The sequence below is a fragment of the Candidatus Spyradosoma sp. SGI.093 genome (genome assembly GCF_050314555.1).
In the GTDB taxonomy this organism is placed as follows: domain Bacteria; phylum Verrucomicrobiota; class Verrucomicrobiia; order Opitutales; family UBA953; genus Spyradosoma.
In genome coordinates, this window is the sequence record NZ_JBNPNH010000007.1 from 1 (window position 1) to 56,653 (window position 56,653).

General features: G+C 64.5%; 45 protein-coding genes and 3 tRNA genes. 23 read left to right on the forward strand and 25 right to left on the reverse strand.

The features are described 5' to 3' along the window. The first annotated feature begins 76 nt into the window (after positions 1–76). The 6 genes from ACQREB_RS07070 to ACQREB_RS07095 all read left to right on the forward strand — a co-directional run bounded on the left by ACQREB_RS07070 (position 77) and on the right by ACQREB_RS07095 (position 4,698). Positions 77–730, forward strand: coding sequence for a basic secretory protein-like protein (locus ACQREB_RS07070; RefSeq protein ID WP_427767026.1), 654 nt, complete (start codon positions 77–79; stop codon positions 728–730). A 145-nt stretch (positions 731–875) separates the two neighbouring features. Beyond that, on the forward strand, positions 876–1,043 hold the full coding sequence (locus ACQREB_RS07075; protein WP_427767028.1) for a hypothetical protein: 168 nt from the start codon (positions 876–878) through the stop codon (positions 1,041–1,043). A 55-nt stretch (positions 1,044–1,098) separates the two neighbouring features. Further along, positions 1,099–1,854, forward strand: coding sequence for a nucleotidyltransferase family protein (locus ACQREB_RS07080; protein WP_427767030.1), 756 nt, complete (start codon positions 1,099–1,101; stop codon positions 1,852–1,854). A 67-nt stretch (positions 1,855–1,921) separates the two neighbouring features. Further along, complete coding sequence (locus tag ACQREB_RS07085; RefSeq protein WP_427767033.1) at positions 1,922–2,938, forward strand: hypothetical protein; 1,017 nt, start codon at positions 1,922–1,924, stop codon at positions 2,936–2,938. 18 nt (positions 2,939–2,956) lie between these two features. Further along, positions 2,957–3,547 carry a peptide deformylase gene (locus tag ACQREB_RS07090; protein ID WP_427767035.1) on the forward strand — a complete coding sequence of 197 codons (591 nt, stop codon included), beginning with the start codon at positions 2,957–2,959 and terminating at the stop codon, positions 3,545–3,547. Positions 3,548–3,672: 125 nt separating this feature from the next. Further along, positions 3,673–4,698 carry a threonine aldolase family protein gene (locus ACQREB_RS07095; protein ID WP_427767038.1) on the forward strand — a complete coding sequence of 342 codons (1,026 nt, stop codon included), beginning with the start codon at positions 3,673–3,675 and terminating at the stop codon, positions 4,696–4,698. A 46-nt stretch (positions 4,699–4,744) separates the two neighbouring features. Here ACQREB_RS07095 and ACQREB_RS07100 read toward each other — a convergent pair whose 3' ends face one another. After that, complete coding sequence (locus tag ACQREB_RS07100) at positions 4,745–6,430, reverse strand: putative manganese-dependent inorganic diphosphatase (RefSeq protein WP_427767041.1); 1,686 nt, start codon at positions 6,428–6,430, stop codon at positions 4,745–4,747. Positions 6,431–6,582: 152 nt separating this feature from the next. Between ACQREB_RS07100 and uvrB the strand changes: the two genes are divergently transcribed. Next, on the forward strand, positions 6,583–8,625 hold the full coding sequence (gene uvrB / locus ACQREB_RS07105) for an excinuclease ABC subunit UvrB (protein WP_427767043.1): 2,043 nt from the start codon (positions 6,583–6,585) through the stop codon (positions 8,623–8,625). A gap of 47 nt (positions 8,626–8,672) precedes the next feature. Here uvrB and cydB read toward each other — a convergent pair whose 3' ends face one another. Together cydB and ACQREB_RS07115 are read right to left on the reverse strand one after the other, a co-directional pair. Next, entirely contained in the window at positions 8,673–9,698 is a 1,026-nt protein-coding gene (gene cydB / locus ACQREB_RS07110; protein WP_427767045.1) for a cytochrome d ubiquinol oxidase subunit II, read from the reverse strand. 67 nt (positions 9,699–9,765) lie between these two features. Next, positions 9,766–11,121, reverse strand: coding sequence for a cytochrome ubiquinol oxidase subunit I (locus ACQREB_RS07115; RefSeq protein WP_427767048.1), 1,356 nt, complete (start codon positions 11,119–11,121; stop codon positions 9,766–9,768). 962 nt (positions 11,122–12,083) lie between these two features. Between ACQREB_RS07115 and ACQREB_RS07120 the strand changes: the two genes are divergently transcribed. From ACQREB_RS07120 to hemB, 8 genes are all read left to right on the forward strand, one after another. Then, a complete protein-coding gene (locus ACQREB_RS07120; RefSeq protein WP_427767051.1) occupies positions 12,084–15,428 on the forward strand; it encodes a beta strand repeat-containing protein in 3,345 nt (1,114 codons plus the stop codon). Between the two features lie 619 nt (positions 15,429–16,047). Further along, the gene (thiC, locus tag ACQREB_RS07125; protein ID WP_427767053.1) at positions 16,048–17,817 is read left to right on the forward strand and encodes a phosphomethylpyrimidine synthase ThiC; all 1,770 of its coding nucleotides are present in this window, start codon (positions 16,048–16,050) and stop codon (positions 17,815–17,817) included. A gap of 163 nt (positions 17,818–17,980) precedes the next feature. Continuing rightward, positions 17,981–20,692 (forward strand): valine--tRNA ligase, encoded by a 2,712-nt coding sequence (locus ACQREB_RS07130; protein WP_427767055.1) that lies wholly within the window; start codon positions 17,981–17,983, stop codon positions 20,690–20,692. Positions 20,693–20,769: 77 nt separating this feature from the next. Next, a complete protein-coding gene (locus ACQREB_RS07135; protein ID WP_427767057.1) occupies positions 20,770–21,399 on the forward strand; it encodes a transposase in 630 nt (209 codons plus the stop codon). A 193-nt stretch (positions 21,400–21,592) separates the two neighbouring features. Next, positions 21,593–22,957, forward strand: a complete 1,365-nt coding sequence (locus tag ACQREB_RS07140) for a sodium/glutamate symporter (protein WP_427767060.1) — start codon at positions 21,593–21,595, stop codon at positions 22,955–22,957. 15 nt (positions 22,958–22,972) lie between these two features. Beyond that, positions 22,973–23,998: an aminoglycoside phosphotransferase family protein gene (locus tag ACQREB_RS07145; RefSeq protein WP_427767063.1), complete on the forward strand. Its 1,026-nt coding sequence runs from the start codon at positions 22,973–22,975 to the stop codon at positions 23,996–23,998. 157 nt (positions 23,999–24,155) lie between these two features. Further along, positions 24,156–25,010: a PEP-CTERM sorting domain-containing protein gene (locus tag ACQREB_RS07150; RefSeq protein ID WP_427767065.1), complete on the forward strand. Its 855-nt coding sequence runs from the start codon at positions 24,156–24,158 to the stop codon at positions 25,008–25,010. 265 nt (positions 25,011–25,275) lie between these two features. Continuing rightward, complete coding sequence (gene hemB, locus ACQREB_RS07155) at positions 25,276–26,283, forward strand: porphobilinogen synthase (protein WP_427767068.1); 1,008 nt, start codon at positions 25,276–25,278, stop codon at positions 26,281–26,283. A 43-nt stretch (positions 26,284–26,326) separates the two neighbouring features. Here hemB and ACQREB_RS07160 read toward each other — a convergent pair whose 3' ends face one another. The 5 genes from ACQREB_RS07160 to ACQREB_RS07180 all read right to left on the reverse strand — a co-directional run bounded on the left by ACQREB_RS07160 (position 26,327) and on the right by ACQREB_RS07180 (position 32,255). After that, the gene (locus ACQREB_RS07160) at positions 26,327–29,842 is read right to left on the reverse strand and encodes a hypothetical protein (protein ID WP_427767069.1); all 3,516 of its coding nucleotides are present in this window, start codon (positions 29,840–29,842) and stop codon (positions 26,327–26,329) included. A 12-nt stretch (positions 29,843–29,854) separates the two neighbouring features. Beyond that, positions 29,855–30,274, reverse strand: coding sequence for a hypothetical protein (locus ACQREB_RS07165; protein WP_427767072.1), 420 nt, complete (start codon positions 30,272–30,274; stop codon positions 29,855–29,857). After that, entirely contained in the window at positions 30,267–30,677 is a 411-nt protein-coding gene (locus ACQREB_RS07170) for an ExbD/TolR family protein (RefSeq protein WP_427767075.1), read from the reverse strand. The genes ACQREB_RS07165 and ACQREB_RS07170 overlap by 8 nt, the downstream gene beginning before the upstream one ends. 13 nt (positions 30,678–30,690) lie before the next feature. Next, positions 30,691–31,248 (reverse strand): MotA/TolQ/ExbB proton channel family protein, encoded by a 558-nt coding sequence (locus tag ACQREB_RS07175; protein ID WP_427767078.1) that lies wholly within the window; start codon positions 31,246–31,248, stop codon positions 30,691–30,693. 74 nt (positions 31,249–31,322) lie between these two features. Then, positions 31,323–32,255 (reverse strand): prepilin peptidase, encoded by a 933-nt coding sequence (locus ACQREB_RS07180; protein ID WP_427767080.1) that lies wholly within the window; start codon positions 32,253–32,255, stop codon positions 31,323–31,325. Between the two features lie 207 nt (positions 32,256–32,462). Between ACQREB_RS07180 and ACQREB_RS07185 the strand changes: the two genes are divergently transcribed. Beyond that, a complete protein-coding gene (locus ACQREB_RS07185) occupies positions 32,463–33,035 on the forward strand; it encodes a hypothetical protein (RefSeq protein WP_427767082.1) in 573 nt (190 codons plus the stop codon). A 103-nt stretch (positions 33,036–33,138) separates the two neighbouring features. On the opposite strand, the gene ACQREB_RS07190 is transcribed toward ACQREB_RS07185, so the two are convergent. The 10 genes from ACQREB_RS07190 to ACQREB_RS07235 all read right to left on the reverse strand — a co-directional run bounded on the left by ACQREB_RS07190 (position 33,139) and on the right by ACQREB_RS07235 (position 43,783). After that, a complete protein-coding gene (locus ACQREB_RS07190; RefSeq protein ID WP_427767084.1) occupies positions 33,139–34,221 on the reverse strand; it encodes a 3-deoxy-7-phosphoheptulonate synthase in 1,083 nt (360 codons plus the stop codon). A gap of 57 nt (positions 34,222–34,278) precedes the next feature. Next, positions 34,279–35,952 (reverse strand): fatty acid CoA ligase family protein, encoded by a 1,674-nt coding sequence (locus ACQREB_RS07195; RefSeq protein WP_427767087.1) that lies wholly within the window; start codon positions 35,950–35,952, stop codon positions 34,279–34,281. An 84-nt stretch (positions 35,953–36,036) separates the two neighbouring features. Next, on the reverse strand, positions 36,037–36,312 hold the full coding sequence (locus ACQREB_RS07200; protein ID WP_427767089.1) for a hypothetical protein: 276 nt from the start codon (positions 36,310–36,312) through the stop codon (positions 36,037–36,039). A gap of 83 nt (positions 36,313–36,395) precedes the next feature. Further along, positions 36,396–37,118, reverse strand: coding sequence for a Bax inhibitor-1/YccA family protein (locus ACQREB_RS07205; protein ID WP_427767091.1), 723 nt, complete (start codon positions 37,116–37,118; stop codon positions 36,396–36,398). 124 nt (positions 37,119–37,242) lie between these two features. Further along, on the reverse strand, positions 37,243–39,093 hold the full coding sequence (yidC, locus tag ACQREB_RS07210; RefSeq protein ID WP_427767094.1) for a membrane protein insertase YidC: 1,851 nt from the start codon (positions 39,091–39,093) through the stop codon (positions 37,243–37,245). A 143-nt stretch (positions 39,094–39,236) separates the two neighbouring features. Further along, positions 39,237–40,733, reverse strand: coding sequence for a pyruvate carboxylase subunit B (locus ACQREB_RS07215; protein WP_427767096.1), 1,497 nt, complete (start codon positions 40,731–40,733; stop codon positions 39,237–39,239). Between the two features lie 171 nt (positions 40,734–40,904). Beyond that, entirely contained in the window at positions 40,905–41,984 is a 1,080-nt protein-coding gene (locus tag ACQREB_RS07220; protein ID WP_427767099.1) for a DUF481 domain-containing protein, read from the reverse strand. A 95-nt stretch (positions 41,985–42,079) separates the two neighbouring features. Then, entirely contained in the window at positions 42,080–43,177 is a 1,098-nt protein-coding gene (gene ilvC, locus ACQREB_RS07225) for a ketol-acid reductoisomerase (RefSeq protein ID WP_427767101.1), read from the reverse strand. 22 nt (positions 43,178–43,199) lie between these two features. After that, positions 43,200–43,691, reverse strand: a complete 492-nt coding sequence (gene ilvN, locus ACQREB_RS07230) for an acetolactate synthase small subunit (protein ID WP_427767104.1) — start codon at positions 43,689–43,691, stop codon at positions 43,200–43,202. A 15-nt stretch (positions 43,692–43,706) separates the two neighbouring features. After that, positions 43,707–43,783, reverse strand: a tRNA-Val gene (locus ACQREB_RS07235). A gap of 209 nt (positions 43,784–43,992) precedes the next feature. Between ACQREB_RS07235 and ACQREB_RS07240 the strand changes: the two genes are divergently transcribed. Continuing rightward, positions 43,993–45,807 carry a SulP family inorganic anion transporter gene (locus tag ACQREB_RS07240; RefSeq protein ID WP_427767107.1) on the forward strand — a complete coding sequence of 605 codons (1,815 nt, stop codon included), beginning with the start codon at positions 43,993–43,995 and terminating at the stop codon, positions 45,805–45,807. A gap of 85 nt (positions 45,808–45,892) precedes the next feature. Next, the gene (locus ACQREB_RS07245; RefSeq protein ID WP_427767109.1) at positions 45,893–46,294 is read left to right on the forward strand and encodes a hypothetical protein; all 402 of its coding nucleotides are present in this window, start codon (positions 45,893–45,895) and stop codon (positions 46,292–46,294) included. A 123-nt stretch (positions 46,295–46,417) separates the two neighbouring features. Here the strand turns inward: ACQREB_RS07245 and ACQREB_RS07250 are convergent. After that, positions 46,418–46,495 (reverse strand) — tRNA-Pro (locus ACQREB_RS07250). A 214-nt stretch (positions 46,496–46,709) separates the two neighbouring features. Here ACQREB_RS07250 and rpmF point away from each other — a divergent pair. Both rpmF and plsX read left to right on the forward strand, forming a co-directional pair. Then, positions 46,710–46,889, forward strand: coding sequence for a 50S ribosomal protein L32 (rpmF, locus tag ACQREB_RS07255; protein ID WP_427767112.1), 180 nt, complete (start codon positions 46,710–46,712; stop codon positions 46,887–46,889). Between the two features lie 63 nt (positions 46,890–46,952). Then, on the forward strand, positions 46,953–48,026 hold the full coding sequence (plsX, locus tag ACQREB_RS07260; protein WP_427767114.1) for a phosphate acyltransferase PlsX: 1,074 nt from the start codon (positions 46,953–46,955) through the stop codon (positions 48,024–48,026). 90 nt (positions 48,027–48,116) lie between these two features. Here plsX and ACQREB_RS07265 read toward each other — a convergent pair whose 3' ends face one another. Together ACQREB_RS07265 and cysS are read right to left on the reverse strand one after the other, a co-directional pair. After that, entirely contained in the window at positions 48,117–48,788 is a 672-nt protein-coding gene (locus ACQREB_RS07265; RefSeq protein ID WP_427767117.1) for a lysophospholipid acyltransferase family protein, read from the reverse strand. Between the two features lie 55 nt (positions 48,789–48,843). After that, positions 48,844–50,289 (reverse strand): cysteine--tRNA ligase, encoded by a 1,446-nt coding sequence (gene cysS / locus ACQREB_RS07270; RefSeq protein ID WP_427767119.1) that lies wholly within the window; start codon positions 50,287–50,289, stop codon positions 48,844–48,846. A gap of 95 nt (positions 50,290–50,384) precedes the next feature. Between cysS and hisD the strand changes: the two genes are divergently transcribed. Further along, positions 50,385–51,680 (forward strand): histidinol dehydrogenase, encoded by a 1,296-nt coding sequence (hisD, locus tag ACQREB_RS07275; RefSeq protein WP_427767122.1) that lies wholly within the window; start codon positions 50,385–50,387, stop codon positions 51,678–51,680. A 130-nt stretch (positions 51,681–51,810) separates the two neighbouring features. Here the strand turns inward: hisD and ACQREB_RS07280 are convergent, their stop codons facing one another. The 3 genes from ACQREB_RS07280 to ACQREB_RS07290 all read right to left on the reverse strand — a co-directional run bounded on the left by ACQREB_RS07280 (position 51,811) and on the right by ACQREB_RS07290 (position 53,731). Then, positions 51,811–52,026, reverse strand: a complete 216-nt coding sequence (locus ACQREB_RS07280) for a hypothetical protein (protein ID WP_427767123.1) — start codon at positions 52,024–52,026, stop codon at positions 51,811–51,813. A 98-nt stretch (positions 52,027–52,124) separates the two neighbouring features. Then, a tRNA-Arg gene (locus tag ACQREB_RS07285) sits at positions 52,125–52,199 on the reverse strand. A 59-nt stretch (positions 52,200–52,258) separates the two neighbouring features. After that, on the reverse strand, positions 52,259–53,731 hold the full coding sequence (locus ACQREB_RS07290; protein WP_427767125.1) for an HDIG domain-containing metalloprotein: 1,473 nt from the start codon (positions 53,729–53,731) through the stop codon (positions 52,259–52,261). A 166-nt stretch (positions 53,732–53,897) separates the two neighbouring features. On the opposite strand from ACQREB_RS07290, the gene ACQREB_RS07295 reads away from it, so the two are divergent. Continuing rightward, positions 53,898–54,761, forward strand: a complete 864-nt coding sequence (locus ACQREB_RS07295; RefSeq protein WP_427767127.1) for a hypothetical protein — start codon at positions 53,898–53,900, stop codon at positions 54,759–54,761. Between the two features lie 109 nt (positions 54,762–54,870). On the opposite strand, the gene hisG is transcribed toward ACQREB_RS07295, so the two are convergent. Beyond that, entirely contained in the window at positions 54,871–55,755 is an 885-nt protein-coding gene (gene hisG, locus ACQREB_RS07300) for an ATP phosphoribosyltransferase (protein WP_427767129.1), read from the reverse strand. A 185-nt stretch (positions 55,756–55,940) separates the two neighbouring features. Between hisG and ACQREB_RS07305 the strand changes: the two genes are divergently transcribed. Further along, a complete protein-coding gene (locus ACQREB_RS07305) occupies positions 55,941–56,648 on the forward strand; it encodes a hypothetical protein (protein WP_427767131.1) in 708 nt (235 codons plus the stop codon). Positions 56,649–56,653 lie beyond the last annotated feature (5 nt).

A 56,653-nucleotide genomic window follows, 5' to 3' on the forward strand; every position in this document is an offset into this window, starting at 1 on the left:
GACGAGACGAAAATCCTTTGCCCGTCCTCGTCAATTTTCTACACTTCGCACATTTCACATTTCAACCCTCCTCCCCATGAAGAAATTACTCACTGCGCTGCTTTCACTGATGGTCTGCGCGCTCGCGTTCCCGGCGACGGGACGCGCGGACGCCGATCCCGTGATTTTCGACGCCGGAATCGACGTCGGTCAGCGCGCGATTCTGCAGAGCCTCGCCAAAAATTATCTGCCGCAGATCGCGGAGACGCTCGGTGTCGAGCTTTCCGCCGAGCCGATTCATCTCGGGCTCACGGAAGACCCGTCCGCGCCGCCCGGGGTGACCATCGGACGGCGCATCACGCTCAGCGCGCCGTATCTGCGCGCCGCGCCGCACGACGCCGGCATGTTCGTGCACGAGCTCGTGCACGTGGTGCAGGCCTACCCCGGGAACGTCGCGCCGTGGTGGCTCCTGGAAGGCGTTGCCGATTACGTGCGCGACTACCGCCTGCTGCGCGAGCCCGCGCGCTGGGTCGCTCCCGCGGACGCTGACGTCCGCCGCGGATACACGCACACCGCCGCGCTGCTGGAGCACATCGTCCGGACGCGTCACGGGGGCGACGCCGCCGCGCTGCTGCGCCCGCTCAACGCGGCGCTCCGTCGCAGCGAAAACGGCGAGGCGTGGCTCGCCGCCCGCTACGGCTGCACCGTGGACGACTTCGTCCGCGAAATGCGCGCGCGGAAGAAAGAGTAAGAAACCGCGAAAGAACACGTACGGACGCGATTTTTTTTGAAGGAAAGCCGAACAATCGACGTCTCATCAAAACTCAGAAAACGTCATCGAACGAAATCGAACAGGCAAAACGTAACATGAAAGACTTCAAAGAAAGGAATGCGTTATGAGCAAAGAAAAGGCTGATAAAATTTCTCCTCGCGGAAGCGACGCCGTCGCGTTTTTGAGCGAGATCTGCACGCCCGCGGAAATCGAAGCCGCGGACATGAAGGCACGTCTCGTCGCCTTTCGGCTCAAGATCGCGGCCCGCGGGCGAGTTTTCGGCTCACGATGAGCCGGAAACCGCTTGAAACCGAAGGTTTTTGAGCCGAAAATTTTTTCCGAAAAACATGAAGGACATTCGCCGAAGAGATTCAAATCCGTCCGCAGACGCCGATTTTCCGAAGACGGCGTTTCTGCTCGGGGCGGGGCTGGGGACGCGCCTGCGGCCGCTGACCGAGCGCTGCCCGAAGCCGCTGCTGCCGCTCGGTGGGAAGCCGATGCTCTGCCGCGCGATGGACGCGCTGCTCGTGCTCGGCGTCGAGCGCTTCATCGTCAACACGCACCACGCGGCGGAGGCGTACGCCGAGGCGTTCCCGCGCGGCGACTACCGCGGCGCCCCCGTCTCGCTCGTGCACGAGCCTGTGCTGCTCGACACCGGCGGCGGCCTGAAGAACATCGAGCCGCTCCTCGTTCCCGCCGACGAAAATCTGCTCGTGTACAACGGCGACATTCTCGCCGAGCTCGACCTGCGCGCGCTCGCCGCGACGCACGCGCGTTCCCGCGCGCTCGCGACTCTGCTCCTGCGCACGGACGCGCGCGGCAACGTGAATTTCGACGACGCGACGGCGCGCGTCGAGGATTTGCGCGACCGTCTCGGCCGCGCGGGAACGCGCCGCTGCCGCTTCACGGGCATCTACATCGTTTCGCGGAAATTTTTCGACGAAATCCCCGCCGGGAAAATCGAAAGCGTCGTCGAGGCGTTTCTGCGCGTCGTCGCGCGCGGGAACGGCGAAATCCGCGGCGTGATCGACGACGCGGGCTCGTGGCGCGACCTCGGCACGCCCGAAGAATACGCCGCCGCGCAGCGCGACTTCGCCGCGTGAATCACGCGCGCGGCGATTCCACTTTCCGCTTTTCGTTTCGGCGGGGGCGGTTTAGGATTTCGCGGAAATGAACACGAACGAAAACAACGCCGCGCCCGCGGAAAACGAAACGCCCGCCGACGCGGGAACGCCCAAGAAGAAACGCCGCCTGCTGAAGCGCCTCGCGATCGTCGCGGGAGCGCTCGTCGCGCTCCTGCTGCTCTTCGTCGCGTTCGGGCTCGGCTCCGTCGCGAAATGGACGATCAATTCCGTCGGCGCGGAAATTCTCGGCGTGGACAAGATGTCCGTCGAAACGCTCGTCGTCCGCCCGTTCGGCGGCTACGTGCGCGTCGAAAACTTCGTCGTCGGGCGCCCCGTCGTCGAGGGCGAAGATTTTTCGCAGGACCTGATGAGCCTCGAATATTTCGAGTTCGACTTCGAGGCGCTCACCGCGCTTTCCCGCAAGAAAATCATCCGCACGCTGGCGCTGAAGAATCTCCGCCTCAACTACGAGCAGCTGATTTCCGGCGCGACGAACGTCGGCGCGCTCGCCGACCGCTTCGCGCCGCCCTCGACCGAAGAACCCGCGACGCCCGACGAACCCGAAGCCGCCGCCGCGCCCGCCGAGGAAATCTACGTCGCGGCGCGTTTCGTGAACATCGACGGCGTCCGCGTCTGCCTTTACATGGGCTCCGTTCCGTCGCCGCTCCCGCCGATTTCCGTCGAATTCCCCGAAGGTCTCGGGCTGGACGAAGATCTGACGCCGGTTCAGTTCGGCATGCGTTTCGCGGGGAACTTCATGAGCGTCTTCCGTCTCCTCCGCGCGTCCGGCATTTCCGGCGCGGCGAGCGCGACGGTCGGCGCGGTTTCCGACGCCGCGGGGGCGACCGTCGATGCGGTCTCCGGAGCCGCAGGCGCTACCGCCGGAGCTGTTTCCGACGCAGCAAGCGCGACGGCGGGGGCTGTTTCCGACGCCGCGGGAGCGACCGCCGACGCCGTCTCGGACGCGGCGAACGCGACGACGGACGCCGTGCTCGACGCCGGCAAGGCGGTGCTCGACATCTTTTCCGGATCCGAGAAAAACGCCGACGCGTCCGAAAAATAATCACGAATTTCCGAAGCCATGATCATTCCCGTCACGCATTACGGCAACCCCGTGCTCCGCAGAAAAGGCGATCCCGTCGAGACGTTCGACGACGCGCTGAAGCGCCTCGCCGACGACATGGTCGAGACGATGCACGCGACGAACGGCATCGGGCTCGCCGCGCCGCAGGTCGGCCTTTCGATGCAGTTCTTCGTCATCGACCTGAAGCCCGCCGCCGGCGAAGAGCAGGACTTCGCGCTCCGGCTCGACGGCAAGGATGTTCCCGCCGCGCTCGCCATGCCGATGGCGTTCGCGAACGCGCGCGTCGAGACGCTCGACGACGATCTGTGGGAATGCCGCGAGGGCTGCCTGTCCTTCCCGGGAATCCGCGGCACGGTCGTGCGCTGCGAAAACGTGCGCGTCTCGTTCCAAGACGTCGCGGGAACGCCGCACGTGCTCGAATGCACGGGAATGCTCGCGCGCTGCTGCCAGCACGAAAACGACCACTGCCAGGGCATCGTCTTCACGGACCGCATGGAGGCGCGCGACCGTCTGCGCAACGCCGCGAAGCTGAAGTCGCTGAAGCGAGACACGCTCGCCGAGCTCAAGGCGAAGCGGAAAGCGAAGTGACGGGGACGTCGAGGAGCTTAAAAGGTAATTGCTCCTCGACCTTTTAAAGCTTTTCGACTCCTCGGCCCGCCGGGCGCGATTCCGTCCGTTTCCCGTCCGAAAAAGAATTTTCAGAGTCAACACCAATGACACGTTTCAACTGCGATTACGGCGAAGGCGCGCACCCGGAGATTCTCCGACGCCTCGCCGAAACGAATTTCGAGCAGACGCCCGGATACGGCGAAGACGAATACTGCGCCCGCGCTGCCGCGAAGATCCGCGAGCTCTGCGGGAACGCCGCGCTCGGCGTGCATTTTCTCGTCGGAGGCACGCAGACGAACTTCACGCTGATCGCCGCCGCGCTGCGCCCGCATCAGTGCGCGCTCGCCGCCGAATCCGCGCACATCGCCGTGCACGAGACCGGCGCCGTCGAGGCGACCGGGCACAAGGTGCAGATCGTCCCGAGCGCGGACGGCAAGCTCTCCGCCGAGGCGGTCCGCGCCGCCGTCGAGGCGCACTGGAACGACGAGACGCACGAGCACATCGCGCAGCCGAAGCTCGTCTACGTCTCGTTCCCGACGGAGCTCGGCACGATCTATTCCCGCGCCGAACTCGCCGCGCTGCACGACGTCTGCCGCGAGAAGAATCTTTTCCTCTACGTGGACGGCGCGCGGCTCGGCTACGGGCTCGCGGCGCGCGGGAACGACGTCGATCTGCCGTTTCTCGCCGCGCACTGCGACGCCTTCTACATCGGCGGAACGAAGGTCGGCGCGCTTTTCGGCGAGGCGCTCGTGATCGCGAATCCCGCGCTGAACGCGGATTTCCGCTACGTGCTGAAACAGCGCGGCGGCATGCTCGCGAAGGGGCGCCTGCTCGGGCTGCAGTTCCTGACGCTGCTCGAAGGCGGGCTCTACTTCGACGTTTCCGCGCACGCCGTGCGCCTCGCGGAAAAGCTCGCGCGGGGCTTCCGCGACGCGGGCTTCCCGCTGTTCATCGATTCGCCGACGAATCAGATTTTCCCGATTCTGCCCGACGCGCTGCTGCGCCGTCTCGCGGAAGATTTTTCCTTCGCGACGATCCGCCGCGTGGACGCCGGGCACACCGCCGTGCGCTTCTGCACCTGCTGGGCGACCCGCGAAGAACAGGTGGACGCGCTTCTCGCCGCGCTGTAAAAAACGCGCAGCCGCTCCGCGCTTCGCCCGCCCGTTCCCGCCGCGTTCACTCGCGGCGGAGCGCGGCGCAGATGGAGAGCATCTGCGGGAGCAGCTGCTTTTTGCGCGAGAGCACGCCGGGAAGCGCGTAGAGGTTGTCTTCGAGCTTTTCGTAGGGCAGGGCGCGCAGCACGTCGTCGTCGCCGACGATGAGGAGCTCCGAAATTTCGTGGATCGCGTCCGTGACGAGCAGCCCGAAGAAGAGCAGGTTTTCGACTTCGACGCGGAAGCGCATCTGCGCGGAGAGCTCGCGTTTGCGCGCGCGCAGCAGCTCGAGCTCGGTTTCCTCGACCTGCGCGAGCGCGAATTTCACGTCGCCTTCCGTGTAGTCCTTGCGGTCGCCGGAAATGACGGCGTTGGCGGATTTCGTCGTCAGCGCCGAGTCGATGCGCGTCATCTCCGCCATCAGCGTCTCGGCGGAAACGCCGCAGAGCTTTTCGAGCTTCGCGCAGATTTCGCGGTCGAGCGGCGCCGTGGTGGGCGACTTCAGCATCAGCGTGTCGGAGACGAGTCCGCCGAGCAGCAGGCCGGCGAGCGCGGGCGTCGGCATTTCTCCCTGCGCGAAGAACTCGCGCGCGACGAGCGTGCAGGTGCTCCCGACGACGTCGCCCGTGAAGCGGATCGGCGTTTCCGAGGTGAACATGCCGATGCGGTGGTGATCGACGACCTCGACGACGGGCAGCTCGTCCGCGCCGGGAAGGTACTGCGTCGGTTCGTTGTGATCGACGAGAATCATCCGGTGCGGCGGCGGCTCGGAGAGCTGTTTCTTGCGGACGACGCCGAGGAGCGTTCCCGCGGCGTCGGTGACGGGGAAGAGGTCAGAGGCGTCGCGCAGCATTTTTTTGCGGAAGTCGCGCAGGCGGTCGTCCGGCGCGAGCGCGAGCGTCTCTTCCGCCGCGAGCGGCGCGCGCTCCACGGGCATGCTGAATTTGAGGCGCCGCGCGACGGTCGCCGAATCCAGGCGCGTGCGCATCACGGAAACGCCGCGTTCCCGCGCCGCGGAAAGGATCTCCGGCGCGACGGGAGACGTTCCCGTGACGATCAGCAACCGCACGGCGTGCTCGAGCGCGCAGCGGTGGATCTCCGGGCGGTCGCCGACGATGATGACTAGGTTTTTCCGCTCCGCGACGGGCACGTGGACGGCGAAACTTTCCGGGCGCATCGCCGCGACGTAAACGTCGAAGTCCTCGAGCGCGTCCGCCCGCGCGAGCGTTTCCGCCTCGGCTTCGAGCACGTCGCGGATCAGCGCGAGCGAGCTGAAGATGTGCCGCCCCGTCAGGTCTTCCGCGTTGTCGTTGCCGATGTTGAGCAGCTGCGAAAGCAGCGTCGCCGCGCTGAGCATGCCGAGGTATTTCCCGGTCGCGGAGACGACGGGTAGGCGCGCCGCGCGTTCCCGCCGCAGCGTCTCCACGGCGGCGAAGAGCGTCGTGCCTTCGACGATCGCCGTCGCGGGTTCGAGCAGGTCGCGCATGCGCAGAAAGACGTCGTGGTGCACGGCGGGCGGCTCGACGCCGAAGCGGCGGAAGAGAAAGTCCGCGCGTTCGGGCAGGACGCCCGGGCAGATCGGGACGTAGCGCGTTCCCGGGTCGCGGAGGCCGCGCAGCGCGGCGAGCGCGTAGGCGCTGGCGATGCTGTCCGTGTCCGGGTTGCGGTGCCCGGAGACGAAGACGCGTTTCGGTCTTTCGGTGTTCATGCGAGCTTTCTACGCCGCGCGCTCCCGCCGGGCAAAGCTTTTCGGCGCGGAAGCTCCGCCGCTCCGGGCTCGGAAGCGGATTCGCCTCGCGCCGCGCGACGAAACTCGAAGCTTGAAACCGGAGCCCGAAAATCGAAAATTCCTGATCACACATGGAGCATGACCGCAGCAGCAAGCCGTTCAGGCTCGTTTCGGAGTTTCCGCCGACGGGCGACCAGCCGCAGGCGATCGACCTGATCGCGCGCAGCGTGCAGGCGGGGAACCGCTGGCAGACGCTGCTCGGCGTCACCGGCTCGGGAAAGACGTTCTCGATGGCGAACGTCATCGCGCGCGTGCAGCGCCCGACGCTCATCATCTCGCACAACAAGACGCTCGCCGCGCAGCTCTACTCCGAGTTCAAGCATTTCTTCCCGGAAAACGCGGTCGAATACTTCATCAGCTACTACGACTACTACCAGCCCGAGGCCTACGTGCCCGCGACGGACACCTACATCGAGAAGGACTCCGCCGTGAACGACGACCTCGAGCGCCTGCGCATCGCCGCCGCGAGCGCGCTGCTGTCGCGCCGCGACGTCATCGTGATCGCCTCCGTCTCGTGCATCTACGGTTCGAGCTCGCCGGACGACTTCAACGAGATGATGATCCCGCTCGAAGTCGGCATGAAGACGCGACGCGACGAGCTGCTCGAAAAATTCGTCCGCTCGCTCTACCGCCGCGACGACGTCGCGTTCGAGCGCGGCACGTTCCGCGTGCGCGGGGACACGATAGACGTCTTTCCCGCCGACCGCGAGACGGCGATCCGCATTTCGCTCTTCGACGACGAGATTGAGTCCATCCGCCGCCTCGATCCGCTGACGGGGCGCGCGGGCGCGCGTCTGGAAAAATACGATCTGTATCCGTCGAATCAATACGTCACGCCGCAGGACCGCATCGAGACCGCGATCGGGAAAATTCAGGCGGAGCTGGAGGAGCAGGTCGCGAAGTTCGAGCGCGAGGGCAAGCTGCTCGAGGCGCAGCGCATCCGCATGCGCACGGAGAACGACGTCGAGATGCTGCGCGAGACGGGCTTCTGCTTCGGCATCGAGAATTATTCCATGCACCTCGGCGGGCGCACGCCGGAGCAGCGGCCGTGGTGCCTCATCGACTTTTTCCCGAAGGATTTTCTCGTCTTCATCGACGAATCGCACGTCACGCTCCCGCAAATCTACGGCATGTCCAACGGCGACCGTTCCCGCAAGGAGCGGCTCGTCGAATTCGGTTTCCGGCTGCCGAGCGCGGTGGAGAACCGCCCGCTGCGCCCGGAGGAATTTCAGGCGCTCGTGAAGCAGACGGTCTTCGTCTCCGCGACGCCCGCGGCGTTCGAGCTCGAGCATTCCGCCGTCGTCGCCGAGCAGATCATCCGCCCGACGGGGCTGCTCGATCCCGTGATGGAGGTGCGCCCGATCAAAGGGCAGGTCGAGGACGCGATTCACGAGGCGACGCTCGCCGTCGAGCGCGGAGAACGCGTGCTCGTCACCACGCTCACGAAGCGCATGAGCGAGGATCTCTGCGAGTTCATGCGGGAACGCGGCATGCGCGCCGAGTATCTGCATTCCGACATCGACGCGATCGAGCGCGTCGAGATTCTGCGGCGTCTGCGCCGGGGCGCGTTCGACGTGCTCATCGGCGTGAACCTGCTGCGCGAAGGGCTCGACATTCCGGAGGCGGCGCTCGTCGTCATTCTCGACGCGGACAAGGAGGGCTTTCTCCGCAGCGAAACTTCGATCGTCCAGACCGCGGGCCGCGCCGCGCGCCACGAGAACGGCCGCGTGATTCTCTACGCCGACGTGATGACGCAGTCGCTCGCGCGCGCGATCGCGATTTCGCGCCTGCGGCGGGAACGCCAAATGGAATACAACGCCGCGCACGGCATCACGCCGCGCGGCGTGCGCCGCGCCGTGCAGGAAAGCCTGCTCCCGCCGCCGGAGGACGACGCGGGAACGGCGCTCATGGCGGCGGAAGGCGCGAAGGACGAAGACGTCGCCGCCGTGATCGCCGAACTGGAGGAGGAAATGCTCGCCGCCGCCGACCGCCTCGAATTCGAAAAGGCGGCGCTCCTGCGCGACCAGATTTCCCTGCTCAAAAAAGGCGCGGCGACGAAGCCCGCTCCCGCGAAGCCCTACGCGAAACCTTCCCGCAAAAAACGCCGCCCCTGACGCGGGAACGGCGCTTTTTTGCGGCGGGAAATCTTTCTCCGCGCGGCTCAGTAGCTGTGTTCGTCGAGTTCGGTCTTTTTGGCGAAGGCGCGATAGACGAGCACGTGGTAGAGCGCGACGAGCGGGACGCCGAGGCAGACGATGACGAGCATCGTCGTCAGCGTCTTCGGCGAGGCGGAATCGCGGATCGTCAGCGAGTTCGCGGCGTCGCCGACCGCGGGAACGAGGTTCGGGAACATGCCGACGCCGACGGTGAGGATGAGCAGGGCGATCGTCGCCGTCGTGCCGCAGAACGCGAGCTTGTACGTGCGGCAGCGCAGGAAGAGGCCCGTCGCGATCATCGCGAGCATCGCCAGCACGGGAACGGCGCCGAGCGCGGGAACGCTTTCGAAGTTCGCCGCGCCGGGGCGCGCGTCCGCGAACAGCACGAACGCCGTGAGCGCGATGTGGAAGATCGCCGCGAACGCGAAAAGTCCGGGCAGGAGCAGGTCGATCTTGAAGCGCACGACTTCGCCCGTCTTCATGCGCAGAAACAGCGCGCCGTGCAGCGCGAAGAGCGCGACCGCGAGCACGCCCGAAAGCAACGGAATCGGCTCGAGCAGATTGAGCAGCCCGAACGCGCCCGCGTCGATTTCGCCCGCCGCGTTCACGGGCATTCCCGTGACGAGATTGCCGACCGCCACGCCGAGCAGCAGGGCGACGAGCGCGCTGCACGCGGAAAAGACCGCGTCCCACAGCCGCCGCCACGCGCGGCTTTCGCCCTTGCTCCGCACCTCGAGCGCGACGGCGCGGAAGATCAGCGCGCCGAGCAGCAGAATCAGAGCCGAGTAAAGCCCGCTGAACACGCCCGCGTACACGTGCGGGAACGCCGCGAAGAGCGCGCCGCCCGCCGTGAGCAGCCAGACCTCGTTCCCGTCCCAGACGGGACCGATGGAGTTGAGCGCGAGGCGCCGCTCGTCGTCGCCCTTGAACGCGGGCAGGATGACGCCGACGCCGAGGTCGAAGCCGTCGAGCACCGCGTAGGCGATGAAGAGCACGCCGAGAAGGCCGAACCAGATAGTGTTTAAGTCCATGGGAAAAATCGGTTGCAGGTTGCAGGTGACAAGTGACGGGAAAACGGCGGGTCGGAACGCGGGAGACTCACGATTCCGGGTCGCCGGCGGCGGCGATTTCCTTCGGGCCCTGCCGCACCTTCTTCAGCAGAAGCGCGACGAAGAGCGCGAACATCACGGCGTAGATCAGCGTGAAGAAGATCAGCGAAAACCAGAGCTGCCCGGCGGAGACGTTCGTCGAGAACGCGTCCTTCGTCTTGAGCAGCCCCTGCACGATCCACGGCTGGCGGCCGACCTCCGTCGCGATCCAGCCCATCTGCAGAGCGAAATGCGGAACGACGCACGCGGGAACGCAGAGCGCGAGCCACCAGCGCGTCGAAAGAAGCTTCCCGCGGAACCACAGCAGCAGCCCGACGCCCGCGACCGCGACCATCACGCACCCGCCGTAAACCATCCAGTGAAAGCCCTGGAACGTGAGCTGCAGCGGCGGACGCTCCTCCGCGGGAACGTCGTCGAGCCCGAGCACGCGGTTTTCCGGCGTCACTTCGAGCCCTTTGCCGAGCATGACGCTGACGACGCCGGGAACGCTGAGCCCGCGCACCGTGCCCGCCTCTTCGTCCACGTAGCCGATGACGTGGAAGCCCGCCGGCTCGGACGAATCGAAGATGCCCTCCATCGCGGCGAACTTCACGGGCTGCGTCTTTTCGAGAAGCATCGCGCTCGCGTGCCCCGACGCGAACAGCAGCACGAGCGCCGCCGCCGCCATCGACAGCGCCGTCTTCAGCCCGCGCTCCGCCGCGGGAACGCAGCGCTTCTTCAGCAGATGCCACGCGCTGACGGCGAGCGCGAGAAACGCGCCCGTGCACCACGCCGCGACGAGCACGTGCCACAGCCGGTCGATCGTCGAAGGATTGAAGACCATCGCCCAGAAATCCGTGATCTCGGCGCGCAGCCCGTTTTCCGTCTCGACGAGGTGGTAGCCCGCCGGCGTCTGCATCCACGAGTTCGCGACGAGAATCCACAGCGCGCTCAGATGCGCACCGAAGCACACCATGATCGTCGAAAAGTAATGGAAGCCTTCGGACACTTTCTTTTGCCCGAACAGCACGATGCCGAGGAAGCAGGATTCCATGAAGAAGGCGAAAATCGCTTCCGCCGCGAGCGGGCTGCCGAACACGTCCCCGACGAAGCGCGAGTAGCGCGCCCAGTTCGTGCCGAACTCGAACTCGAGCACGATGCCCGTCGCCACGCCGAAGGCGAAGACCAGCGCGAAGATCTTCGTCCAGTAGTCCGCGAGCGAGCGCCACGCGGGATCCTTCGTCTTGTAGGCGAATCCGCGGACGATGACGAGGAACACGCCCAGACCGATGGAAAGCGGCGGGAACAGAAAGTGAAAACCTGCGGTGAGCGCAAATTGAATTCGGGCAAGCAATTCGGGGTCCATAGCGCCGCCGATTCTGAAAAACGCCCTCCCGCCGAGCAAGAAAAAAGCGCGGGAACGCCGCCGCCCGCGCGCTTTCGAAATTACTCCCGCGGAAATTCTCCCGCCAAGACGCCAGGGCGCAAAGAAAAACCGCAAAGTCAAAAGATGTTAAAGAAAAGTTTTAGAGGAGAGGCGACATGGCTCCACGCTTCGCTTACCTGTCGCTTCCTCGAAATCTGCCAGCACAAACTTCCCTTTAAGCTTTAATCATTAAGCTTTAAGCTTTTTTTTTAACACAGAGGAACAGAAAAACAGGGAAACGGAAAGTCGCGGGAACGCTATAGGAGGGCGAGCGTCCCGCTTGCCCTCGGAATTACTCCCGCGGAAATTCTCCCGCCAAGACGCCAGGGCGCAAAGAAAAACCGCAAAGTCAAAAGAAGTTAAAGAAAAGTTTTCTAGGGGAGAGGCGACATTCTTGTCGCTTCCTCGGAAATCCGCTTGCACAAACTTTTTCCCCGCGGATCCCGCAGACTTCCGCGGATTTTTTGAAACAACGGATGGACGCGGATCCGCACGGATGGCTTTTCGCCCGGACGCGCGCGCGGCGAAAATGCGTCCGCCGCGGGAACGAAGACAGGAATGTCTTCGCCCCCAAAAAAAAACTTCTGCCCGCTTCCATGACTTCCGGTCAAAAATTTCTCTGTTCCTTTGTTCCTCCGTTTCTCTGAGTCAAAAAATGCTTGCGAAATTTCCCGCCCGTTCAGATACTTCGCCTATCTTCCGTCTCACACGCGGAATTTCACACAAAATCACACAAACTTGCACATGATGTCCCGTCGGACGCTTACGTTCGGCTCTCCCGCCGCATTCGGAGCGGCGTCGCGCGCGTTCCCGCGCACGCACGCCCGCGCCTCCTCGCGTCCGCGCATCGCGTAGCGCCTTTCACACAAACTACAACAACAAACCACACAAAATCACACGCAATGAACACATCAAAATTGCTTATCACTTCACTCCTCGCCGCCGCCGCGATGAGCGTTCCCGCGTGGGCGGAAACGACCGTCGGCGACACGACCTACTCCGGTTCCATCTATACATGGGCGAACACCGCCTCCTCGGAAGCGGATCTCGCTTTTGGTGCATGGCAGGCGACAACGTGGGATTCGGCGACGTCCTCATATTCTTACGGAAGCTCGATCACGAGTTGGAATAATATTAAAAACATCATAGCTTCTTCCAGCACCTCTGCGGACCTTAACACCATTCGCTTCGACGCGTCGGTCGGCAGCAATCCGAACATGTGCTTTACGTTCAATCCGCTTGCCGTCGCCGGCATCATCGTCGAGGAGGGCGCTTCCGATTACGTCATTTACGCACAAGGGCGAACCAATACAGCCTCTAAGGATCGAGCCGTCTATATCGGGAACGGAAATTCTACGGCTGCTTTTTCGACGTTCCACGAGAATTTCAAAATCAGCTTCGGAACCACTCCGACATATTCTTCCGGCACCACGGAGAACGCCACGAAGTTCTTCATTCGGGGAACTCAGACATGGACGATTGACGCAGGAAAAACGTTTACGCTCGATACGGGGACGAACGTTCACGCCACCAATTTTTCCGGAACGACCACGATCACCGGCGGCGGCGCGGCGAATTTCTCCGGAGCAGGAACGATATCCATGGCCGACGGCTCTGCAATCAATGTTTCCGGAGGCAGCACGCTGATTTTAGGGAAAAGCGTCGCACTCGCTTCCGATGCTACGTCGGCGAGCATTTCCGTGGACACGGGCTCCACGCTCGACTTGAGCGCAGGTTCGCTGACTGTTGCCGCGAACGTGACGGCGGCGTCCGGCGCCGTTCTCGAGCTCGGCGCGGTCACGGCGGATTCCGCCGCGCTCAGCGCGACCGGCAACGTGACGCTCTCCGAGAGAACGATTTTCAGAATCGATTCCTACGTTGCGGGCGCGCAGCTCATCTCTTCCTCGGGAACGCTGACGGCGGCGGGCGTCACGTCCGGCGACGTTTCCGGAATGGGCGTCGCTAATCTCTACATCGGCGGCTATCTCGTGAATCAGCGCGGGAGCGCGGCGTTCTCGGTTTCGGAGTCCGGCGTGCTTACGCTTGACTCTTACGAGGAGGGCGCGAATTACTCCCTTACTTGGAACGGCGGCGCTTCCGGCGTGTGGAAAGTCGGCGGCAGCGGCTGGACGACGACCGACACGACGGGCGAAGTCACCTTCCAGAACGGCGACTCCGTGACGTTCGGCACGGACACGGACAACAATGTGACGCTTGCGGAAAATCTCAAAGTCGGCACGATGACGGTTTCCGCCGCGACGAGCCTCACGGGAACAGGTACGGTCCGCGTCGACGCCGCGAATCTCACGACGAACGCGGTGCTGACGCTCGGCGAGAACGTCGTCCTTGATTTGGGAAACATCTCCGAGGCGACAACTAAAACCATCTCGGGCAAGGGAACGGTGAAGGTCGCCACTGGCTCAAATTTTGAAGGGGTTTCGCTCGGCGCAGGCTTCGCGGGAACGATTGAGCATACCGGAAATATCGATGCGAACACCTTCGCCGGTAATCAGAATGCGAAGTACGTGCTTTCCTCCGGCAGTATGTGGGGCGGAGCCAATCTCATTAATATCTCGAACGACATTCATTTCGCGGCGGACTATACGATCGGCGCCCCCGCCTTCACGGTAGTCAATTTCACGGGCGCGCTGACGCAGGCGGCGGGAACGACTCTGACAATCGCAAATTCGGGTACTACCGCCACATTCAGCGGCACGGCGAATCTTTCACAAGTCACTCTGTCTGCGGGCACGCTGACGATTTCCGGCAAGCTCGCCGTCGCAGGAAAGATTTCGGTCTGCAAGGGGGGGACTGTCACGCAGAGCGCGGGCACGGTTTCCGCCACGCGTTTAGTACTTAACGACAGTGTTGACCAGACCGCGAGTTTTTACACTCTGACGGGCGGTGTGTTCAACATCACCGGGACGGAAAAAACCGGAGGTGTGACTGGGCAAAGCACGACGGCCAACGCCGTTCTTATAGGTCATTGGAAAAACGGGACGAGCAAGCTGACTGTCTCCGGAGGCACGTTGAATGTGACGGAGGGTTTCACCGTCATTTCTTGGGACAGCGCGGGAACGCTTGAAGTTTCCGGCGGCACGGCGAATCTTTACGGTGTTTCCTTGAACACGTATCGAGCCAATGCAGCGAACGTCACGCTTTCTTCCGGACGTCTGAATCTCGGCGCGGGCGGGCTGACTTACGGAAGCGGAACCAACGGAACGACCAATAAAACCGTGACGCTTTCGGGCGGCACGCTCGGCGCGTTGACCGACTGGTCGTCGGACGTCGCCATGAGCCTCTCCGGAAACGTGACGATCGACACGACGAAGCAGGTCGTCGGCGCGGACGGCGCTTCCGCGAACGCCGAAGGGAACGTCGGGGCGTCGATCACGCTCGCCGGAGCTCTCTCCGGAGACGGCGCTTCGCTGACGAAAACCGGCGCGGGAACGCTGACGCTCTCGAACGCGAACATTTACACGGGCGGAACCGTGATCGAGGCGGGAACGGTCGTCGCGGCGCACGCGAACGCGCTCGGCACGACGAAGGGCGTCGAAGTGAAGAGCGGCGCGACGCTGAATCTCGGCACGTCCGCCGTGACGGTCTTCGGGCTTTCCGGCGCGGGAACGGTGGGTCTCGCCGAAGGCACGACGAGCTCGACGCTGACGGTGACCGGCGGCGGAGTGTTCTCGGGAAGGCTGAACAGAGGCGAGAATTCGCTTGCGCTCGTGTTCGACGCGGGCGGTCAGACGCTGGAACTGAATCCTACGATGCCAAATTCGCTCTCGTCCGTGGAAATTAAAGCCGGAACGGTGAAGACCGGAGATGCCTTCGGGTTGGGGGGCTCTCGGGTCTCTGTGCAGTCGGCGGGTGCTTTGGAATTCACGGCCTCGAAAACGAATGATTACGGTCTGGCGGCGTGGGGCGGAATCACGTTCGCAGCGGGCTCTTCTTTCGTCGTGGATGTGACGGGCGCGGCGGAAAACGACGTCTTGGCCATCATCACGTCGTCGGTGATCCGGTACAATAACGGCACGCAAGATGTGAGCCTCACTCCGGACAATCTCGATTCGTTCGTGAACGGTTTCGTCAGGCTGGAGGGCTGGGACGGTCTCGCGGACTGGTCTTATGATGGTACGGCGCTTTCCGTGACGCTGACGATTCCGGAGCCGAGCGTGTTCGGCTTGTTGGCGGGTCTCGGGGCGCTTGCGCTCGCGGGAACGCGCCGTCGTCGCAGGAAAGCTTAAAGTTTAAGGCTTAAAGCTTAAAGAGGCGCTCCCGCGGAAAACTCGCGGGAGCGTTTTTTGTGCGCTTTTTTTTTGGGGGGGGTAGGGCGAGCGGCGCGCGGGAAGGGAATCGTCGCCCCTTCGGGGCTTTGGGGCGAAGGCATTCCAGCCTTCGTTCCGGAGGCGTCCGATTTTCGAGGGACGCATTTTCGTCGCGCGCGTTCCCGCGCCTCACGCCGAAGACGTGGACGTCTTCGCCCCCAGGCGTTCCCGCGGGCGGATCCGCATGGAATGCGGAACAAAAATAACCCCATGCGGCGGAGCGCCGCTTGGGGTCGCGTCCGCAAAAAGAACACGCGCCTGAAAGGCGCAACTGCCACGCGGGAACGGCGCGCGCTTCGCTGCGCGCATGGGGTTACGTTTGTTTCGCCCCGTCGGGGCGGATATGGCGTTTCCGTCCGCGGATTTCGAGGGCAAGCGAGACGCTTACCCTCCTTTTTTCTCTTCTGTTCCTTGCCGGTTCAAAATTTCTGCGGGAAGGATTTCGCGGGCAAGCGGGACGCGTACCCTCCTTTCGTTCCCGCGGGGAAGCGTCGTTTAATCTTTAACCTTCAGGCTTTAAGCTCTAAACTTTCCCGTCATGTCAGACATTCCCGCAACAGCAGAAAACGACGAAATCCGCAAGGCGTTCCCGCAGAGCCGCCGCGTCTACATCGAAGGCTCGCGCCCGGACATCCGCGTGCCCATGCGCGAAATCGCGCTCTCGCCGACGCGTTCCCGCTCGGGAAAGATTCTGCGCGAAAACGCGCCCGTGCGCGTGTACGACACCTCCGGTCCGTGGGGCGACGAGGCGTTTCACAAGGACATCCGCAAGGGTCTGCCCGCGCTGCGCACGCCGTGGATTCTCGAGCGCGGCGACGTCGAGGCCGTGCCGCCGAGCTACGCCGTTCCCGCGGTGAAGACCGCCTGCCACGTCGAGCAGTTCGACCGCGGCGACCGCAAGATCTACCGCGCCAAGCCCGGCGCGCGCATCACGCAGATGGACTACGCGCGCCGCGGCATCGTCACGCCGGAGATGGAGTTCGTCGCGATCCGCGAGAACATGAAGCTGCAGGAAATGCGCGAGGAGGCGGGAACGCCGGAGCGCCGCCGGCTCGACTTCATGCACCCGGGCGAGGCGTTCGGCGCGGCGATCCCGCGGGAGATCACGCCGGAGTTCGTGCGCTCGGAAATCGCGCGCGGCCGCGCCATTCTTCCCGCGAACGTCAATCACCCGGAAGCCGAGCCGATGATCATCGGGCGGAATTTTCTCGTGAAGATCAACACCAACATCGGCAACTCCGCGATCGCCTCCGGCATCGAGGAGGAAGTCGACAAGATGCGCTGGTCGTGCCGCTGGGGCGGCGACACGCTGATGGACCTTTCCACCGGGAAGAACATCCACGCCACGCGCGAGTGGATTTTGCGCAACTGTCCCGTTCCCGTCGGCACCGTGCCGATTTACCAGGCGCTCGAAAAAGTCGGCGGCAAGAGCGACGAGATCACCTGGGACGTCTTCCGCGAGACGCTCATCGAACAGGCCGAACAGGGCGTGGACTACTTCACGATTCACGCCTGCGTGAAAAAGGATTTCGTGCCGCTCGTCGCCTCGCGCGTCACGGGCATCGTCTCGCGCGGCGGCTCCATCATGGCGAAGTGGTGCAGACGCCACAACGCGGAGAATTTTCTCTGGGAGCACTGGGACGAAATCTGCGAAATCATGGCGGCGTACGACATCGGCGTCTCCATCGGCGACGGGCTGCGCCCGGGCTCCATCGCGGACGCGAACGACGAGGCGCAGTTCGCCGAGCTCAAGGCGCAGGGCGAGCTCACGAAACGCGCTTGGGAGCACGGCGTGCAGGTGATGAACGAAGGCCCCGGGCACGTTCCCGCGCAGCTCATCCGCGCGAACATGCTCAACCAGCTCGACTGGTGCCACGAGGCGCCGTTCTACACGCTCGGGCCGCTCACGACCGACATCGCGCCCGGCTACGACCACATCACCAGCGCGATCGGCGCGACGCTCATCGGCTGGTACGGCTGCGCGATGCTCTGCTACGTGACGCCCAAGGAACACCTCGGACTGCCCAACCGCGAGGACGTGCGCGCGGGCGTCGTCGCCTACAAGATCGCGGCGCACGCGGCCGACCTCGCGAAAGGCCACCCCGCCGCGCAGTACCGCGACAACGCGCTTTCCCGCGCACGCTTCGAGTTCCGCTGGGAAGACCAGTTCGCGCTCTCGCTCGATCCCGAGCACGCGCGCCGTCTGCACGACGAGGCGCTCCCGCAGGACGCCGCGAAGAAGGCCGCCTTCTGCTCGATGTGCGGTCCGGACTTCTGCTCCATGCGCATTTCCTCCGAGCTGGAATGAACGGCACTGCGCGCCGTGTAGGGTGTAGTGTGTAAGGGGCGGCCGCGGCCGCGCTTCCGGCGTTCCCGCGGGAACGCGCGGGCGCCGGTTCGGCGTGAAAAAAGCGCTCGCGGGGAGGCGGGGAAGAGCGTATCGTTTCCGCTTTCATTTTTTTCAAAAAACGATGACGCACGACATTCCGAAAAATTACGAATCCGCACAGGTCGAAGCCCGCTGGTATCAGAACTGGGTCGAGGGCGGCTGCTTCACCGCCGATCCCGCGCGCGTGAGCGAAGAACGCCCCGCGTATTCCATCGTCATCCCGCCGCCGAACGTCACCGGCGTGCTGCACATGGGCCACGTGCTCAACAACACGATTCAGGACATTCTCGCGCGCAAGGCGCGGCTCGACGGCAAGGAGGTGCTCTGGCTGCCGGGAACGGACCACGCGGGCATCGCCACGCAGGTCATGGTCGAAAAGCAGCTCCGCAAGACGGAGGGCAAGACGCGCCGCGACCTCGGCCGCGAGGCGTTTCTCGAGCGCGTCTGGGCGTGGAAGCGCGAGAAGGGCGGCATCATCATCAATCAGCTCAAGAAGCTCGGCTGCTCGTGCGACTGGTCGCGGGAACGTTTCACGATGGACGAGAAGTATTCCGCGTGCATTCAGAAGATCTTCGTCGATCTCTACAAAAAGGGCTACATCTACCGCGGCAAGCGCATGGTGAACTGGTGCCCGGCGTCGCTCACGGCGCTCTCGGACGAGGAAGTCATCATGGAGCCGCACAAGGGCTTCCTGTATTATTTCAAAATCGAAATCGCCGAGGAGCCGGGAACGTTCCTCACGATCGCGACGACGCGCCCCGAGACGATTCCGGGCGACTCCGCGATCGCCGTCAACCCGAAGGACGAACGCTACGCGAAATACATCGGCAAGCACGCGATCCGGCCGCTCCCGCTCGAAAATCAGGAGCCGATCCCGATCGTCGGCGACGAGTCCGTCGAGTTCGAGTTCGGCACCGGCGTGCTCAAGGTCACGCCCGCGCACGACAAGACGGACTTTGAAATCGGGAAACGCCACGGGCTGAAGGTGACGGACATCATGAACCCCGACGGCACGATGAACGCGCTCGCGGGCGCGGATCTCGCGGGCATGGAGCGCTTCGCCGCGCGCGACAAGTCCGTCGAGCTGCTGCGCGGGCTCGGTCTGCTCGTCAAGGAAGAACCTTACGAAAACAAGGTCGGCATCAGCGAGCGCGCGAAGGTGCCGATCGAGCCGCGCCTTTCCGAGCAGTGGTTCCTGCGCTATCCGAGCGTTCCCGCCGCGCGCGCGTGCGTCGCGACCGGCGCGATGAAGTTCCACCCCGAGCGCTGGAGCAAGGTTTACGAACACTGGATGGGCAACCTGCAGGACTGGTGCATTTCCCGCCAGCTCTGGTGGGGACACCGCATTCCCGTGTGGTATTCCAAGAGCGATCCCGCGAAGATTCACTGCGACGTCGTGCCGCCCGCCGATCCGGAAAACTGGACGCAGGACCCAGACGTGCTCGACACCTGGTTTTCCTCCTGGCTGTGGCCCTTCGCGACGATGGGCTGGGACATGGACGCGCCCGAGGACGAAATGCCCGAGCTGCTCAGGAAATTCTACCCGACGAGCGACCTCGTCACCGGCCCGGACATCATCTTCTTCTGGGTCGCGCGCATGATCATGGCGGGCTTCGAATGGCGCGGCGAAATGCCGTTCCGCAACGTCTATTTCACCGGAATCGTGCGCGACAAGCTCGGGCGCAAAATGTCCAAGACGCTCGGCAATTCGCCCGACCCGCTCGACCTCATCGCGCGCTACGGCGCGGACGCGCTCCGCTTCGGCACGATGCGCTCGGCGCCGCTCGGCCAGGACGTGCTCTTCGACGAAAAGAACGTCGAGCTCGGACGCAATTTCTGCAACAAGCTCTGGAACGCGTCGCGCTTCCGCCAGATGAGCGGCCCGATGCTCGACAACTCCTCGCTCGAGGCGATCGTCGCGCGCGTCGATCCCGCGCTCTGCGACGCGGACGACCACGCGATTCTCGACGGGCTCGTGCGTCTCGTGCGCGGCTGCGCGGACGCGCTCGCGAACTACGAGTTCAACGCCTACACGCAGGCGCTCTACGCGTTCTTCTGGAACGACTTCTGCGACTGGTACGTGGAGGTGGCGAAGACGCGCCTCGCCGACGACGCGCTGCGCGGGAACGTGCTCGCGATTCAGGATCTGTGCCTGCGCCAGTTCCTGCTCTGCCTCGCGCCGCTCACGCCCTTCATCGCCGAAGAGCTGTATCACCTGCTCGGATACATTCCCGAGGGCGAGTTCCTGCAGTCGCAGCGGCTCGTCTCCGCGGACGAGCTCGCGGGCGCGCTCGCGAAGCGCGGGCTGACGATCGACGCGAACGCGGTGAACGACATCGCGCAGATCCGCGAGTTCGTCACGCAGGCGCGCGCGCTCAAGTCGCACAACAACGCGGGAACGAAGAAGGACTGCCTCTTCCGCCTCGCGCTGAAGGACGCGGCGGCGGGCGCGCTGCTCGAACGCAACGCGGCGAAGCTGAAGACGCTCGTCGGCGCGCGCGAGATCGAGACCGTTCCCGCGGGAACGGCGGCGGACGGTCCCTCGGCGGTCACGCCGCTGGGCACGCTCTCGCTCGACGTGACGGGGCTGATCGACGTCGTCGCCGAACGCAGGCGCCTGACGAAGGAGCTGGAAAAGCTCGAAAAGGCGGTCGCGGCGGGAACGGCGAAGATCAACAATCCGGCGTTCGCCTCGAAGGCGCCCGCGCACATCCTCGAAGGCGCGAAGAAGCAGCTCGCGGAAACGCTCGCCAAGCGCGACGAAACCGCCAAGCTCCTCGCCGCCCTCGGCTGAGGCGCCGCGCGCTTCCGATTGCCGATTCACGGGAGGGCGACCGTCTCGGTTGCCCTCCTTAAAATTTTCTTCCCGCGATGCGTCTCTGCAGATACGCCGTTTATCTCGCCTCGAATCCGGATTGCCCGGACGCGCCCGACGCGTTCTACAATCCGGCGACGGATACGGACAAGGCGCGCCGCCATCTGCCGCATTGGGAACAGTCCGAAAAATTTTTCTTCGTCACGTTTCGTCTTGCGGATTCTCTGCCGCAGGAGGTCCTGCGCCGATTGAAGGAGGAGCGCGCGGCTTGGCGGGCTCTTCATCCGGAGCCGTGGGACGAAGCGACCGAAGCGGAGTATTACGAGAAATTTCACGTCCGCGTCGAGAAATTTTTGGACGAGGGACACGGCTCCTGCGTCCTGCGGGAGGAACGGATCTGCAGAATCGTTCACGACGCGTTGCGGCATTTCGACGGAATCCGCTACCGTCTGGCGTGTTTCGCGATTATGCCGAATCACGTGCATGTGCTCCTGAAGACTCTCGGCGGACACGAACTGAGCGACGTTCTGTTCGTGTGGAAAAGTTTTACGGCGCACGCGATGAACAGAGCTCTCGGCGGGCGCGGGCAAATTTGGCAGCACGAGTCGTGGGACCGCATGATCCGCTCCCGCGCGCATTTCGACCGCGTCGTCCGATACATCCTCGACAATCCCAAAGGAGGGTAATCGTCCCGATTGCCCCTCCGTGAGCGTCGAATTCTCTCTCCGTCGCTCGGTTTTCGCCTCTTCGGACAATCGGGGACGCGCCTCTTCCGTGACGTTCCCGCGCCCTTTGCGCTTGCGCCCGCGGGCGCGGCGGCGGAAACTTGAAGGCTTCCACGGCGAACAACATCATTCACGACAACGTAATTAAAATCACATGACGGCGGTGACATCGTTCTGCGGGCTGTGCCTGCTTCTGATAATCGGCAAATTTCTGCGGATGCGCTTTTCGCTTTTTCAGCGGCTGTATCTGCCCTCGTCGGTCATCGCCGGCGTCGTGGGGCTGTGCGTCGTGTTCTTCGGCGGCGAGCGCGTTCCCGCGGGCTGGTACGCGGGCTGGAGCGGCATTCCTTCGTTCCTGATCAACATCGTGTTCGCGGCGCTTTTTCTCGGCGTCTCCACGCCGGGGCTCAAAAAGATCTGGCGCGTCTCCGCCCCGCAGCTCTGTTACGGGCAGATTGTCGCGTGGGGGCAATACGCGGTCGGCGCGCTCGTGGTGATGCTGATTCTGAACCCGCTGTTCGACGTCGGGCCCGCGTTCGCGGCGCTGATCGAAGTCGGCTTCGAGGGCGGGCACGGCACCGTCGCGGGGCTTTCGGACACGTTCGCGGAGCTCGGCTGGGCGCAGGGCAAGGACCTCGGCTTCACCGTGGCGACCGTCGGCATGATCGCGGGCGTCGTGCTCGGCATGTGGCTCATCAATCTCGGCGTGCGCTTCGGTTGGGTGAAGAACATCCGCTCGTTTTCCGAGCAGACGGAGAGCGAGCGCCGCGGCGTCTATCCGAAGGACGAATCGCCCTCCGCGGGCAGGCAGACCGTGTGCGCGGACTCGATCGACTCGCTCGCGCTGCACGTCGCGATCGTCGGGATCGCCGTGCTCGTCGGCTACGGGATCAAGGAATTTCTCGGGCTGCTCGACGGCTTCGCGCCCGAGGCGGTGCGCGACCTGAAGGTGCTGAAGAGCTTTCCGCTGTTCCCGCTGTGCATGATCGGCGGGCTCGTCGTGCAGAACGCGCTGCGGTTTTTCCGGCTGGATCACCTGGTCGACCACGGGCTGATGCAGCGGCTCGCGGGAACGGCGCTGGACTTTCTGGTGGTCGCCGCGGTGGCGTCGATCCGCATCGAGTTCGTCGCGGAAAACTGGGCGCCGCTCGCGATCATCTGTCTCGCGGGCGTCGCGTGGAACGTGAGCGGCGTGCTTTTCCTGGCGCCGCGCCTTTTCAGGAACGCGTGGTTCGAGCGCGCGATCGCCGAGTACGGACAGTCCTCCGGCGTCACGGCGACGGGGCTGCTCCTGCTGCGCACCGTCGATCCGGAGACGAAGACCGTCGCCGCCGAGGCGTTCGGCTACAAGCAGCTGCTGCACGAGCCGATCATGGGCGGCGGCATCTGGACTTCGCTCGCCGTGCCGCTGCTGCTGACGCAGGGCTTCCCCGTCGTCGTGACGGTGAGCGTCTGCATGATCGTGCTCTGGCTGCTCTTCTGGCGCTTCGTCCTGCACCCCTCGAAGAAATACATCTGACGAAAGGCGTGCGCCATGCCTGAAAAAGCGAAGGAATTTCTGGATACGATCCTGCCCGCGGGAATCGCCGCGGAGCTCGTTCTCGCCGACGGGAACGCCGAAATCGAAAAAGGCGGCGGCACGCGGCGCTTCTTCCGCGCGCGCTTCCGCGGCGAGCCCGCCGTCGTCTGCGTGTACGACGACTCCAAGGCGGAAAACGCGCTCTACGCCGGAATCGCCGGCTTCCTCGCGCGCGTCGGCGTTCCCGCGCCGAAGATTTTTCTGCACGACGCGGCGGCGCGCGTGCTCGTCATGGAAGACCTCGGCGACGTCGATCTGTGGACGCTCCGCCGCGGGAACGATCCCGCCTGGCGCGACGCCTACCGCTCGGCGCTCGCGGGTGCGGTGCGGCTCCACCGCGAAGGGCTCGCCGGGCTCGGCGAAACCCCGATCATGCGCGACGGCTTCGACGCCGCCTACTACAAGTGGGAGCGCGACTACTTCCTGACCAACGCCGCCAAGGAGGCGCACCGGCTCTGCATCACCGGCATGGCGCGCGTCGAGCTCGAGCACGAGCTCGCGGGGCTCGCCGCGCGCCTGCTCGCGCTCCCGCCGCAGCTCGTCCACCGCGATTTCCAGTCGCAGAACGTCCTCTGGCGCGACGGCCGCGCGCGCTTCATCGACTTTCAGGGCATGCGCGTCGGCACCGGCTGGTACGACGCCGCGTCGCTGATCTTTGACCCCTACGTCGATTTCTCCGACGCCGAACGCGACGCGCTCTTCGACGACTACTGCAGCTTCGTCGGCGTCCCCGAAGCGGAAAGACCCGAAGCGAAAAAGACGTTCTTCTGCGCCGCCGCGCAGCGCCTCATGCAGGCCTGCGGCGCGTATTTCTTCCTGTCGATGAAGATGGGCAAGCCGCGTTACCGCGCGTTCGCTCTCCCTGCGCTGGACCGCCTGAAGCGCGTCGCCGAAGCCGCGGGAACGCTCCCGAACCTGGCGATGCTTGCGACGGAGCTCCGCTCCCGCGAACGCCGCCGCGCCGCCCTCGGCCTCGCCTGAAAACCGCCCGCGCCGCGACCGTCGCCGCCGCGCGATAAAATATGCTCTCGGGAACGCGTTCGCCGCATGGACGAAACGGGAAAAGTTTTCGTCCTAAAGAAAAATTCGCGTCTTGATGTTTGACATACGGGGGGGGGTATTACTGTTCCTTCCACTTATGAAACACATCATCGCAATTACCTTTCTCCTCGCCGCGGGAACGCTCCTCGCGAACGCGGAAAATATCGACGTCACAACAACTCGAACGCAAATCAATCGTACCCAAGCGACCTCTGTCGCCGGAAATACTTACAACGTTTCGACGGGGCAAGTGTTCCTTTCGGGGTGGGACGGCTCTAATACCGTCGCAACCTCTTTTGATATCAACTTTATTCTCAACGGCACAGGCTGTGTCGGCGATGCGTATTATGATGGTGAGATTACAGCTGCGTTGCGTCTTGGGGATAAAGCTACGGTCGCCGGACAGGTCACAATCGGAGGCGATACTCATATTTGGAGCACGACTGCGGAAAACGGCATTTCCGGAAACATCGTGACGGCGGACTTGGACTCGACCGTTACGCTTATGGGAACGCTTACGGGAACAAATAACGCTCAAGTCAGTTCTTCGCTGCTCGTGCTTTCCGGATCGTCAATCGTGTTGCCGACGCTTGACGTTCAACAATACGCTTCGCTGAAATTCGACAGCTCCGACATCGCGTTTTCTTCCATCACGGGGCAGGGAGCCGTTTCGTTCGCTGAAAATTCTAAGATTAATCTGAAGGAGGGCGAAACGCTTTCCATCGCGGCAGGAACGCTGGCGTTTGGTTCCACGACGCTGACTTCCTCAATGGACAACGATACGTTGCTCGGTGCAGTGTCAGATTATTTCAAAGGCGCGGCGATTTCTTCCGTCAGCTTTATCGGCAATGTCTTGACGATCGAAGCCATTCCCGAGCCGTCGGCGTTCGGGCTGTTGGCGGGCTTGGGCGCGCTCGCGCTGGCGGGAACGCGTCGCCGTCGTCGGAAATAAAGTTCAGGGCTTAAAAGGCAATTACTCTTCGACCTTTTAAACTTTTTCGACTTCTCGACTTTTTTCATAGTGTGTGTTGGCGTTCCCGCGCGGTGAGGCGCGGGGACGCTTTTTTGTCGCGGGAACGGCGGGGAAATCCGGGAATTCCGCGCTTCGTTTCGGCGCTTTTCCGTGAAGATTTCCGTGAGCTTCCGTGGTGAAGATCGAGCCGTTCGCGTTCCCGCGTCGCTTGAAAGTTTTTCGTTTAAGGCGTATTCTCCGCGTCATGAAAAATCTGAACATTCCTCTCCGCATGCGCCGCTTGCGCGCGAACGTGTCCGTGCGCGCGATGCTCGCGGAAACGCGCGTCGTTCCCGCGCAGCTGATCCAGCCGCTCTTCGTCGTCGAGGGCGACGCGCGCGAGCCCGTCGAATCGATGCCTGGCGTCGAGCGCCTGCCGATTCCCGAGCTCGTCGAGAAATGCCGCGAGCTCGTCGCGCTCGGCGTGTTCGGCGTCGCGCTTTTCCCGAAGACGCCCGAAGAGAAGAAATCGCCCGACGGGCGCGAGGCGACGAATCCCGACTGCCTCGTCTGCCGCGCGATCCGCGCAATCAAGGCCGCCGTTCCCGAATGCGTGATCTTCGCCGACGTCGCGCTCGATCCCTACACGACGCACGGGCACGACGGCGTGCTCGACTCCGCGGGAACGGACGTGGACAACGACGCCTCCGTCGAAATCCTTTGCCGCATGGCGCTCGAAAACGCGCGCGCGGGAGCGGACTTCGTCGCGCCTTCCGACATGATGGACGGCCGCGTCGCCGCGATCCGCGAGACGCTCGATGCCGCCGGGCTCACGCGCACGGGCATTCTCGCCTATTCCGCGAAATTTGCGTCCGCCTACTACGGGCCGTTCCGCGACGCCGTCGGCAGCAAGACGAACGCGGCGGACAAAGTTTCCGGGCTCACGAAAAAGACCTATCAGCTCGCGCCCGCCAACCGCCGCGAGGCGATGCGCGAGGCGCTCGCGGACGAGGCGGAAAATGCCGACATGGTCATGGTCAAGCCCGCGGGGCCGTATCTGGACGTCGTGCGCGACGTGCGCGAAAGCACGCTGCTCCCCGTCGCCGCGTATCAGGTTTCCGGCGAATATTCGCAGATCATGGCGGCGGCGCGGCTGGGCTGGCTCGACCTGCGCGCGTGCCGCGACGAATCGCTGCTCGCGATCCGGCGCGCCGGCGCGGACCTGATTCTGACCTACTTCGCCGAATCCTACGCCCGCGACTTCAGCGCCTGAGGACGCGCTTCGCGGGAACGCGCTCCCGCCGTGTTCCCGCGCGCTATTCCTTTTTCAGGAGCGCGGGGGCGGCGGCGAGGAGGCTTTCGAGCAGGTTGTGCGAAAAATGGTTCAGCGTTCCCGCCATCTCGAATTCCGGGCCGCGCGCGTAGCCGTCGCCGTCGCGCGCGGACGCGTCGCCTTCGCCGCGCAGGACGCGCAGCGTGCGCAGCAGCTCCTCGAGGTCGCCGCGCACGTCGATCCGCGAGCCGATGCGCAGCGGCGAATCGCCGAACGCGCGCGAGCCGTCGTAGTCGATTTCGCCCGTTCCCGAAATGCGCAGCACGTCGTTACGCAGCAGAAATTTTTCGCAGCGGATCGGCTCGCCCGCGCGGGAACTCAGCTCCATGTCGAGCTCTTCGAACGGGAAATCCGCCAGGTCGCGCTGCAGGCGGCTGAGCGCCTTCGCGGTCTTGCGCGCGCGCGAGGAAAGCCCGCCCGCGAGGTCGCCGAGAAGTCCGACCATGCTGCCGCTCACGTTCGCGAGCCCGCCGACGAGATGCGCGCGCTCGTCGCCGGCGGCGAAGATGCGCACGCGCCCTTCGCGACCTGAAATGCGCGCGCGCGCGGCGAAGGCGTCGGGAAGCGCGTCGGGCGAATCCGCTTCCGCGCGCGAGGAGAAATCGACGGCGAAGACGCCTTCCGCCGGCGGCGGATTCTTCCCGCGCAGCGCGGGAACGGCGTCGCAGAGACGCGCGTCGCGGATTTCCGCCCGCGTCTCCGCGAGGAAGAACGGCGCGCGTTCCCGCGCTTCGAGCGAGGCTTTCAGCGAAAACGTCCCGTCGAAGAACGTCCGCGACGTCGCGGAAATCGCGAGCCGCCGCGCGTCCGAGCGCGCCTCGCCCTCAAGCCCGCGGATCACGTTTTCGGGGACGACCAACTCTCCGACGCGGAATTTCGCTCTGCCTTCGAACGCCGCCCACGGCGCCGTCGGCGCCTTCGCGGGAACGCCGCGCGCGGAACGCTTCGGGTGCGCGGGTGCGGGAACGGGCGCCGCGGCTTCGCCGGGAACGACGGCGTTCTTCGCGATTTCGCCCGCCGCCGCGACGGAGACCGCCGCCGCGCGCGCCGTTTCCGAACGCGGCGGAGAAAACGTCCGCGCGAGCGCGAGAAAGTCTTCCGCGTAGAGCTTCGGCGCGTTCACGGACGCGTCGAAACGCGTGACGCCGTTTTCGCGGTCGAAATCCAGCCGGGAAAAGCGCGCGAGCACGCGGGAACGCCCCGCGCCTTCGGTCTCGACGACGAGGCGCGCCGCGTCGCCGCCGACTTCCGCCTCGCCGTGCGCGAGCTCGAGCGTCACCGCGCGCGGCGGTTCGACTCCGGCTTCGCGCGAGCGCAGGCCGCGCAGTTCCGCCGAAAATTTCGCGCGCGCGGCGGACGCGTCCAGCGCGCCGTGCAGGGCGAACGTTCCCGCGGAGACGGCGACGTTTTCCGCGAAAAGCGGCTGGCGCGGCAGCTCGGCGAGCGAGCCCGAGACGTCGCCGCGGAGCGAAGTGAGCTTTTTGCCCGCGAAGCGCAGAGACAGATCGCCGGAAGCGACCGCCGCGCCGGCGGAACCCTTCAGCCGCGCGTTCTTCAGATCGACGGCGGTCGCGAAGCTTCCGGACGCGTCGCGGGAGACGCCGACGAAATTGTCGTCGGATTTCAACGACAGCCCGCGCAGCAGCGGCGCGCCGTCCTCTTCCGCCATCGCGAAGTCGCGGATCGTCATGCCCTTTTTGCGCGTCGAAAATTCCACGCTGTCCTTTTCTCCGACGAATTCGATTTCTCCGTCGAGCGTTCCCGAGAAGCGGAATTTCCCGTCGGAAAGCAGGTTCAGCAGGCCGAGCGGGAACGCCGAGGCGCGCAGCGCGATCTCCTTGCCGGCGAGCCCGGCGAAAGGATCGCCGAGGGCGAATTCGAAGGGATCCGTCGTCGCCGAAAGCAGCGTCGCCGCGTTTTCGCCGAGCTCGGAAAGCGCGAATTCGAAACGCTTCACGCGCGCGCCGCCGTCGGCGATTTCCGCGTCGAAGTCCGAGCGCAGCGCGAGCTCGCGGTCCTTCACGTCGGAAAAGAGCTCGCCGAACGCGCCGCGCCGGAACGCCGCGGGCTCGACGGAAACGGAGCCTTCGAGCCGCGTCGCGCCGCCGCGGAAATCGCGCGAGGCGCGCGCTGAAAGCCCGCCGACGCGCGTTCCCGCGTCGTCGAAAAGCCTCGCCTCCGCGCAGCTCAGCGCGAGCTCGTCGGCGCGCGCGTCGAGGCGCGCGGGCACGCTTGCGGAAAAGCCGCGCCACAGCGTGCGCCCCGCCTTCGAAAGCGCGAGGTCGCGCACGCGCAGCGGTTCGTCGCCCGCGAGCGCGAAGTCGCCGTTCCCGTCGCGGGTCAGCTTCAGCGTTCCCGCGAGCGCGCCGGATTCGACGCGGACCGCGGCGGCGTTCCCGCGGGAGCCGCGCGCGAGGAACGGGTTGAGCAGCGGCAGCGGAACGTCGTTGAATTTCACGTACGCGAGCGCGTCGCCTTCGCCGCCCGCGGAAAATCTGATCCCGTCCGCGAACGCGACGGAAAACGCCTCCGGCAGCGAGATCTCCGCCAGCACGACGGGCGGCACGCCTTCGGCGACGGCGGAGAGCGACGCGAAGAACGAGCGGACGGAAAACGCGTCGCTGGAAAATGCGAGCGCGCCGCGCGCGTTCAGCGAGGCGTCGGGCAGAAACGAGACGCCGGCGAACGTTCCCGCGAGCTCTTCGAAACGCACGTCGCAGGAAAAGCCGACGGCGCGCGCGTTCCCGACGCCGGAAACGTCGAGCGCCGCGCGGCCGCGCATCCGCGGCGCCTCGCGCAGAAAGCCGAAGCGGCGCAGTTTTTCGGACGCGAAATCCGCCTCGATCTTTCCCGAAAAATTTTCCGCGTCGAACGTTCCCGAGCCGGAGACCGAGCAGGGCGCGCCGGGCGCGGAAGCGATTTTCCACGCGCCCGCTTCGTCGGATTCGAAGACGACGCCGGCGATTTCGGCGCGCGCGCGGCGCGTTCCCGCCAGCCACGCGAGCGGGGCGAAGTCGCGCTGCGCGTCGCGGTTTTCGCCGTCGAACGCGAATTCGACGGGCTCGGCGCCGGGGACGTCCGCGCGCGCGCAGGCGCCGACGAGCTCGCTGCGCGCCTTCGCCGCGGCGGAAAGCGAGGCGCGGCGCAGCGCGAGCGCGAACGTCGCGTCGCCGACGCGCAGACGCGCGCCCTCGGGCGCTTCGAGGTCCGCTTCGGGCGCGGCGCCGAAGAGCGCGGCGGGAACGTTCGCGCGGACGCGCGCGCGCGGCAGAGCCAGCTCGCGCCCGCCGGAAAAGCGCAGCGCGACGTCGCCCAGCTCGAAATCGGAAAAACCGCTCGACCGCCACGAGCCGAAGCTCGCCTCGACGCCGCGGGAACGCAGCAGCGCGACGGCGATTTTTTCCTGCACGGAATCGCGGGAGAGTGCGAAGAGCGCGCCGCCCGCCGCGACGAGCGCGAGCGCGGCGGAGCCGAGGAGGAAGCGGGAGATTTTCGCCATGCGGGAACGCGGTCAGAGCTTGTCGGGAACTTCCGTGTAGATGCGTCCGAGCTTGGCGCGGCCGCACTCGCGGATGATGAAGGCGCGCACGTCGGGGCGCGCGGTCGCGGCGTCTTCGTCGTAGAAGAACAGCACGGGCTTTCCGGGCGAGGCCTTGCCGATCGCGGCGATCTGCGCGGAGAATTCGAACGGCGAGAGCAGCTCGGAATCGTCCTCGCCGATGCAGATGTCGCCCTTCGCGTTCATGCGCACGAGCACGACGCGGTTGAGCACTTCGCGCAGGTGGGCGCGTCGGCGCGCGCGCGTTTCGCGGTCGGCGGCGGAAATCCGCGCGGGACTGTCCGTCCAGACGTCGGCGCGGCGCTCGGCGCACGCGGGGAAGAGCGCCGCGGCGAGCAGCGCGAAAAAAGAGGTGAGGATTTTTTTATTCATCGGGATTCCTTGTCAGCAATTGAACCTGCAGGCCGTGCTTCTGCGCCTGATCGACGACGAAGACGGTGTATTTCGTCGCGGCGTCCTCGTCGGCGACGAGCACGAGCGAAGCGACGCCGAGGCGCTTCGCGCGCGCCGCGAGCGCGTCCGCGAATTCCCCGGCGGGAACGGGCTCCGAGTTGATGAAGAACTCTCCCGAGCCCGTCACGGCGGCGACGAGGCGCGTCTCCGTCCGCCCCTTCGCGGCGGAATCCGCGCTCGGCGGCGTGATGCCGAGCTGCGCGACGTCGTCGAACTTCATGCTCATCAGAAAAAAGAAGATCAGCACCGTCATCACGTCGATGAGCGGGACGATGTTGATGCCGGAGATGCGGCGGCGGCGCGCGTAAAAGACTTCTGCCATGGCGGAGCAGGTTTCAGCGTTCCCGCGCGTCGAGGCGCTCGACCAGCAGCGCGAGGCGCGAGGCGAGCACGTCGATCTTCCGCGAAATCCAGTTGTCGGCGAACAGCGCGGGCATCGCGATGAAGAGCCCGAGCATCGTCGTCGTGAGCGCGAGGCCGACGCCGCGCGTCAGCGACGCCTGGTCCGGCAGGCCGCCCGTTTCCGGGAACAGCGTAAACAGCCCGTAAACCGTGCCGAAAAGCCCGATGAGCGGCGCGATCGCGACGACGGAGTCGAGCACGAAAAGCCCGCGCTCCATGCGGGAGCATTCGAGCCGCGCGTACGCCGCGAGCGCCTCGCGGTCGGGATTTTCGCGCAGGGCGAAGGCGACGATCTTGCCCGCCGCGCTCCGCGGGAACGCCTTGGCGATCGCGGCGAAATCGCCCGCGAGAATCAGCTCCAGCGCCTCCGCGGGAAGCACGCGCGCCGCCCGCAGCGCGAGCAGTCTTTCCGCGACGATGAACGCGGCGAGCAGCGAGCAAAAACCGAGCGGCAGCAGGAACCAGCCCGCTCCACGAATGATTGTTTCCATGCCGCCATCTTAAATTTCCGCGCTCCCGCTTTTCAACAAGCAAAACGCCGCGGAAGGCGCGGGCGTCTCCGCCTTCACGAGAACGGGAAGAGGTGCGCGAGGAGCGCCTCGCCGCAGACGCGGTAGATCAGCGCGCCGAGCAGCAGCCACGGGCCGAGCGGGAACGCGGACGATTCGGTTCCGGCGGCGAATTCCCGCGCCGCGTCCTCGTCGCCTTCCAGCGCGAGCCGCGACGCCTCCGCCGGGCGCGTCGCTGCGGGAACGCGCTTTCCGAAAATCCGCGCGAGCAGCACCGCCGCGATTCCCAGAAACGACGACGCGAAAAACGCGAACACCGCGCCGCGCCAGCCGAAAAACGCCCCGACGCCGCCGAGCAGAATCACGTCGCCTTCGCCCATCGCCTCGCGCCGCGCGATCACCGACGCGAAGTAGCGCACCCAGTAGGCGAGCGCGCTCCCGACCGTCAGCCCGACGACCGCGGGAACGAAGCCTTCGCGGAAGCCGACGAGCCAGCGCGCGGCGTCCGCGGCGGGCGCGGCGCCGTGGATTTCCGGCAGCGCGAACGAGCACAGCAGCCCCGCGACGACGAACGGCGCGTTCACGGAATCGGGCAGGCACATCGTGTCCCAGTCGATGAAGGCGAGCACGACGGCGAACGCGCAGAAGAGCATCAGCGCGACGGCGTCCTGCCACGGGAAGAACTGCCACGCGCACGCGAAAAGCGTTCCCGTGAGCGCCTCCACCGCCGCGTAGCGGAAACCGAAGCGCCGCCCGCAGCACGCCGCGCGGCCGCGCAGAATGAACCACGAGAGAATCGGAACGTTGTGCCGCAGCGGAATCGGCGCGCCGCACGCGCAGTGCGAGCCGGGGAAGACGACGCTCTCGCCGCGCGGAACGCGCAGGATGCAGACGTTCAGAAAACTCCCGACGACCGCGCCCAGCACGAAGAACGCGCCCGTGAAGAAGTGCGGGAAAAGCGCGTGCGTCTGTTGCAGAGTCTCAAGCATTGCACGCAAGTAAACGACCGCGGGAACGCCGGCGCAAGCCGCGAATGCCGCGCGCGTCGCCCGCGCGAAAACGGCGGCGAAGAATTTTTTTTTCGCGGACGCGAAACTTTTTTCGGCGGGAGCGGTTTAAGAGCGCAAACGGAAACGAATTTCATCGGGGCCGTTCGTCAACAAAAACCAATTACAAATCCAAACAGAAAAGACATCATGAAGAACAAACTCATCGCCGTCCTCGCTCTCGCGTCCGCGTCCCTTTTCGCGTTCGCCGAAGCTCCCGCCGAAAACGTCGCTCCCGAAAAGGCGAAATGCTGCCCGACGCAGCGCTGCGCCAAGGAAGGCAAGTGCGCGAAGCACGACAAATGCGACAAAAAATCCTGCGACAAGGATTCGAAGTGCGCCAAGGGCCCGCAGGCGCGTCCGCGCTTCCTCGTGAAGCACATGCTGCTTTCGCTCGACGACGAGGCGCTCGCCAAGCTCGCCGACGAAATCGCCGCCGTCCGCGCCATGACGCCGGAACAGCGCGCCGAAGCGCTCTCCAAGCTCCCGAAGCCTGAATTCCGCGGCGCTCCGCGCGGCGAACGCCAGGGCTTCCGTCGCCCCGCCGCGCCGCGTTCCGAAAAGTGCGATTCCTGCGGCGACAAGCCGGGCAAGGAAGCGCGCGGTCCCCACGCGCCCCGCGGCGAACGTCCGGGCAAGGGCATGCGCGGCCCGAAGGGCAAAGGCCCCGCCGAAGGCGAAGCGCTCCCGCCGCCGCCGGTCGAAGAAGCCGTCGCCGAGTAAACGGCAGACGGAGGAGCGGACGACCGAGCTCGTCCCGCACGAAAAAAGCGTTCCCGAGAAATTTCGGGAACGCTTTTTTCGCGTCGCGCGGGAACGCTGTCTCTCAGCCGCGCGCGAGTTTTTCGCGGCGGGCGCGGACGGCGGCGGCGAGGTTTTCGCAAACTTTCTCCGTCGCTTCGAAATCGATACAGGCGTCGGTGATGCTCTGCCCGTAAACGCAGGAGCCCTTGCTGTTGCAGTCGTAGTCCTGGCGGCCTTCGACGAGATTGCTCTCGATCATCACGCCGGCGATCGCGCGCGTTCCCGCGGCGATCTGTTCGCCGAGTTCCGCGGCGACGAGCGGCTGGCGCGAGTAGTCCTTTCTGCTGTTCCCGTGCGAGCAGTCCACGACGACGCACGCGGGCAGCTTCACCTTCGTGAGCTTTTCGACGCATTCGGCGATGAATTCGGGCGCGTAGTTCGGGCCCGTGCGCGAGCCGCCGCGCAGGATGATGTGCGAGTCCTTGTTGCCCTGAGTCTCGAAAATCGCGACGACGCCGTCCTTCGTGACGGACGGGAACCAGTGCGAATGATGCGCGGCGCGCACGGCGTCGATGGCGACCTGAATCGTGCCGTCGGTGCCGTTCTTGAAGCCGATGGGCATGGAAAGCCCCGACGCGAGTTCGCGGTGAATCTGCGATTCCGTCGTGCGCGCGCCGATGGCGCCGTAGGAGACGAGGTCGGCGAGAAACTGCGGCGTGATCGGGTCGAGGAATTCCGTCGCTGCGGGAACGCCGGCTTCCGCGAGGTCGCAGAGCAGGCGGCGCGCGATGCGCAGCCCTTCGTTGATGCGGAACGTGCCGTCGATGAACGGGTCGTTGATGAGCCCCTTCCAGCCGACGACGGTGCGCGGCTTCTCGAAATAGGTGCGCATGACGACGAAGAGCTCGCGCGCGTGTTTTTCGGCGAGCTTTTTGAGGCGTCCCGCGTATTCCTTGGCGGCGGCGATGTCGTGGATCGAGCACGGTCCGGTGATGCAGAGCAGGCGGTCGTCCTTGCCGTTGAGGATGTCGCCGATCTGCGCGCGCGCGGATTCGACGGTTTTGACGGCGGCGGCGCTCGGACAGATTTCGTCGATGAGCAGGGCGGGCGTCAGCAGCGGCTTTCGTCGCTGGATGCGGGTGTCGTCGGTTTTGATGGTATTCATTTTTGCAGTTCTTTCAAAAAATCATTTCGGGAGGCGTCTGGCAACGCGGGAACGCGCTCACGCGGCGGATTTTCCGGGCGCGGAGAAGGTTTCCGGCGGGAGGCGCTTTTCGTAGAATTTCTTCAGTGTGAGGCGGTGAATCTTCGCGTTGTGGCGGACGTCCACGGGGAATTTTTTCGGGTGGACGAAGAACAGCGCGACGGCGCGGGTCGCCTCATGCTTCGCCGCGAGGCCGCGGAGCGCGTCCGGCAGGGCGGCGAGGCGCTCCTTCGGCGTTCCCGCGCGGGGCTCGACGACGATCGCCGGGACGGCGTTCCCGCGTTCGCCCAGCCCGACGAGCGCGCAGCGGAAGACGTCCGGATGCGTGTTGAAGACGGGCTCCACCGCTTCGGTGAAGAGCGTTCCCGCGGCGGTTTCGACGCGTTCCGCCTTGCGGCCGAGAAACCAGAGCCGCCCGGCGTCGTCGAGGTAGCCGACGTCGCCCATGCGGTGCCAGACGGAGCCGTCGGCGCGGTCGAGGATTTTCGCGGCGCGGGTCGCCTCGGGGTCGTTGAAGTATTCGCGCGTGGTCGTCGGTCCGCAGACGCAGATTTCGCCGGGAACGTTTTTCGGGAGCGGGGAAATTTCGTCGAAGCTCGCGATCGCGCCGTCGCGTATCGGGACGATGCGCACGCGGTTGCACGGGAGCGGCGTTCCCGTGCAGGTGCCGCGGCCGTGCTCGGTGAGTTCGCCCGTGCGGGCGAGCACGTCGTCCGCCGTGACGTCGGAGACGGGCAGGTTTTCCGTCGCGCCGTAGGGCGAATGGATTTCGGCGTTCGGGAGCACTTTCTTCAGCAGCGCCATGACGGCGGGCGGCACGGCCGTTCCCGCGCAGAGCACGCGGCGCAAGCTCGGCAGCGTCTCGCCGCGCGCGTCGCAGTATTCGGCGATCTTTCGCCAGAGAATCGGCGAGCCGAAAGAGTTGGTGACGCCGTTTTCGCGCACAGCGCGGACGATTTTTTCCGGGTCGAGCGCGGCGGGCTTGGCGGCGTTCATCGGCGGCGTGACGGTCGTCATGCCCAGCGCGGGATTGAAGAGCGCGAAGATCGCCAGCAGGGGCAGGTCGATTTCGCCCGGCGCGATGCCGTAGAAGTCGCGCACGATCTCGCGCTGCGCGTCGAACATGCCGTGCGTGTAGCACACGCCCTTCGGCGCGCCCGTGGAGCCGCTGGTGAAGAGAATCGCGGCGAGCTGCCCGGCGTCCGCGCGCGCGATTTCGGTCGGGAGCGCGGCGTCGCGGGAACGCCTTTCGACTTCGCGGGAAAACGCGCGCGTGCCGACGGTGACGGCGGTCTTCACCGAAGCGAATTTGCGGAAGAAGACGCGGCGCACCCACTGCGCGAGCGGAATGCCGACGAGCGCCTGCGGCTCCGTTCTGCGCACGCAACGCAGAAAGCTCTTCAGCCCCATGCCGGGATCGATCGCGACGGGAACGGCGCCGAGACGGAACAGCGCGAACGCGCACAGAATGAGGTTGAGCCCCGGGCGCGCCATGAGCAGCGTGCGCGTTCCCGCGCGGATGCCGCGCTCGGCGAAGAGCGCCGCCGTCGCCGCCGTGACGCGGTCGAGCCGCGCGAACGTGAGCTCGGCCCCGCCGTCCGGGCGGCGCACGGCGCAGACGTCGGGCACGCGCTCGGCGGATTCGCGGAGAAAGCGCGCGACGTTGAAGGAGGCTTTTTCGGAGTTCGGCATTTTTCGGGTTCGGCGGGAACGTTTTCCGGGCAAACAAAAACCCTCGATGCTCTCGAGGGTTTTCGGCGACGGAAAAATTTCTGATCAATAATCGCGGATGTTGATGAGACCCCAGAAGAGCGAGGTGTCCGAGCCGCTGAAGTCGCGGCGGCACCAGAGATCGTCCGTGTTGATGACGATCGTCGAGGCTTCGTCGAGATATCGGTAGGAATCCGGATTGGTCTTCACGACGCCGAGGAAGTTGTGGGAGGCTTCCGCGGAGACGTTGCTTCCGTGGTAATCGGTGTCGTAGGCGTGGCAGCCCGCGAACGCGAGCGCGAGAGCGGCGGCCGATGCAATGAGAGAAATTTTCTTGATCATGGTTGGACTGGAGGGGTTAAATTTTGAAACCACTTTACGGGTTTTCCCGCTTTTGTCAAAAGAAAATTGCGCCGCGCGCCTCGTCATTCCCGTCGGGACATGAAGAGCTGGAGCAGGTACCAGAACAGCGTCGCGATGCCGGCGAAGATCACCAGCGCCGCGCCGACGTGCTGATCCGTGCGGAACTGCGTCTTCACCGCCCACGTGTAATAAAGAATCACCGCCGCCATGAAGCCGACCATCGCGACGACGAACCACGTGCCCGGGTTGATGCCCGCGAGCGCGAAGACGAGAATCGCCGCGAGCGCGACGAAGAATCCGACCGAGACGACCGCGTGCAGGAACGAAAAATCCGTCCGCGTCATGAAGACCGTCGCTGTCAGTCCGCCCGCGAGAAGCAGCGTCGAGAGCGCCGCGGGAGCGACGATTTCGGAAAGCGCGATTTCCGGACCGAAGATCGCCAGGCAGACGTTCAGCAGCGGCGTGAAGATCACCGCTTCGGCGACGACGTAGAGCCCGAGCCCCGCGAGCTGCGTCGACTGCGACGCGCCGCCGAAGGCGAGCCGGTTCGCGAACATCGAGATCGCCCAGAGCGCCCCGAGCACGAGAAGCCAGCCGACCATGCCGTTCCCGAAAAGCAGCGCCGTCAGCACGTCCGCGAGCGGCGAAGCGAGCAGGCCGGAGAGAATCAGCCCGAACGCGGCGCAGGACGCCGCCACGAGCCCGTAGGTGCGGCGATAAAAACTCGCGCGGTCGGCGGGAGACGCCGCCGCGACGGTGAAGGGATTTGACGTGTAACTGTTCATAGCTCCGAAAAGCGTTGCAGTTTCCGTGCCCGGGCGCAAAGCAATTCCGTGCGGCGCGCGAAACAAAAAAAAGAAGCGGCGTCGCCGCCGCTTCCGGAAAGTCGCCCCGAGGCGTGCGCCTGACTCAGCGGGCGGGAACGCCTTTGCCGCGCCCCTTCTTCTTGGCGGGCGGGATGATCTCCACGTTCCCGCTGTCGCGGTCGCGGGAACGGCGCACGAGCCAGGTCTGGAAGATCGTCAGGATGTTCTGCATCGTCCAGTACAGCGTGAGCGCGGACGGCATCGCGTAGCAGATGACGGGGAAGATGATCATCATCGCGTAAAACATGTTTTTCTGTCCGGGCTGCGCGTTGGGCATCGGCGTCATCGCCATGTTGAAGAGCATCGTCGCGCCCATGAGAATCGGCAGCACGTGGATGTGCGCGCCGATGAGCGGGATCGTCGTGTCCTCGAGCCCGGGAATCAGGTCGGGCATCGAAAGGTCGGAGATCCAGAGGAAGCCCTGCAGACGGAGCTCCGCGCAGGTCTGGAACGCGCAGTACATGCCGAAGAAGATCGGAATCGAGATGAGCACCGGGAAGCAGCCCGCGAGCGGATTGATCTTGTTTTCGCGATACAGCTTCATCATTTCCTGCTGCATCTTCTGCGGGTTGTCCTTGTATTTCTCGCGGATCTCCTTCATCGGTCCGCTGAACTGCTGCATTTTCTTCGCGGAACGCTGCTGTGCCGCCGTCAGCGGCCAGGTGACGCCCTTCACGATCAGCGTCATCACGAGAATCGCCCAGCCCCACGACCATTCGCTCGCCGGCAGCAGGTCGTGAATCGCGTTCATCACGACGACGAGAATCTTGCAGAGCCAGTCCACGGAGATCACGCCGAAGAGATTGGTGAACTGCACGACGTTGCCGATGCCGGGAATCGTGTTTTCGAGCTCGGCGAGGCGCGTGTATTCCTTCGGTCCGATGAAGTAGGGAATCGAAATGTTCGCCGTCTGTCCGACCGCGAGCGCGGGCACGTCGAGCTGCGCGTAGCCCTGCGTCGTGAGCGTGAGATTGTTCAGACGTTCGGATTCGGAAAGCGGCTGCGGGAACACGAACACGCGCGAGACGATCGGGCGCGTCGTTTCCGAAAAACCGACGACGCTCGCGAAATACTGATTCGTCACGGCGACGAAACGGAGCGGGTCGGCGCGGTCGAGCGGCGCTTCGAAATCCGCCGCGGCGCGGCGCGCGCCCAGACCGAGAAAGCCGTCGGAGTCCTTGAAGACGTCCGGCGAGCATTTTTCGTAGTCGTCGCCGTCGTACCACGAGGCGTTCAGGAAGATGTTGGCGCGGTCGCCTTCCGTCGGCGGCAGCATGCCCGTCGAGACGAGCAGCGGGAACGCCGCGGGAGCGCCCGCGACGCGCCGAATCTTGATTTCGTGCGAGACGAGATAGGGGTCCGCCGCGCCTTCGCCTTCCTCGTCGAGCGAAAGCGTGTAGATGCGGCGGATTTCGAGCCCGTCCTTGCGTCCGAGCAGCGTGAGCGTGCGCGTTTTCGCCGCCGCGTCCTCGCGTTCGGATTCCACGGAAAATTCGACGCCGAACGGCACCGGCGCGACGCCGCGCACGCCCGAAGGCGACGCCAGACGCAGCGCGGGAACGCTCGAGCCTTCGTTGAAGAGCACCGGGGAGGCGTCGTCGAGCGACGTCGGCTGCTTTTTCAGCGCGACCGTCTTCAGGCCGCCGTCGCGGGAGCTGACGGAGAGCTTGAGCGTCGCGTTTTCGAGCGAGAAGAGTTGCTCCGGAGCGGCGGGAACGGCCGTCGCGGGCTGCGCGGACTCGGGAAGGGCGGCGACGGGCGCGGGAGCCGCGATCTGCGCGGGAACGGGAGCCTGCGCCGGAAGCGGTTCCGGTCGGTTCTTCGCCTGCCAGAACATGAGCCCGACGGCGGCGGCGATCAGCAATACGCCGATGATCGTGTTTTTCTTGTCCATCTGAAAGTTCTTCAAAAATTCGTAAAGAGATAATCAAAACAAAATCGCGTTCCCGCGGAAAGCGAAAAAGGGCGGGGCAGGGCGCAAAAAAAGCGTTCCCGCCGACTGCGGGAACGCTTTTTTTGTCCGGAAGAGCGGGGCGCTTACGCGAGCTCTTCGACCGTCACGTTGTGGGCGACGCCGTTGACCGTCATCGACAGGTTCGTGACGTTGCCGGAGACGGACGCGCGCGCGGAGATCGCGGGCGTTCCCGCGGAGGCGGGAGCCGGCGCCGCGGCGGGCGCGGGAGCGGGCTTCGGTTCTTCCTTCGGCGGGAAGTAGAGTTCCTTCACCTGCTGCGGGAACATCGCGTAGATGACGCAGTGCTCGTCGTCCGTCGGGAGATTGTTTTCCTTGAGCTCCTTGCGGAGGTCGTCCATGCGCGGCTTGAGCAGGTCCGCCGGGCGGCAGGTGATCGGGTCCTTCTTCGCGCGTTCGGCGGCGAGCTTGCGGATCTCGGGATCGACCGGCGCGGGCGTCTGCCCGAAGTAGCCGAGGGCGATGTCCATCGCGCCCGGGATGAACTGTTTCCAGCGACCGAACTTGACGTTCATCGCCGCCTGCGTGCCGACGATCTGCGAGGTCGGCGTGACGAGCGGGATCCAGCCGAGCTTTTCGCGGATGTAGGGAATTTCCGCGCAGACTTCCTCGAACTTGTCTTCCATTTTGAGCTCCTTGAGCTGGTTGCGGAAGTTCGAGAGCATGCCGCCCGGGACTTCGTAGCGGAGCGCGTCGATGTTGACGACCTCGTTCTTGTGGCTCGTGAATTTGGAAAGTTCCTCGTAGATGCCTTTTTCGTAGGCGGAAATTTCCTCGATGAGCTTGGCGTCGTAGTTCGGGCGGCGCGGATGGCCCTTGAGGAGCGCCATCATGCGCGTGTGGTCCGGGTGCGCGGTGCCGTCGGAGAACGGACGGATCGCGACGTCCACCGCGTCCACGCCCGCGTCGATCGCGGCGAGGTAGGAGGAGGCGCCGAGGCCGGTCGTCTCGTGCGTGTGGAAGTAGATCGGCACCTTGACGTTGTCCTTGAGGCCCTTGATGATGTCGTAGGCAGCGCGCGGCGAGACGAGGCCCGCCATGTCCTTGAGGCAGATGCTGGCGACGCCCATTTCCGCGAGCGTGCAGCCGAGCTTGATGAAGCCTTCGACGGTGTGGACGGGGCTGTTCGTGTAGCAGATGGTGCCCTGGGCTTCGCCGCCGGCCTTCTTCGTGGCCTCGATCGCGGTCTTCATGTTGCGCGGGTCGTTGAGCGCGTCGAAGATGCGGATCGTGTTCATGCCGTGCTTGACCGCCTGCGTCGCGAAGGCGGAGACGACGTCGTCCGGCGACTGATTGTAGGCGACGATGTTCTGCCCGCGCATGAGCATCATGTGCGGGGTCTTCGTCTTGGCGCGGATGGCGTCGAGGCGCTTGAAGGGAAATTCTTTGAGGAAGCGCAGGCCGGCGTCGATGGAGGCGCCGCCCCAGGTTTCGAGGCGTCCGTAGCCGACGGCGTCGAGCTTGTCCAAAATCGGGAGCATCTGCGCCGTGCTCATTCGGGTTGCCGCGAGCGACTGGTGCGCGTCGCGGAGGAGTGTACTGTTGAATACTACCGGTTTCATAGCAAAAAATTTCTGAATTTCGCACATTTTCCGCGTTTGCGAAAATCTTGTCGAGCTTTAAGCGCGCGGCGGGAAGGCGGTTCGGCGTCCGTCGTCCGCCGGACGAAAAAAAAAAGCGTTCCCGCGAAAATGCCCGCGGGAACGCTTTTTTTTCGTGAGAGGGAACGGACCTTATTTCCAGGCGAAGACGAGCTGGGCGTAGTAGGTCGTGTCCAGGTTTTCTTCCGCCGTCTTGGGAGAACGGTATTCGTTCTTCATGCCGATGCGGAAATACAGCTGCTCGACGTCCTTGACCTGCATCTGCAGGTAGGTTTCGTGTACGACGTAGTAGTGGTTGATGTCGTCGAGACCGGGGACGTAGGAAATCTCCGTCACGATCTTGCCCCAGCTCCACGCGTAGTCGTGCGAGAGCCCGAAGTCGAGACCGATCGTGTTCGTGTCGTCCTTCGGATCCCAGGTGTCGCCCACGTAGTGCTTGTAGCGTTCGTAGCGGTAGGAGAGACCGCCTCGGACCGAGAAGTGCCAATCGTCTTCGTTGAGAATCTTGAGCCCGAAGCCCGCCGCGCTCACGTCGAAGAACTCGATGTTCTGCACGCGGTCGAAGCCGGCGTCCGTGCGCGCGTACCAGAACCAGGGCTTGTGGAACTCGGACGTCCAGTCGAAGCCGGCGTGCAGGTTGTCCGCGGACTTCGTCCAGACGTCGGCGTCGTCGTCGCGCGTCTTCCCGTAATTATATTTCAAGTACAGCTTGAGGGCGTTGACGGCGTTCTTGATGACGGTCTGCGCGTAGGCGCCGCCGGTGACGCTTTCGGTGTTGCCGGTCGTTCCCGTGAGGGTCGCGCCGACTTCGTATTCGACCGCGTAATTGAATTTTTCGGCTTCGCGCTCTTCGGGGCTTTTCCCGTCGAGAAGCCAGGACGAAGTGACGTCGGAGATCGCGACCGAGGTGCCGCCGACGACGATTTCGCCGGGCGTCTGCGAGGCGGCCACGGGGCCCTGCAGCGTCGCGCCGGAGGACGTGCGGACGTTCAGCGCGGCGTCGCGGGAGATCGAGAGCACTTCGCTCTGCTTGATCTTGGTTTCGTCCGATTCCGTGTTGGACGTTTTGACGGTGACGACGCCGCCGTCGATTGCGGAGATTTCGCCGACGACGAGCGCGCCGTTCTTGCAGCGGATCTCGTCCGCGGAAAGGTTCGCGGCGAGAATCAGCGTTCCCGCGGCGAGCGTGAAGGGGAGAAGAGTTTTTTTCATGATCGGCTGAGGTGGATTTCGGGTGTTCGGAGGAGGGAAAGTCGCGGAGACGACGCGTTCCCGCGGGATTTCCGCGGGAACGCGCGAATCGGCAATTATTTGGAGGCCTTGCGTTCGAAGAGCTGGCGGATCTTCGCGCCGACGACTTCCGCCGGGTGCTTCGCGAGCTGTTCGCGCTTCTTGGCGAGCGTCGGGGCGCCCTTTTCGGCTTCCTTCATCCAGGTCTTGGCGAATTCGCCGCTTTCGATGCGCTTCAGCGATTCCTTCATGCGCTTCTTGACGTCCGGCGTGATGATCTTCGGCCCGTTGTAGTATTCGCCGAATTCAGCCGTGTTGGAGATGACGGCGTTCATCGCCGCGATGCCCTTGTTGTAGATGATGTCCACGATGAGCTTGGCTTCGTGGATGCACTCGAAGTACGCCATTTCCGGCGGGTAGCCCGCTTCGATCAGCGTTTCGAAGCCGTACTTCATCAGGTCCACGATGCCGCCGCAGAGAACGTTCTGTTCGCCGAAGAGGTCTTCGTAGGTTTCCTGCTGCATCGTGCATTCGAGCACGCCGCCGCGCGTGAGGCCTTCGCCCTTCGCGATCGCGAGCGCCGTCTGCATCGCGTTGCCGCTGGCGTCCTGGAACACCGCGACGAGACCGGGGCAGCCGAAGCCTTCCTCGAAGACGCGGCGCACTTCCGTTCCCGGGCCCTTGGGCGCGACCATGATCACGTCCACGCCTTCCGGCGGAACGATGTTCTTGAACACGTAGGCGAACCCGTGCGAGCAGCACAGCGTCTTGCCCGGCGTGACGTACTTCGCGATCTGTTCCGCGTAAACCTTCTTGTGGCTTTCGTCCGGAAGCAGAATGTGGATGATGTCCGCCTTCTTCGCGGCCTTGTCCACGGAGAGCGTCTCGAAGCCCGCGGCCTTCGCGGCCTTGAACGACTTGCCCGCGCGCACGCCGATGATGACGTTCACGCCGCTGTCGCGCAGGCAGAGCGCCTGGGCGCGGCCCTGGGCGCCGAAGCCGATGACGGCGATCGTCTTGCCCTTCAGGACCGAATCGTCGACGTCCTTGTCGTGGTAGATCTTGACGGCCTTCGGCGCCGCCTTTTTCGCGCAGGCCTTGCGGCAGCAGGCTTTTTTCGCCGGAGCCGCGGGAGCCTTCGCAGTTGTCTTTGCAGTAGCTTTTTTCGTAGCCATGATTTTTGTATGTGATGAAAAATTATTTGCAGGAATTGATGCCGCGTTCGAGCGTCAGCGTTCCCGTGCGCGCCATTTCGATGATTTCGTAGTTGTTCAGCAGCTTCAGCAGCGCGTTGATCTTGTTCGCGTTGCCCGTGAACTCGATGATCAGGCTTTCGAGCGAGACGTCGATGATCTGCGCGCGGAAGATGCCCGCGATCTCGAGAATCTGCGAGCGCGTCGTCTGGTCCGCCTTCACCTTCACCATCACGAGCTCGCGCGCGACGAAGTCCACGCCGTCGAAATTCTGAACCGTGATGACGTTGACGAGCTTGTCGAGCTGGCGGATGCAGCGGTTGAGCGAAGTCTCGTCCGCGAGAATCGTCGCGGTGATGCGCGAAATCTTCGGGTCGTGCGTCGGCGCGACGTTCAGCGTTTCGATGTTGAAGCCGCGGCCGCTGAGCATCCCGGAAACGCGGGCGAGAACGCCGAATTTGTTTTCGACCAAGGCGGAAACTGTATGCTTGTTCATATCGCAGAAAATGAATGGTAGGCGCTGAGGGACTCGAACCCCCGACCCTCTCGGTGTAAACGAGATGCTCTGACCAGCTGAGCTAAACGCCCGGGAAATGGACTTAAACCGCTAAAATGCCGCCTTTGACGACACTTTGCAAGAATGGAAATCTTCCGAAATACGCGCCGGCGGAGTTTCCCGCGGGAACGCTTTTTTCGGGCTCCGGGCCTTCGGGCTTCCTTCGCGCGTCCGCGCGTTCCCGCGTTTCGTCCCCGCTTTTGCGCTCGCGTTCGCGCGGGGGAAGTGCTAATTGAATTTCATGAAAAACTCTCGACCCGCCGCACCCCGGAACGCGCTTTTGGAACACCTGAACCTGTTCCCCATCCGCGCGGTGGCGGCGCGGTACACGCGGGCGGACGCGGGCGCGGACATGAAGGCGTCCGTCAACGTCGCGCTGCTGACGTTCCCGATGGGCATGGCGTTCGCGCTGATGGCGGGGCTGCCGGTGCAGATCGGCATCATCGGGTGCGCGGTTTCGGCGGTCGTCGGACCGATTTTTTCGGGAACGCGTTTTTTGGCTTTCGGACCGTCGAACGCGACGGCGGTGATGCTGCTGAGCGCGCTCGCGGCGGCGGGCGCGGAAACGGCGGACGCGCGCATGGCGCTGCTGCCGACGATCGTTTTTCTCGTCGGGGTCTTCATGGTGCTGGCGTCGGTCTTCCGCGTGGCGAATCTCGTGCAGTACATTTCGCGCACGGTGGTGACGGGCTACATCACGGCGGCGGCGGTGCTGATCATGGCGAATCAGCTGCCGAATCTGCTCGGCATCACGCTGCGGGGCTCGGAAGGCACGTTTTCTTCGGTCGCGATGTGCACGCTCCGGCAATGGCGCGAGGCGCATCCGGCTTCGCTCGCGCTGGCGGCGGGAACGCTCGTCGTCTATCTGCTCGTGCGCAGATTTCTGCCGAAGCTGCCGGACATGTCGATCGCGCTCGTCGCCTCCTGCGGGCTGATGTTCGCCGTGAACTGGTGGAACGATTATTTCCACGGCGGCGCGTCGCAGACGGTGGCGACGCTCGCGGACTTCGGGCTCGAGGAGTTCCGCTTCGCGTTTCCGGACATGAGCCTGAGCGCGCTCAATTCCGCGTTTTCCGCGGCGATGGCGATCGCGATTCTCGGCATGATCGAGGCGAGCTCGATCGGCAAATCCGTCGCGGCGCGCGCGGGCGAACGCTTCGACTGCAACCAGGAACTTTTCGGACTCGGCGCGGCGAATCTCGCCTGCGGGCTCTTCGGCGGCATGCAGGCGAGCGGCTCGCTGACGCGTTCGGCGCTGACGTTCGCGAGCGGCGCGCGGACGGCCTTTTCGGGCATCTTTTCCGGCGTGATTCTCTTCGGCGCGCTTTTCGGCACGGGCGACCTCATGCACTTCATTCCGAAGCCGGCGCTCGCGGCGCTCGTCATGTTCGCGGGAACGCGGCTCATCAATCTGAAGGCGATCCGGCTCGTGACGTCGGCTACGCTCGGCGACCGCGCGGTGTTTCTGCTCACGCTCGTCTGCGGCCTGGTGGCGCCGCTCGACGTCGCGATCTACTTCGGCGTGGGGCTTTCGATCATTCTTTTCCTGCGCAAGACGTCCACGCCGGAAATCGTCGAATACGGCTACAACGACCGCGGCGAACTCGCGGAAAAGACGCGCGGCGACGTCTCGGGAACGCCCGAAGTCTCCATCGTTCACATCGACGGCAATCTTTATTTCGGCTCGGCGGAAATCTTCCGCGACCAGCTGCGCCGCATGCTCGCGAATCCGAACCTGCGCGTGCTGATTCTCAAGTTCCGCAACGCGCACCATCTCGACGCGACGAGCGCCATGCTGCTGGAGGAGCTCGTCCGCTCGGCGCACGCCGCGGGGCGCGGCATCATCATCTGCGAAGTGCGCGCGGAAGTCTATCGCGTGTTCCGCGCCGCGAAGCTCGTCTCCGTGATCGGACGCGAAAACATTTTCCGCGACATGCCGAGCAATCTGACGCTTTCTGCCTCGCGCGCGATCCGCCACGCCTACAAGCTGCTCGGCGGCAAGGAGGCGCGCGTGAGCATCTACGCCAAGGCGAAGCCGGAGCCCGCCGCGGAATGAGGGGCGCGCCGCCGCCCGCCCTTTTCCCGCCTTACACCTTACACATTACACCTTCCACTTTCCACTTTCCACATTATACCCTCCAATGCCTGTTTTCGTTTACTGCATCGTGAATCCCGACGGGAGCGACGGCGCGACCCTCGAAATCGAACAGTCTTTCGGCGACGCGCCGCTCACGCGTCACCCGCTCACGGGCGAGCCGCTCCGCCGCGTCCTCACGCCCGCGGGACTGGTGACGCGCTACGGCGAAGGCGAAATCCGCCGCAAGGTGAACGATTCGCGCGAGCTCGAACGGCTCGGCTTCACGCGCTACGAGCGCGATCCCGCCTCCGGGCGTTATTTCAAGACGGCGGGAACGGACCCGAACGCGCCGGAATCCTTCGCGAAGCCGCGCGGCGACGAGCTGCTCCCGCACGAGGCGGACCTGCTTCACGGCGACGGCTGCACGTGTTCCCATTGCCGCGGCAAGCACCATCACGACCATTAAGAGCCGCGCCGCGGCGTTCCCGCGAAAGCAGGTTTCAGCGTCCTTTTTCGACGGGAAGAAAGACACGAAAAAGCCCGCAAGCCCTGTATTTATCAAGGTTTGCGGGCGATTTCGGGAGAAAATTGGTCGAGCTGAGAGGATTCGAACCTCCGACCCTTTGCACCCCATGCAAATGCGCTAGCCAGACTGCGCTACAGCTCGTAAAAGGAGTTTTCAGTTTCCTCTTTTCCCCGGGCGTTGTCAACCGGATTTTTGTTCGGTTTTTTTGTGCGCTTAAAAATCTCCCTTTCGGTGCGCTTTTTTATGAGGCATCGCGGTATTCGCGACGGCGGGCGCGCGTTTCCGCTTGACGGTTTTTCCGCGCGCATTTATTGTTTCACCTTACATTTTTTAACAACCTTTTTCATCACAAGCCATGGGCCAACCGAAACGCAAACAGTCCAAACGCCGCAGCGCTCTTCGCCGCGGAGCCAATCAGTACAAAGCGCCGCTTCTTTCCAAGGATCCGGCGGATGGAACCGCGTGCCTGCCGCACCGCGTCAATCCCGCCACGGGAATGTATCGCGGCCGCAAGGTCATCGACGTCGAAATCTGAGGTCGTCCTTTCGGGCGATTTTTGTCTGTCTTAGTTCCCGCAAAAGCGTTAGTCTTTTCGCTGATGGACGCTGAGACACATTCATATCGGATTGCCGTAGACTGCATGGGCGGGGACAAAGGTCCCGAAGAAGTCGTCCATGCGGTCGCCTTGGCGTTGCGCGAGATCGGCGAGAACGACAGGCTCGTCCTCGTCGGTCGCGAGCCGGTGCTCGCGCCGCATCTGCGCCGCCTCGGTCTCAACCGCAATCCGCATATCGAAGTGCGTCACGCTCCCGACGAAATCCAGATGACGGACAAGCCGATGCAGGCGCTGAAATCGAAGAAGAACGCTTCGATGATCGTCGCATTCGAGATGCTGAAGGCGGGCGAGGTGGACGCCGTCGTCTCGACGGGCAACACGAAGGTGCTCGTCGGCGCGGGAACGATCAAAGTCCGCATGATGCCGGGCTGCCAGCGCCCCGCGCTGACGGCGATCATGCCGCGCAAGGCGGGCTTTACCATCATGGTGGACGTCGGCGCGAATCCGGAAACGACGCCCGAACAGCTCGTCCACAACACGATTCTCGGCTCGCTCTATTCCATCGCCATGCTTTCGACGAAGAAGCCGCGCGTCGGTCTGCTGACCGTCGGCACGGAGGAAGGCAAGGGCGGGGAACGCATCAATAAGACCAACGCCTATCTGAAGGAGCTGACGAAGCGGCTCGACTGGTTCGAGTACGCGGGCCCGGTGGAAGGCTTCGACGTGTTTCAGGGCGACGTGGACGTCATCGTCACGGACGGCTTCACGGGCAACATCGTGCTCAAGTCCGTCGAGGGGCTCGTCCACATGCTCAAGGACATTCTTTCCGCGAAGGTGAAGCGCAACCCGCTTTACATCGTCGCGATGGTCATGCTCTACCCGCTGCTGAAGGCGGTGAAATCGCAGCTCCGTCCGGAAAAATTCGGCGGCGCGCCGCTGCTCGGGCTCAACGGCATGGTGATCAAGGCGCACGGCTCCAGCAACCGTTACGGCACCAGCGCCGCGATTCTGATGGCGCGCAACGCGCTCGCGAGCGGCGTTTCCTCCCGCGCGCCCCAGGCGCTTTCCGAAGCGAATCTGGCGCTTGAGGAAATCAAGGAAGAGCTCGTCTGCTGACTTTCGTTTTTCTGCGGGAACGTTCCCGCCGGTCCGCGAAAAAAGCGTTCCCGTCCGGGAACGCTTTTTGCTTTCGCCTCCGCGCGCGGCTCACTCCTTCGTGATCGCGCGCAGCTCCGTTTCGAAGTATTCCGCGAGCGCTTTCGCGGAAATGTGGTCCCACATTTTTTCGTAGGGATAAAATTTCGGCGTCAGCTCGACCTTGGAAAAGGGCAGAGGAAGAATGAAGCCGTCCCAGGATTTGAAACGGATCGCGCGGCTGTATTCCGAGCCGATCAGCGCGACCGGGCAATGCGTCTTCTGCGCGATGAGCGCGGCGCCGGGATTGAATTTGTAGCGCGGCCCACGGGGACCGTCCGGCGTGATCGCGACGTCCTCGCCGCGCGAGAGCTTGCGGTAGATTTCGAGCATCGCCTGTCCGCCGCGGCGCGACGTCGAGCCGCGCACGGCGCCGATGCCGAGAAAGCGGAAAAACGCCGCGAGCCACGCGCCGTCCTTCGACGGCGAGACGAGCCCGTTCATCTTGCCGAACGGGCGGAATCGCCGCCGCAGATCCGCCGAAATGAAGAGGCGGTTGTGCCAGAAAACGACGATCAGCGAATGCCGCTGCTCGGCGACCTGCTTCGCGGCTTCGGGCGAAATCGTGATGCGCAGCGTCCACAGCCACGTGCGCAGCAGCAGACTCAGCGGGAAAAGCAGCGCCATCTGCCAAAGCGGGATTTCCCGCACGCGGCGCTGGCGCTCCATTTCGTCGGCCGTCATCGGACGGACGGGCTGTTTTTCTCGCGGTTCCTGAGGCATGGCGGTCGCGTTCCCGTCAGATTTTGCGGAGCTCGTAGCCGTCCTTGCGGTCGAGAGACTTCCAGCCGAGCGCGGCGAGCTCGTCGCGCAGGCGGTCGGCCTCCGCCCAGTTCTTCGAGGTCTTCGCGGCCCAGCGCTTTTCGCCGAGCGCGGCGACGTCCGCGGGAACGTCGGCGGATTTCTTTTCGCCGGAAAAGAGCTTCAGCCCGAGCGCGAAGAGGATCTTCGCGAGCCCGCAGAGCTGCGTTCCCGCCTCCGCCTTCGTGAGTTCCTTTTTGCCGAGCTCGCCGAGCGCGGAAAAGAGCTTCCCGATCGCGCCGGGAATGTTCAGGTCGTCGCAGAGCGCCGTCCACGCGGGCTCGAACGCGCCCCACGCCGTGTTCCTTTCGTGGACGGAAATGTCCTGCGAAAATTCCTCGACGGAGATTCCCGCCTTTTCGAGCAGGCGGCGCGCGCCTTTTTCGATTTTTTCGAGCGCGGCGGTCGCGTCCTCGAGGGATTTCAGCGTGAAGTTCAGCTGCGAGCGGTAGTGCCCGGAAATGAGCGCGTAGCGCACCGCCGCCGGCGAAAATCCTTTGCCGACGAGATCGGCGAGCGTGTAGAGGTTGCCGAGCGACTTGGACATCTTCGCGCCGTCCACCATCAGGTGCGCGGAGTGGAACCAGTGCCGCGCGAACGTGCCGTGACGGCCGCACGAGCATTCCGCCTGGGCGATTTCGTTCTCGTGGTGCGGGAAGCACAGATCGACGCCTCCGCCGTGCAGGTCGAAGGTTTCGCCGAGGTAGTGCGTGCTCATCGCCGAGCACTCGATGTGCCAGCCCGGGCGGCCTTCGCCCCAGGGGCTTTGCCAGAAATTCGGGCCGTCCTCGGGCTTGCGTGCCTTCCACAGCGCGAAGTCGGCGACGTCGTCGCGCGCGTATTCGTCGGCGAGGTTCGCCGTTCCCGCGGAGTTCGTTTCCTGCGTGCGGAGCGCCTCGCGGTCGAGGTGCGCGAGCTTGCCGTATTCGGGATCGCTCGAAACCTTGAAATAAACGCTGCCGTCGGGTGCGACGTAGGCGTTCCCGCGCGCGACGAGCTTCTCGATCATCGCGATCTGCAGCGGAATGTGCTCGACGGCGCTCGGCTCGACCTGCGGCGGGAGCATGTTGAGCGCGGCGCAGTCGTCGTGAAACTTCTTCGTCCACGCGGCGGTGAACTCGGCGAGCGTCTTGCCCTCCTGCTGCGAGCGGCGGATCGTCTTGTCGTCCACGTCGGTGATGTTGCGGACGTGGCGGACGCGGATTCCGTCCGTTTCGAGCGCGCGGCGCAGCACGTCCTGCAGCAGGAAGGTGCGGAAGTTGCCGATGTGCGCGGGGCCGTAGACCGTCGGGCCGCAGCAGTACATGCCGAATTCCTTTTCGGGCGCGCTCGGCGCGAGCGTGCGGCGTTCCCGTGAAAGCGTGTCGAATAAACGTATGCTCATGCTCTGAAAAAGTGAAAGCGCCCATTATTGCGCGGGAACGCCGTTCTGGCAATACCCTTGAAGTGCGTCGGGTTTTGATTTAGAAAAGGCGCATTATGCTGAAAGTTTCCACGAGAGACGAAGACTGTTTTGAAAAGCTGCGCGCGTTCGGCGCTCCCGCCGCGCTTTCCGGTGACATCGCCCGCACCGTTTCCGAAGTGATCGCGGACGTGCGCGAGCGCGGCGACGAGGCCGTGCTCTACTATACGGCGAAGTTCGACCACGCGAAGCTTCTGCAGAAGCAGCTCCGCGTTCCCGCCGAAGCGATCGACGAAGCGTTCGCGTCCATCGACCCGAAAAAGCTCGAAGCGCTGAAGGCGTCCGCCGCCTCGATTTCCGATTTCCACAAGCGCACGCTCCCGAAAAACTGGAAGACGCGCAACCCGCACGGCGCCGCCGTCGGCGAGCTCTTTTTCCCGATCCGCCGCGTCGGGCTCTACGTTCCCGGCGGCCAGGTGCCGCTGTGTTCGACCGTGCTGATGACGGCGCTTCCCGCTAAGATCGCGGGCGTTCCCGAGCTCGTGCTCTGCACGCCGCCGCGCCGCGACGGCTCCGTCGCGCCGGAAATCCTCGCCGCGGCGAAACTCTGCGGAGTTTCCGAAATTTATTGCGTCGGCGGCGTTCAGGCGATTGCCGCGATGGCTTACGGCACGCGGACGATTCCCGCCGTGGACAAGATCGCGGGACCGGGCAACGCCTTCGTCGTCGAGGCGAAGCGCCAGCTCTTCGGCAAGGTCGGAATCGACCTGCTGCCCGGGCCGAGCGAAGTCATGGTCATCGCCGACTCCAAGGCGAATCCCGAATGGGTCGCCGCCGACATCATCACGCAGGCGGAACACGGCAGCGGCAAGGAAAAAGTCTATCTGGTCTGCTTCGACGAACGCACGGAACGCGCCGTGGACGTCGCGATCGAATCGCTGCTCACGCGCTACGAAAAAGGCCCGCGCCTCCGCGAGATCATGGAAGCCGGTTTCTGCAAAATTCTCGCGGATTCCACGGACGCCGCCGTCGCCGTCGCGAATTTCGTCGCGCCCGAGCACCTTGAGATTCAGACGACGCAGAAGCGCCAGAAGGAGCTCTCCGCGCGCATCACGACGGCGGGCGCGATGCTCGTCGGGCACTACTCGCCCGCGGCGCTCGGCGATTTCGTCGCGGGACCGTCGCACACGCTGCCGACTTCCCGCACGGGGCGCTTCTTCAGCGGCCTGCAGGTCTCCGACTTCATGCGCCGCACGAGCTACGTCCGCTACGACGAGGCCTCGCTGAAGCTCGCGCGCCCGGTCGTGGAGATGTTCTCGGAAATGGAACATCTCCAGGTCCACGGTCACTCGGTCGGCATCCGCTTCGAGTGACGCCGCGGGAACGGAGACGACCGCGCCTCCGCTCTCATGGACACACGATTCTTTCGTCCGCGAAATCCGTGCGTTTCGCGGACGATTTTTTTTGTGTTTCCTCCGTGCGGCGACGGGAGAGAAAACGCGCTTATTTCTTCGCGGACGCTCCGCCGCGGCGGGAACGCGTCTTGAACGTGTACGGCAGTTCGATCTTTCCGCCGTTGCGTTTCGCTTCTTCCAGGAGAGATTTGACCGCAAGCCGCACGATGTCGGAGGCGTTCAGGCACCAAAGCTTCGCCAATTCTTCCAGCAGTTCTCGGTCTTCGGGATCAAGGCGTATGCCCATGGAGGTTTTCGAGCTCATGTGAAACACTATGGCGGCGTTTCCGCCGTCGCGCAAACCATTTTCCTCGCCGAATCGCGAAGAAATTTTTCGTTCCTCCCGCCGCGACGGGAAAGCGCTGGCGCCCCGACCGAGAATCGAACTCGGATTAACGGTTTAGGAAACCGCGGTTCTGTCCATTGAACTACCGGGACCGGCGAAAAAAACACAGGAACGACAATGCCGCCGCGAGCCGCGTTTGGCGAGCAAGTTTTTAGAGCGCCTCTTCCTGGGCGCGGAATTCGCGGATGACGACGATTTTGATTTTCCCGGGGTAGGTGAGCTTTTCCTCGACGTCGATGCGGATCTTCTGCGCGAGCGCGCGCGCCTCGGCGTCGGAGACTTCGGCGCTGGAGACGATGACGCGGACTTCGCGGCCCGCCTGAATCGCGAACGCGTCCGTCACGCCCGGGAACGCCTTGGCGATTTTTTCGAGCGCGGCGATGCGTTCGGCGTAGCCTTCGCGCGTGGCCGCGCGGGCGCCGGGGCGCGTCGCGGAAATGGAGTCCGCGAGCATCACGAGCGGCCCGTAAATATTTTCGTGTCCGACTTCGCGGTGGTGCGATTCGACGGCGTTGACGACTTCGCGGCATTCTCCCGCGAGGCGCAGCGCGCGCGCGCCCGCGATGGCGTGCGCGTCCTCGTTGTTCGCGTCCACGGCCTTGCCGATGTCGTGAAAGAGCCCCGCGCGCACGGCGAGCGCGACGTCGAGCCCGAGCTCCGCCGCGAACGTTCCCGCGAGCTGCGCCGTCTCGACGGAGTGCGCGAGCGTGTTCTGGTTGACGGAAAGGCGGAACTGCAGTTTGCCCAGCAACTCGCGGACGCTTTCGGCGACGTCGTGGACGCCGAGATCGTCGCAGACCTTCGTGCCGACGGCGACCGCGTTCGCGGCGGTTTCGCGGCGGGCTTCCTCGACGTAGTATTCGATGCTCTGCGGGTGGATGCGCCCGTCGGCGATCAGGCGCCGCAGCGCGAGCGCGGCGACCTGGCGGCGGAACGGGTCGAAGCACGAGACGAGCACGGAGCCCGGCGTGTCGTCGATGATGAGCGTCGCGCCCGTCGTCTGCTCGAAGCTTTTGATGTTTCTGCCTTCGCGGCCGATGAGGCGGCCCTTGATCTCTTCCGCGGGAATGGGCACGAGCTCGGAGGAAAGTTCTTCGTTGAGGCGCGGGGCGACGCGCTGCATCGTCGTGATGAGCAGCTTGCGCGCGTCGTTCGCGTATTCGGCTTCGGATTTTTCGAGGACGCCGCGGCGGATCGCGCGGGCTTCCTCGGCGGCGTCTTCGGCGACGCTCTTCAGCAGGTCCGCGCGCGCCTTTTCGACGGAGATGCCGGCGACGCCGCGGATTTTTTCTTCGTAGCGTTCCCGCGCGGCGGCGAGCTTTTCGGCTTCGGCGGCGAGGGCGCGTTCCCGCGCTTCCGCCTTGGCGAGGCGAAGCTCGAGCTCGTGCGCGCGGACGAGATTTTCCCGCGCTTCCTTTTCGTTCGCGGCTCGGCGTTCGGCGGCGAGCTTCTCGTTCTCGGCGACGCGTTCCCGCGCGGAGACCTCTGCGTCGCGGCGTTCGGCGGCGAGCCGTTCGTTTTCAAGCCGGAGAGCGCGGTTGCGCCGAAGCGCGAAAACGAGCCCCGCGAAGGCGAACGCGGCGGCGGAGGCGGCGAAAATGCTGATGTCCGAAATGTTTTCCACGACTGAATTCATTCAAAATTTTGACTGACTGTGCCGAGGAAACAAGAAACGAGGAACGGAAAATCTGGTGCGGATTCTCGCTTTCGGGCGGCGTTTTCACAAGAAAAATATCGCGCGCGCGGCGATTTTCTGAAACTTTCGCGGACACGAAGTCGTTTTTATCGTCATGAAATCCAAAGTGCTTCCGATTCTTGTTTCCAACCTGCTCGTCGCGGTCGTCGCGTGGAGCGCCGCGTCGTTTTTCGCCGGCGGAGACGCCGAGGCGCTCGCCGCGAAGGACGCGGAAATCCGCGCGCTGAAAGACGAGCTCGCGAAACGCGCGTCGCGCGCCTCGCGCGGGAACGCTTCGCGCCGCGCCGCTGCCGCCGCGCCGCGGGAAAACGCTCCCGCCGACGCCTCTCCGGAAGCCGCGGACGCGCGCCGCAGGGAGACGGAACGCCGTTTCGAGACCTTCCGCAAGATCCGCCGCGACACCGCGATCACGCGCCTCGCGCTGCGCCTGAATCTCACCGAAGAGCAGAAGGCGCGCCTCGCCGAGCGCGCGGAAGCGAATGAAGCGGAGCTGCGCGAACTCGCCGAGCGCGCGCGTCTCGCGCCGGACGACGAAGCGCTCCGCGCCGAGCTGCGGGAACGCATGCGCGCCTCCGATCCGGAAGAATTCGTCGCGGAGCTTCTCGGCGAGGAACAGCAGACGGAATACGAGGCCTATCGGCGGGAACGCGCGACCGCGCGCGCCGAGACCGTCGCGAACATGCGCCTCGCCATGCTGCAGGACAGCGTCGCGCTCTCGCAGGAACAGAAGGACCGCTACTTCTCCGAATACGCGACGGCGGCGCTGGAGTCCGACGGGCGCGTTTCCCGCGAGGCGGAGCGCGAAATCCTCAAGAACGTGCTTTCCAACGAACAGTTTTCCGCCTACGAAGAGCAGCAGGCGGCGCTCGAGGCCGCCGGCGTCGGACGCGGAGGCATGCGCGGCGGAATGCGCGGCGTGCGCTTCGACGGCGGAAACCCGCCTCCGCCGCGGGAATGAACCGCGTTCCCGCGCCCGCGCGGGCCGAGCGAAATTTTTCGCGCAAAAAAAACGCGCTCCCGGGCGGGAACGCGTTTTTCCTGTTTTTCGCGCGGAGGCGAAAAAGCGCTCAGTAAACGACCTTGTTGAGCGGATATTCGATGATGCCTTCGGCCTTGCACGCCTTGAGCGCGGGAATGATCTCGCGCGTCAGCTTGCTGTCGATGATGGTCTCGACGGCGATCCACGCGTCGTTCGAGAGCGGCGAGATCGTCGGGTTGCGCATCGCGGGGAGCTTTTCGACGACTTCGGAAAGGCGTTCCCGCGGCAGGTTGAACTTGAGGCCGACGAGGTGCTTCGCCGTCAGCGCGGACTGGAGCATCATCGCGATGGACTCGATCTTCGCGCGCTTTTCCGGATTTTCCCACGCCTTCTTGTTGGCGATGAGCTTGGTGTTCGTCTTCAGAATCGTGTCGACGATGCGGAGCTTGTTCGCCTTGATGGAGCTGCCGGTCTCCGTCAGATCGACGATCGCGTCGGCGAGGTCGGGCACCTTGACTTCCGTCGCGCCCCAGGAGAACTCGACCTCGGCGGTGACGCCGTGGCTTTCGAGGAAGCGGCGCGTCGTGGCGACGAGCTCCGTCGCGATGCGCTTGCCCTGCAGGTCCTTGACGGTCTTGATGTCGGACGCTTCGGGAACGCAGATGACCCAGCGGCTCTGCACGTTGGAGGCGCGGGAATAGACGAGGTCGCAGACTTCGACGACGTCGGCGTCGTTTTCGACGACCCAGTCGTAGCCGGTCAGACCGCAGTCGAAGAATCCGTGCTCGACGTAGCGGGCGATTTCCTGCGCGCGGACGAAGCGGCCGTCAAGCGCGGGATCGTCGAAAGACGGGCGGTAGGAGCGCGAGCTTTTGACGACGGGATAACCTGCCTGCGCGAAAAGCGCGAGCGTGGACTCTTCGAGGCTGCCCTTGGGCATGCCGAGCATGAGGAGCGGTGTGGTGTTTGCCATGGCTGTCTGATTGTGAAAAAATGAAAGTGCAAGCATCCGCTTCGGAGGCGGTCTTGTCAAGGCGCAAGAAATCGTTTGACAAATCCGCGCGGGCGTGCGATTTTTCATGCAGAGACTGCAGAGTCGCCGTCTCGAAAAAATCCATTATTGTTTTACCCAAGTTTACCCGAATATTTCAGTCAGCCATGAGAACGCTTCTCACCATCCTTGCATCCGTTTCAATCCTCGTCTGCGCGGGTTGCGCTTCCGGCGACGGCTCGAAGAGCCCTTGGTCCGCCGGCTCCAAAGCGAAGCCCGCCGCGCAGCCTGCGTCGGCTCCCGCCGCTCCGGCTCCTGCGGCCGCTCCCGCCGCGACGTGCGCTTCCGCTGCCGAGGCCGCCGCTCCCGCGGAATGCGCGACCTGCGCTCCCGCGGAGGACGCGCCGCTCCTCGCCGCTTATCCGGCTCTGCGCCAGGCCAACAAGGAACGCGCTCTCGCCGAAATCGAAGCCGCCAAGGCGGAAAGCGCTCCGCTGCCGACTCCGGACGAAGGCAAGGCGCGCGTGGTCGCCTACAACACCGACTGCGCGGTGGTTCAGTTCGACTCCGGCTCCGCTTTCAAGGCGGGCGACCGCGTCGTCCTTTCCAAGTCGGGCGCGCATGCGCTCGTCAGCGTGATTTCCGTGCTCGAAGGCGGACGCTACATCGCCGAGGAAGTTGCCGGCGTGATCGGCGCTCCGATGCTCGTTCCCGGAGATGAAATCGACTGCGTCCTCTGGATTGATCCCGAAGACGTCGCCGCCGTCGCCGCCGCCGCCGAAAAGGCGAAGGCGAATTCCGACGACGCGACCGACGCCGTCGCCGACGACGAAGAGGAAGGCGAAGACGAGGAAATGGACGAAATCGAGGAATAATCCCT

What these genes read in the sequence shown, in the direction of transcription:
- ACQREB_RS07070 (WP_427767026.1), top strand. Translation starts at nt 77, where the DNA reads ATGAAGAAATTACTCACTGCGCTGCTTTCACTGATGGTCTGCGCGCTC.
- ACQREB_RS07075 (WP_427767028.1), top strand. Translation starts at nt 876, where the DNA reads ATGAGCAAAGAAAAGGCTGATAAAATTTCTCCTCGCGGAAGCGACGCC.
- ACQREB_RS07080 (WP_427767030.1), top strand. Translation starts at nt 1,099, where the DNA reads ATGAAGGACATTCGCCGAAGAGATTCAAATCCGTCCGCAGACGCCGAT.
- ACQREB_RS07085 (WP_427767033.1), top strand. Translation starts at nt 1,922, where the DNA reads ATGAACACGAACGAAAACAACGCCGCGCCCGCGGAAAACGAAACGCCC.
- ACQREB_RS07090 (WP_427767035.1), top strand. Translation starts at nt 2,957, where the DNA reads ATGATCATTCCCGTCACGCATTACGGCAACCCCGTGCTCCGCAGAAAA.
- ACQREB_RS07095 (WP_427767038.1), top strand. Translation starts at nt 3,673, where the DNA reads ATGACACGTTTCAACTGCGATTACGGCGAAGGCGCGCACCCGGAGATT.
- ACQREB_RS07100 (WP_427767041.1), bottom strand. Translation starts at nt 6,430, where the DNA reads ATGAACACCGAAAGACCGAAACGCGTCTTCGTCTCCGGGCACCGCAAC.
- uvrB (WP_427767043.1), top strand. Translation starts at nt 6,583, where the DNA reads ATGGAGCATGACCGCAGCAGCAAGCCGTTCAGGCTCGTTTCGGAGTTT.
- cydB (WP_427767045.1), bottom strand. Translation starts at nt 9,698, where the DNA reads ATGGACTTAAACACTATCTGGTTCGGCCTTCTCGGCGTGCTCTTCATC.
- ACQREB_RS07115 (WP_427767048.1), bottom strand. Translation starts at nt 11,121, where the DNA reads ATGGACCCCGAATTGCTTGCCCGAATTCAATTTGCGCTCACCGCAGGT.
- ACQREB_RS07120 (WP_427767051.1), top strand. Translation starts at nt 12,084, where the DNA reads ATGAACACATCAAAATTGCTTATCACTTCACTCCTCGCCGCCGCCGCG.
- thiC (WP_427767053.1), top strand. Translation starts at nt 16,048, where the DNA reads ATGTCAGACATTCCCGCAACAGCAGAAAACGACGAAATCCGCAAGGCG.
- ACQREB_RS07130 (WP_427767055.1), top strand. Translation starts at nt 17,981, where the DNA reads ATGACGCACGACATTCCGAAAAATTACGAATCCGCACAGGTCGAAGCC.
- ACQREB_RS07135 (WP_427767057.1), top strand. Translation starts at nt 20,770, where the DNA reads ATGCGTCTCTGCAGATACGCCGTTTATCTCGCCTCGAATCCGGATTGC.
- ACQREB_RS07140 (WP_427767060.1), top strand. Translation starts at nt 21,593, where the DNA reads ATGACGGCGGTGACATCGTTCTGCGGGCTGTGCCTGCTTCTGATAATC.
- ACQREB_RS07145 (WP_427767063.1), top strand. Translation starts at nt 22,973, where the DNA reads ATGCCTGAAAAAGCGAAGGAATTTCTGGATACGATCCTGCCCGCGGGA.
- ACQREB_RS07150 (WP_427767065.1), top strand. Translation starts at nt 24,156, where the DNA reads ATGAAACACATCATCGCAATTACCTTTCTCCTCGCCGCGGGAACGCTC.
- hemB (WP_427767068.1), top strand. Translation starts at nt 25,276, where the DNA reads ATGAAAAATCTGAACATTCCTCTCCGCATGCGCCGCTTGCGCGCGAAC.
- ACQREB_RS07160 (WP_427767069.1), bottom strand. Translation starts at nt 29,842, where the DNA reads ATGGCGAAAATCTCCCGCTTCCTCCTCGGCTCCGCCGCGCTCGCGCTC.
- ACQREB_RS07165 (WP_427767072.1), bottom strand. Translation starts at nt 30,274, where the DNA reads ATGAATAAAAAAATCCTCACCTCTTTTTTCGCGCTGCTCGCCGCGGCG.
- ACQREB_RS07170 (WP_427767075.1), bottom strand. Translation starts at nt 30,677, where the DNA reads ATGGCAGAAGTCTTTTACGCGCGCCGCCGCCGCATCTCCGGCATCAAC.
- ACQREB_RS07175 (WP_427767078.1), bottom strand. Translation starts at nt 31,248, where the DNA reads ATGGAAACAATCATTCGTGGAGCGGGCTGGTTCCTGCTGCCGCTCGGT.
- ACQREB_RS07180 (WP_427767080.1), bottom strand. Translation starts at nt 32,255, where the DNA reads ATGCTTGAGACTCTGCAACAGACGCACGCGCTTTTCCCGCACTTCTTC.
- ACQREB_RS07185 (WP_427767082.1), top strand. Translation starts at nt 32,463, where the DNA reads ATGAAGAACAAACTCATCGCCGTCCTCGCTCTCGCGTCCGCGTCCCTT.
- ACQREB_RS07190 (WP_427767084.1), bottom strand. Translation starts at nt 34,221, where the DNA reads ATGAATACCATCAAAACCGACGACACCCGCATCCAGCGACGAAAGCCG.
- ACQREB_RS07195 (WP_427767087.1), bottom strand. Translation starts at nt 35,952, where the DNA reads ATGCCGAACTCCGAAAAAGCCTCCTTCAACGTCGCGCGCTTTCTCCGC.
- ACQREB_RS07200 (WP_427767089.1), bottom strand. Translation starts at nt 36,312, where the DNA reads ATGATCAAGAAAATTTCTCTCATTGCATCGGCCGCCGCTCTCGCGCTC.
- ACQREB_RS07205 (WP_427767091.1), bottom strand. Translation starts at nt 37,118, where the DNA reads ATGAACAGTTACACGTCAAATCCCTTCACCGTCGCGGCGGCGTCTCCC.
- yidC (WP_427767094.1), bottom strand. Translation starts at nt 39,093, where the DNA reads ATGGACAAGAAAAACACGATCATCGGCGTATTGCTGATCGCCGCCGCC.
- ACQREB_RS07215 (WP_427767096.1), bottom strand. Translation starts at nt 40,733, where the DNA reads ATGAAACCGGTAGTATTCAACAGTACACTCCTCCGCGACGCGCACCAG.
- ACQREB_RS07220 (WP_427767099.1), bottom strand. Translation starts at nt 41,984, where the DNA reads ATGAAAAAAACTCTTCTCCCCTTCACGCTCGCCGCGGGAACGCTGATT.
- ilvC (WP_427767101.1), bottom strand. Translation starts at nt 43,177, where the DNA reads ATGGCTACGAAAAAAGCTACTGCAAAGACAACTGCGAAGGCTCCCGCG.
- ilvN (WP_427767104.1), bottom strand. Translation starts at nt 43,691, where the DNA reads ATGAACAAGCATACAGTTTCCGCCTTGGTCGAAAACAAATTCGGCGTT.
- ACQREB_RS07240 (WP_427767107.1), top strand. Translation starts at nt 43,993, where the DNA reads ATGAAAAACTCTCGACCCGCCGCACCCCGGAACGCGCTTTTGGAACAC.
- ACQREB_RS07245 (WP_427767109.1), top strand. Translation starts at nt 45,893, where the DNA reads ATGCCTGTTTTCGTTTACTGCATCGTGAATCCCGACGGGAGCGACGGC.
- rpmF (WP_427767112.1), top strand. Translation starts at nt 46,710, where the DNA reads ATGGGCCAACCGAAACGCAAACAGTCCAAACGCCGCAGCGCTCTTCGC.
- plsX (WP_427767114.1), top strand. Translation starts at nt 46,953, where the DNA reads ATGGACGCTGAGACACATTCATATCGGATTGCCGTAGACTGCATGGGC.
- ACQREB_RS07265 (WP_427767117.1), bottom strand. Translation starts at nt 48,788, where the DNA reads ATGACGGCCGACGAAATGGAGCGCCAGCGCCGCGTGCGGGAAATCCCG.
- cysS (WP_427767119.1), bottom strand. Translation starts at nt 50,289, where the DNA reads ATGAGCATACGTTTATTCGACACGCTTTCACGGGAACGCCGCACGCTC.
- hisD (WP_427767122.1), top strand. Translation starts at nt 50,385, where the DNA reads ATGCTGAAAGTTTCCACGAGAGACGAAGACTGTTTTGAAAAGCTGCGC.
- ACQREB_RS07280 (WP_427767123.1), bottom strand. Translation starts at nt 52,026, where the DNA reads ATGAGCTCGAAAACCTCCATGGGCATACGCCTTGATCCCGAAGACCGA.
- ACQREB_RS07295 (WP_427767127.1), top strand. Translation starts at nt 53,898, where the DNA reads ATGAAATCCAAAGTGCTTCCGATTCTTGTTTCCAACCTGCTCGTCGCG.
- hisG (WP_427767129.1), bottom strand. Translation starts at nt 55,755, where the DNA reads ATGGCAAACACCACACCGCTCCTCATGCTCGGCATGCCCAAGGGCAGC.
- ACQREB_RS07305 (WP_427767131.1), top strand. Translation starts at nt 55,941, where the DNA reads ATGAGAACGCTTCTCACCATCCTTGCATCCGTTTCAATCCTCGTCTGC.